This window comes from Streptomyces sp. NBC_00536, from assembly GCF_036346295.1.
GTDB lineage: Bacteria > Actinomycetota > Actinomycetes > Streptomycetales > Streptomycetaceae > Streptomyces.
Genome location: NZ_CP107819.1, coordinates 1,663,231 through 1,719,418, shown reverse-complemented (window position 1 = coordinate 1,719,418; position 56,188 = coordinate 1,663,231). Strand labels below are relative to the sequence as shown.

54 protein-coding genes (1 of these 54 cut by a window edge) are annotated in these 56,188 nt (G+C 73.0%); 36 read left to right on the top strand and 18 right to left on the bottom strand.

What is annotated here, in order from left to right; translation table 11 throughout:
* On the bottom strand, positions 1-820 hold the 5' portion of the coding sequence (locus OHS33_RS07330; RefSeq protein ID WP_330334941.1) for a 5'-3' exonuclease. Its footprint begins 86 nt before the window's first position; 820 of the gene's 906 nt are visible here — the first part of the coding sequence; it begins with the start codon at positions 818-820; its stop codon lies beyond the left edge, outside the window.
* 264 nt (positions 821-1,084) lie between these two features.
* Here OHS33_RS07330 and OHS33_RS07325 point away from each other — a divergent pair, with 264 nt between their 5' ends.
* Together OHS33_RS07325 and OHS33_RS07320 are read left to right on the top strand one after the other, a co-directional pair.
* Complete coding sequence (locus OHS33_RS07325; protein ID WP_330329561.1) at positions 1,085-1,678, top strand: helix-turn-helix domain-containing protein; 594 nt, start codon at positions 1,085-1,087, stop codon at positions 1,676-1,678.
* A 32-nt stretch (positions 1,679-1,710) separates the two neighbouring features.
* Complete coding sequence (locus tag OHS33_RS07320; RefSeq protein WP_443065257.1) at positions 1,711-2,415, top strand: helical backbone metal receptor; 705 nt, start codon at positions 1,711-1,713, stop codon at positions 2,413-2,415.
* Between the two features lie 10 nt (positions 2,416-2,425).
* Here the strand turns inward: OHS33_RS07320 and OHS33_RS07315 are convergent, their stop codons facing one another.
* Entirely contained in the window at positions 2,426-3,571 is a 1,146-nt protein-coding gene (locus OHS33_RS07315) for a TDT family transporter (RefSeq protein ID WP_443065256.1), read from the bottom strand.
* 70 nt (positions 3,572-3,641) lie between these two features.
* Here OHS33_RS07315 and OHS33_RS07310 point away from each other — a divergent pair, with 70 nt between their 5' ends.
* Positions 3,642-4,601, top strand: a complete 960-nt coding sequence (locus OHS33_RS07310; RefSeq protein ID WP_330329560.1) for a LysR family transcriptional regulator — start codon at positions 3,642-3,644, stop codon at positions 4,599-4,601.
* A 389-nt stretch (positions 4,602-4,990) separates the two neighbouring features.
* Here the strand turns inward: OHS33_RS07310 and OHS33_RS07305 are convergent, their stop codons facing one another.
* The 3 genes from OHS33_RS07305 to OHS33_RS07295 all read right to left on the bottom strand — a co-directional run bounded on the left by OHS33_RS07305 (position 4,991) and on the right by OHS33_RS07295 (position 8,095).
* On the bottom strand, positions 4,991-5,698 hold the full coding sequence (locus OHS33_RS07305) for a gamma-glutamyl-gamma-aminobutyrate hydrolase family protein (protein ID WP_330329559.1): 708 nt from the start codon (positions 5,696-5,698) through the stop codon (positions 4,991-4,993).
* A gap of 42 nt (positions 5,699-5,740) precedes the next feature.
* Positions 5,741-7,225, bottom strand: a complete 1,485-nt coding sequence (gene eat / locus OHS33_RS07300; RefSeq protein ID WP_330329558.1) for an ethanolamine permease — start codon at positions 7,223-7,225, stop codon at positions 5,741-5,743.
* Between the two features lie 111 nt (positions 7,226-7,336).
* On the bottom strand, positions 7,337-8,095 hold the full coding sequence (locus OHS33_RS07295) for a FadR/GntR family transcriptional regulator (RefSeq protein ID WP_330329557.1): 759 nt from the start codon (positions 8,093-8,095) through the stop codon (positions 7,337-7,339).
* Positions 8,096-8,172: 77 nt separating this feature from the next.
* Here OHS33_RS07295 and OHS33_RS07290 point away from each other — a divergent pair, with 77 nt between their 5' ends.
* From OHS33_RS07290 to OHS33_RS07275, 4 genes are all read left to right on the top strand, one after another.
* Positions 8,173-9,552: a glutamine synthetase family protein gene (locus OHS33_RS07290; RefSeq protein WP_330329556.1), complete on the top strand. Its 1,380-nt coding sequence runs from the start codon at positions 8,173-8,175 to the stop codon at positions 9,550-9,552.
* Between the two features lie 55 nt (positions 9,553-9,607).
* Positions 9,608-10,975 carry an aldehyde dehydrogenase family protein gene (locus OHS33_RS07285; protein ID WP_330329555.1) on the top strand — a complete coding sequence of 456 codons (1,368 nt, stop codon included), beginning with the start codon at positions 9,608-9,610 and terminating at the stop codon, positions 10,973-10,975.
* Positions 10,976-10,980: 5 nt separating this feature from the next.
* Positions 10,981-11,766 (top strand): 3-oxoacyl-ACP reductase, encoded by a 786-nt coding sequence (locus OHS33_RS07280; RefSeq protein WP_330329554.1) that lies wholly within the window; start codon positions 10,981-10,983, stop codon positions 11,764-11,766.
* 143 nt (positions 11,767-11,909) lie between these two features.
* The gene (locus OHS33_RS07275; protein WP_330329553.1) at positions 11,910-13,214 is read left to right on the top strand and encodes a haloacid dehalogenase-like hydrolase; all 1,305 of its coding nucleotides are present in this window, start codon (positions 11,910-11,912) and stop codon (positions 13,212-13,214) included.
* Between the two features lie 16 nt (positions 13,215-13,230).
* Here OHS33_RS07275 and OHS33_RS07270 read toward each other — a convergent pair whose 3' ends face one another.
* Positions 13,231-14,433 carry an amino acid deaminase/aldolase gene (locus OHS33_RS07270; RefSeq protein WP_330329552.1) on the bottom strand — a complete coding sequence of 401 codons (1,203 nt, stop codon included), beginning with the start codon at positions 14,431-14,433 and terminating at the stop codon, positions 13,231-13,233.
* A gap of 915 nt (positions 14,434-15,348) precedes the next feature.
* Between OHS33_RS07270 and OHS33_RS07265 the strand changes: the two genes are divergently transcribed.
* From OHS33_RS07265 to OHS33_RS07255, 3 genes are read left to right on the top strand one after another with little or no spacing between them, the layout of a single operon-like run.
* Positions 15,349-16,176 (top strand): hypothetical protein, encoded by an 828-nt coding sequence (locus OHS33_RS07265; protein WP_330329551.1) that lies wholly within the window; start codon positions 15,349-15,351, stop codon positions 16,174-16,176.
* The gene (gene mycP / locus OHS33_RS07260; protein ID WP_330329550.1) at positions 16,173-17,390 is read left to right on the top strand and encodes a type VII secretion-associated serine protease mycosin; all 1,218 of its coding nucleotides are present in this window, start codon (positions 16,173-16,175) and stop codon (positions 17,388-17,390) included. Before OHS33_RS07265 ends, mycP begins: the two co-directional genes overlap by 4 nt.
* Before the next feature lie 10 nt (positions 17,391-17,400).
* A complete protein-coding gene (locus tag OHS33_RS07255; protein ID WP_330329549.1) occupies positions 17,401-18,141 on the top strand; it encodes an SseB family protein in 741 nt (246 codons plus the stop codon).
* Positions 18,142-18,228: 87 nt separating this feature from the next.
* On the opposite strand, the gene OHS33_RS07250 is transcribed toward OHS33_RS07255, so the two are convergent.
* A complete protein-coding gene (locus tag OHS33_RS07250; RefSeq protein WP_330329548.1) occupies positions 18,229-18,606 on the bottom strand; it encodes a DUF1844 domain-containing protein in 378 nt (125 codons plus the stop codon).
* Positions 18,607-19,074: 468 nt separating this feature from the next.
* Here OHS33_RS07250 and infC point away from each other — a divergent pair, with 468 nt between their 5' ends.
* The 10 genes from infC (at position 19,075) to OHS33_RS07200 (ending at position 29,995) form a co-directional block, all read left to right on the top strand.
* Entirely contained in the window at positions 19,075-19,797 is a 723-nt protein-coding gene (gene infC / locus OHS33_RS07245; RefSeq protein ID WP_330334938.1) for a translation initiation factor IF-3, read from the top strand.
* Between the two features lie 104 nt (positions 19,798-19,901).
* Positions 19,902-20,096, top strand: a complete 195-nt coding sequence (rpmI, locus tag OHS33_RS07240) for a 50S ribosomal protein L35 (protein WP_030387121.1) — start codon at positions 19,902-19,904, stop codon at positions 20,094-20,096.
* A 103-nt stretch (positions 20,097-20,199) separates the two neighbouring features.
* Entirely contained in the window at positions 20,200-20,586 is a 387-nt protein-coding gene (gene rplT / locus OHS33_RS07235; RefSeq protein ID WP_330329547.1) for a 50S ribosomal protein L20, read from the top strand.
* Positions 20,587-20,766: 180 nt separating this feature from the next.
* Positions 20,767-21,630 (top strand): TrmH family RNA methyltransferase, encoded by an 864-nt coding sequence (locus tag OHS33_RS07230; RefSeq protein WP_330329546.1) that lies wholly within the window; start codon positions 20,767-20,769, stop codon positions 21,628-21,630.
* A 58-nt stretch (positions 21,631-21,688) separates the two neighbouring features.
* Positions 21,689-22,810 carry a sensor histidine kinase gene (locus OHS33_RS07225; RefSeq protein WP_330329545.1) on the top strand — a complete coding sequence of 374 codons (1,122 nt, stop codon included), beginning with the start codon at positions 21,689-21,691 and terminating at the stop codon, positions 22,808-22,810.
* 153 nt (positions 22,811-22,963) lie between these two features.
* Positions 22,964-24,091, top strand: a complete 1,128-nt coding sequence (gene pheS, locus OHS33_RS07220) for a phenylalanine--tRNA ligase subunit alpha (protein WP_330329544.1) — start codon at positions 22,964-22,966, stop codon at positions 24,089-24,091.
* Positions 24,091-26,619: a phenylalanine--tRNA ligase subunit beta gene (gene pheT, locus OHS33_RS07215; protein ID WP_330329543.1), complete on the top strand. Its 2,529-nt coding sequence runs from the start codon at positions 24,091-24,093 to the stop codon at positions 26,617-26,619. Before pheS ends, pheT begins: the two co-directional genes overlap by 1 nt.
* Before the next feature lie 138 nt (positions 26,620-26,757).
* Positions 26,758-27,801: a PP2C family protein-serine/threonine phosphatase gene (locus OHS33_RS07210; protein ID WP_330329542.1), complete on the top strand. Its 1,044-nt coding sequence runs from the start codon at positions 26,758-26,760 to the stop codon at positions 27,799-27,801.
* 248 nt (positions 27,802-28,049) lie between these two features.
* The gene (locus OHS33_RS07205) at positions 28,050-29,411 is read left to right on the top strand and encodes a transcriptional regulator (RefSeq protein ID WP_330329541.1); all 1,362 of its coding nucleotides are present in this window, start codon (positions 28,050-28,052) and stop codon (positions 29,409-29,411) included.
* A 62-nt stretch (positions 29,412-29,473) separates the two neighbouring features.
* On the top strand, positions 29,474-29,995 hold the full coding sequence (locus tag OHS33_RS07200) for an NUDIX hydrolase (RefSeq protein WP_443065255.1): 522 nt from the start codon (positions 29,474-29,476) through the stop codon (positions 29,993-29,995).
* Positions 29,996-30,020: 25 nt separating this feature from the next.
* Here OHS33_RS07200 and OHS33_RS07195 read toward each other — a convergent pair whose 3' ends face one another.
* On the bottom strand, positions 30,021-30,923 hold the full coding sequence (locus tag OHS33_RS07195) for a 3-hydroxybutyryl-CoA dehydrogenase (protein ID WP_330329539.1): 903 nt from the start codon (positions 30,921-30,923) through the stop codon (positions 30,021-30,023).
* A gap of 154 nt (positions 30,924-31,077) precedes the next feature.
* Here OHS33_RS07195 and OHS33_RS07190 point away from each other — a divergent pair, with 154 nt between their 5' ends.
* Complete coding sequence (locus OHS33_RS07190; protein WP_330329538.1) at positions 31,078-32,319, top strand: glycoside hydrolase family 10 protein; 1,242 nt, start codon at positions 31,078-31,080, stop codon at positions 32,317-32,319.
* 47 nt (positions 32,320-32,366) lie between these two features.
* On the opposite strand, the gene OHS33_RS07185 is transcribed toward OHS33_RS07190, so the two are convergent.
* Together OHS33_RS07185 and OHS33_RS07180 are read right to left on the bottom strand one after the other, a co-directional pair.
* Complete coding sequence (locus OHS33_RS07185) at positions 32,367-32,564, bottom strand: DUF1918 domain-containing protein (protein ID WP_330329537.1); 198 nt, start codon at positions 32,562-32,564, stop codon at positions 32,367-32,369.
* 56 nt (positions 32,565-32,620) lie between these two features.
* Entirely contained in the window at positions 32,621-33,574 is a 954-nt protein-coding gene (locus tag OHS33_RS07180; RefSeq protein ID WP_330329536.1) for a DMT family transporter, read from the bottom strand.
* Here OHS33_RS07180 and OHS33_RS07175 point away from each other — a divergent pair.
* Both OHS33_RS07175 and OHS33_RS07170 read left to right on the top strand, forming a co-directional pair.
* Entirely contained in the window at positions 33,573-35,006 is a 1,434-nt protein-coding gene (locus tag OHS33_RS07175) for an aminotransferase-like domain-containing protein (protein ID WP_330329535.1), read from the top strand. The two genes, OHS33_RS07180 and OHS33_RS07175, sit on opposite strands and share 2 nt — an antisense overlap.
* A 96-nt stretch (positions 35,007-35,102) precedes the next feature.
* On the top strand, positions 35,103-36,035 hold the full coding sequence (locus OHS33_RS07170) for a TIGR03619 family F420-dependent LLM class oxidoreductase (RefSeq protein ID WP_330329534.1): 933 nt from the start codon (positions 35,103-35,105) through the stop codon (positions 36,033-36,035).
* Positions 36,036-36,072: 37 nt separating this feature from the next.
* Here the strand turns inward: OHS33_RS07170 and OHS33_RS07165 are convergent, their stop codons facing one another.
* Positions 36,073-36,903 carry a LysR family substrate-binding domain-containing protein gene (locus tag OHS33_RS07165; RefSeq protein ID WP_330329533.1) on the bottom strand — a complete coding sequence of 277 codons (831 nt, stop codon included), beginning with the start codon at positions 36,901-36,903 and terminating at the stop codon, positions 36,073-36,075.
* Positions 36,904-36,961: 58 nt separating this feature from the next.
* On the opposite strand from OHS33_RS07165, the gene OHS33_RS07160 reads away from it, so the two are divergent.
* Complete coding sequence (locus OHS33_RS07160) at positions 36,962-37,366, top strand: DUF5997 family protein (protein ID WP_330329532.1); 405 nt, start codon at positions 36,962-36,964, stop codon at positions 37,364-37,366.
* Positions 37,367-37,466: 100 nt separating this feature from the next.
* Here OHS33_RS07160 and OHS33_RS07155 read toward each other — a convergent pair whose 3' ends face one another.
* Positions 37,467-37,883: a VOC family protein gene (locus OHS33_RS07155; protein WP_330329531.1), complete on the bottom strand. Its 417-nt coding sequence runs from the start codon at positions 37,881-37,883 to the stop codon at positions 37,467-37,469.
* A gap of 63 nt (positions 37,884-37,946) precedes the next feature.
* A complete protein-coding gene (locus OHS33_RS07150; protein ID WP_330329530.1) occupies positions 37,947-38,354 on the bottom strand; it encodes a helix-turn-helix transcriptional regulator in 408 nt (135 codons plus the stop codon).
* A 106-nt stretch (positions 38,355-38,460) separates the two neighbouring features.
* Between OHS33_RS07150 and argC the strand changes: the two genes are divergently transcribed.
* The 6 genes from argC to OHS33_RS07120 all read left to right on the top strand — a co-directional run bounded on the left by argC (position 38,461) and on the right by OHS33_RS07120 (position 44,263).
* Positions 38,461-39,501: an N-acetyl-gamma-glutamyl-phosphate reductase gene (argC, locus tag OHS33_RS07145; protein WP_330329529.1), complete on the top strand. Its 1,041-nt coding sequence runs from the start codon at positions 38,461-38,463 to the stop codon at positions 39,499-39,501.
* Between the two features lie 88 nt (positions 39,502-39,589).
* Complete coding sequence (gene argJ, locus OHS33_RS07140; RefSeq protein ID WP_330329528.1) at positions 39,590-40,750, top strand: bifunctional glutamate N-acetyltransferase/amino-acid acetyltransferase ArgJ; 1,161 nt, start codon at positions 39,590-39,592, stop codon at positions 40,748-40,750.
* Entirely contained in the window at positions 40,747-41,667 is a 921-nt protein-coding gene (argB, locus tag OHS33_RS07135; RefSeq protein WP_330329527.1) for an acetylglutamate kinase, read from the top strand. The genes argJ and argB overlap by 4 nt, the downstream gene beginning before the upstream one ends.
* Positions 41,664-42,896 (top strand): acetylornithine transaminase, encoded by a 1,233-nt coding sequence (locus OHS33_RS07130; protein ID WP_330329526.1) that lies wholly within the window; start codon positions 41,664-41,666, stop codon positions 42,894-42,896. The genes argB and OHS33_RS07130 overlap by 4 nt, the downstream gene beginning before the upstream one ends.
* A 7-nt stretch (positions 42,897-42,903) precedes the next feature.
* Positions 42,904-43,440 carry an arginine repressor gene (locus OHS33_RS07125; protein ID WP_330329525.1) on the top strand — a complete coding sequence of 179 codons (537 nt, stop codon included), beginning with the start codon at positions 42,904-42,906 and terminating at the stop codon, positions 43,438-43,440.
* 16 nt (positions 43,441-43,456) lie between these two features.
* A complete protein-coding gene (locus tag OHS33_RS07120; protein WP_330329524.1) occupies positions 43,457-44,263 on the top strand; it encodes a hypothetical protein in 807 nt (268 codons plus the stop codon).
* A gap of 20 nt (positions 44,264-44,283) precedes the next feature.
* Here OHS33_RS07120 and OHS33_RS07115 read toward each other — a convergent pair whose 3' ends face one another.
* From OHS33_RS07115 to OHS33_RS07105, 3 genes are read right to left on the bottom strand one after another with little or no spacing between them, the layout of a single operon-like run.
* Positions 44,284-44,982: a L,D-transpeptidase family protein gene (locus OHS33_RS07115; RefSeq protein ID WP_443065421.1), complete on the bottom strand. Its 699-nt coding sequence runs from the start codon at positions 44,980-44,982 to the stop codon at positions 44,284-44,286.
* 6 nt (positions 44,983-44,988) lie between these two features.
* Positions 44,989-45,570: a pyridoxamine 5'-phosphate oxidase family protein gene (locus OHS33_RS07110; RefSeq protein WP_330329523.1), complete on the bottom strand. Its 582-nt coding sequence runs from the start codon at positions 45,568-45,570 to the stop codon at positions 44,989-44,991.
* On the bottom strand, positions 45,546-46,733 hold the full coding sequence (locus tag OHS33_RS07105; protein WP_330329522.1) for a hypothetical protein: 1,188 nt from the start codon (positions 46,731-46,733) through the stop codon (positions 45,546-45,548). Before OHS33_RS07105 ends, OHS33_RS07110 begins: the two co-directional genes overlap by 25 nt.
* Before the next feature lie 161 nt (positions 46,734-46,894).
* Here OHS33_RS07105 and OHS33_RS07100 point away from each other — a divergent pair, with 161 nt between their 5' ends.
* Both OHS33_RS07100 and argH read left to right on the top strand, forming a co-directional pair.
* A complete protein-coding gene (locus OHS33_RS07100) occupies positions 46,895-48,088 on the top strand; it encodes an argininosuccinate synthase (protein WP_330329521.1) in 1,194 nt (397 codons plus the stop codon).
* A 105-nt stretch (positions 48,089-48,193) separates the two neighbouring features.
* On the top strand, positions 48,194-49,621 hold the full coding sequence (argH, locus tag OHS33_RS07095; RefSeq protein WP_330329520.1) for an argininosuccinate lyase: 1,428 nt from the start codon (positions 48,194-48,196) through the stop codon (positions 49,619-49,621).
* A 63-nt stretch (positions 49,622-49,684) separates the two neighbouring features.
* Here argH and OHS33_RS07090 read toward each other — a convergent pair whose 3' ends face one another.
* Complete coding sequence (locus OHS33_RS07090; RefSeq protein ID WP_330329519.1) at positions 49,685-50,200, bottom strand: HAD domain-containing protein; 516 nt, start codon at positions 50,198-50,200, stop codon at positions 49,685-49,687.
* A gap of 84 nt (positions 50,201-50,284) precedes the next feature.
* Here OHS33_RS07090 and OHS33_RS07085 point away from each other — a divergent pair, with 84 nt between their 5' ends.
* The 3 genes from OHS33_RS07085 (at position 50,285) to OHS33_RS07075 (ending at position 53,946) form a co-directional block, all read left to right on the top strand.
* Entirely contained in the window at positions 50,285-50,836 is a 552-nt protein-coding gene (locus OHS33_RS07085; RefSeq protein WP_330329518.1) for a TetR/AcrR family transcriptional regulator, read from the top strand.
* Positions 50,833-52,380, top strand: coding sequence for an MFS transporter (locus OHS33_RS07080; RefSeq protein WP_330329517.1), 1,548 nt, complete (start codon positions 50,833-50,835; stop codon positions 52,378-52,380). The genes OHS33_RS07085 and OHS33_RS07080 overlap by 4 nt, the downstream gene beginning before the upstream one ends.
* 69 nt (positions 52,381-52,449) lie before the next feature.
* The gene (locus OHS33_RS07075; RefSeq protein WP_330334936.1) at positions 52,450-53,946 is read left to right on the top strand and encodes a membrane-associated oxidoreductase; all 1,497 of its coding nucleotides are present in this window, start codon (positions 52,450-52,452) and stop codon (positions 53,944-53,946) included.
* Positions 53,947-53,987: 41 nt separating this feature from the next.
* Here OHS33_RS07075 and OHS33_RS07070 read toward each other — a convergent pair whose 3' ends face one another.
* A complete protein-coding gene (locus OHS33_RS07070) occupies positions 53,988-54,617 on the bottom strand; it encodes a lysophospholipid acyltransferase family protein (protein ID WP_330329516.1) in 630 nt (209 codons plus the stop codon).
* Positions 54,618-54,910: 293 nt separating this feature from the next.
* Between OHS33_RS07070 and OHS33_RS07065 the strand changes: the two genes are divergently transcribed.
* Positions 54,911-56,098: a glycerophosphodiester phosphodiesterase gene (locus tag OHS33_RS07065; protein ID WP_330329515.1), complete on the top strand. Its 1,188-nt coding sequence runs from the start codon at positions 54,911-54,913 to the stop codon at positions 56,096-56,098.
* The last annotated feature ends 90 nt before the right edge of the window (positions 56,099-56,188 follow it).

Below are 56,188 nucleotides of genomic sequence, written 5' to 3'. Positions count from 1 at the left end.
CCGGGGCGGCCGGAAGCGCCGGGTCGAAGGCGGGAAGCGGCACGTCACGGGCCACCTGGACCACCTTGGGGGCCACCGCGAGGTACGGCCGGGCCTCATCCAGCCGCTTGCGCTGCGTGGGGGTCAGTTTCGACGTCGGATCGGCCACCGCTGCGAGGATTCCGGCCAGGTCACCGTAGGCGTCGAGCAGTTTCGCGGCGGTCTTCTCACCCACTCCGGGGACCCCCGGAAGGCCGTCGCTCGGATCGCCGCGCAACAATGCCAAGTCGGCGTAACCGGGGCCGTCCACTCCGTACTTTTCGCGCAGCCACGCCTCGTCGGTCACCTGGAGGGTGCCGACGCCCTTCAGCGGGTACAGCACGCGCCGTGCCTTCGCGTCGTCCACCAGCTGGTAGAGGTCCCGGTCGCCGGTGACGATGTCCACCGGGCCGGTGGCCCGCGCGGTCAGGGTGCCGATCACGTCATCCGCCTCGTAGCCCGCGACGCCCACCCGGGCGATGCCGAAGGCGTCGAGCGCGGCCTCGATGATGGGGACCTGCGGGGCCAGGGTGTCCGGGGTCTCCTCCTCGTCGGGACCGGTCTCCGTCTCCACGGCGACGCGGTGCGCCTTGTACGAGGGGATCAGCTCCACCCGCCAGTGCGGCCGCCAGTCCGCGTCCATGCAGGCCACCAGATCGTCCGGCCGGTGGTCCTGGACCAGGCGTCCGATGAAGTCGAGGAGCCCGCGCACGGCGTTGACGGGGGTCCCGTCGGGCGCCCGGACGGAGTCCGGAACGCCGAAGTAGGCGCGGTAGTACAGGGAAGCGGTGTCGAGGAGCATCAGGCGTCGGGTCACGCTGACGATGATGCCGCAGTCCACTGACAGCCACCGGTACCCACGGGCGCCCACGGGCACCCTGCGCCACTTCCGTCACCCACCGCGACCGGCCACGGCCGGAACGCGACCATCCGTCACTGGAATACCGCTCGGAATTCGCCGGTGCCCCGGTACGGTCGGGTCGTGCGAGCGGTGCGCGAGGCCGATGCTGCGTAAGGTGCTTACAGCACACCTATGTGCGACGGACAAGGGGAGGGCAGCCCCGCCATGGACGACAAGGAAAAGGAAAGGGACACCAAGGAACCGCTCCGGGTGGGCGTGGCCGTGCGCAAGCGGCGCCGCGCGCTGCGGCTCACCCTCGCCGCCGTCTCGGCGCGCAGCGGACTTTCGGTGCCCTTCCTGAGCCAGATAGAGAACGAACGGGCCCGGCCCAGCATGCGCTCCCTGGAACGGGTCGCGGACGCGCTGGAGACCACGGCCGTCGAACTGCTGGCCGCGTCCGACACGGCGCGCACGGTCGACCTCGTCAGCGCCGCCGATGACGACGGCCTGGACCCGGCGCCGGGCGTACGCCCCCTGGTGCGCGGACACCACCAGCTGCACGCCCTGGAGTTCACCGGGGACCGGGACGCGGGCCGCGAGTACCAGCACCGCAACGACGAGTTGATGTACGTGGTCTCCGGGTCCTGCCAGGTCGAGGCCGAGGGGCGGGCGTACCGGCTGGAGTGCGGCGACGCGCTGTTCCTCTCCGGCGGGGTGCGGCACCGCTGGCGGGCCATGACCGAGGACACCAAGCTCCTCGTCGTCGCCGTCGGCGACCACATCCACGCCACCTCCGAACCCCCCTCGCCGGAACACTGACCGGCGTCCGGGGCCCCCGCGTCGTCTCCCTGGTGCCCTCCCTGACCGAGGCGGTCGCGGTGAGCGCGCCGGGGCTGCTGGTGGGCGTCACCGACTGGTGCACGCACCCCGCGGACCTCGGTGCGGCGGTGCGGATCGGCGGCACGAAGAACCCGGACGTGCCCGCCGTCGTGGCGCTGCGCCCGGATCTCGTCCTCGCCAACGAGGAGGAGAACCGGGCCCCGGACCTCGACGCCCTGCGCGCCGCCGGGCTACGGGTCCTGGTCACCGAGATCCGCGACCTGCCCGGCGCGCTGCGGGAGCTGGAAGGCCTCTTCACCGACGGCCTCGGGCTGGCCCGGCCCGGCTGGCTGGCGGACGCCGGGGCCGCGTGGGCGCGGGCGCAGCCGGTGGGCGCGTGGAGCGCGTTCGTACCGGTGTGGCGGCGGCCCTGGATGGTGCTGGGCCGGGACACCTTCGCGGGCGATCTGCTGGCCCGCCTCGGGGTGCGCAACGCGTACGCCGATCACGCCGAGCGGTATCCGCGGGTGCCGGCGGAGGAGCTGCGCGCCGCGGGCTGCGACCTGGTGGTGCTGCCGGACGAGCCTTACCGGTTCGGCGCCGGGGACGGCCCGGAGGCCTTCCCCGGTCTGCCCGCCGCCCTCGTCAGCGGCCGGCACCTGACCTGGTACGGGCCCTCCCTGGCGGAGGCTCCGGTGGTGCTGGGGGAGGCGTTGCGGGCGGCGCGCCGGTTCTAGTACGCCGCTTCTAGCGGGGGGCGGCCAGCAGGCGGCCGGCGGCGAGGCCGCGCAGGGTGTGGAACGCGGCGGTCAGCCAGGCACCGACCAGCAGGACGAACAGGGCAGCGGCCAGCCAGGCGAAGGCGTCCAGCCCGGTGTGCCGGGCCAGGCCCGCCGCGCCGGTGACACAGGTGCCGATGGGGAAGGTCAGGGCCCACCAGGTCATCGCGAAGCCCATGCCGCGCCGGGCCGCCCGGACCAGCATGGCGACGGCGAGCGCGAGCCACAGCAGGGCGAATCCCATGACGGGGACCCCGTAGACGACGGCGAAGGCGCCGAGGCCCTCGGCGTAGGGCGCCCCGATCGACCGGGGAGCCATGTCGGCGAGCTGGTTCACGGCGGTGGTGGACTGCCCCAGGGGACCCAGGACCAGGAACAGGGTGGGGGTGAGCGCGAGGGGCAGGGGCCCCTGCATGATCAGCCGGCCGAAGACCAGGGGGAGCATCAGCAGGGTGGCGAGCAGGCTGACGCCGAACATCGCGTAGCAGGCCAGCAGCATCGCCTCACGGGGCTGCCCCTCGGGCAGGTGGGGTATCAGCAGGGGGCCGAGCGCGGCCGAGACCATGGGGGAGACCAGGGGCAGCAGCCAGACGGGGGAGGCCTGGGAGGGCTCCACCTTGTGCCGGACCACCATCAGGTAGGGCACGGTCACGGCCATCGCCAGGCCGATCGCGGTACCGGCGGTGAAGAGCACGGTGTCCGCGGCGATCGCGGCGGGCATCCCGATGAGGTCCTTGCCGACGATCAGGGTGCCGCCGCCGACCGCGAGCAGGGCCATCGACAGGCAGCCGTAGAAGGGGGCCATGGCGGGGTCCAGCAGGTGGGCGCGGGCCTGGTCGCGGTGGTGCAGCCAGTGGCCGCCGCGGGCGGTGAGCAGGACGAGCAGGAGGGCCGCGGACAGGGCCCAGACGGCCTGGCAGGCCACCCGCTGGCCGGGGAGCTGGTAGGGGAGGGTCGCACCGGCGTTGGCGATGATCGCCGTGCCCATGACGGAGGCGTACCAGTTCGGGCCGAGGTGACGCAGGGCGGAGAACGGGCGCCGGGGGGTGGTGGCGGTTCCGGGGGCCTGGGGTGCCTGGTGGGCGGTGGGGCGGGGGTGCGAGATGGTGGCCATGAATCCAGAGTGCGCCCGGGTCGGGGTGGACGGCAGGGGTCGCCTTGCTATGAGGTCATAAACTGACCTTATGACTGGAGACGAGGGCGTCAGCGGCGGACATGGCGAACGCGTGGTGGTTCCGCTCTCGCACCGGGTGCCGGACCTGGGCGCGCTGGAACTGCTGATCGCGGTGGCGCGCGTCGGCAGCCTGGGCGCCGCCGCGCGGGAAGTGGGCATCACCCAGCCCGCCGCGAGCAGCCGGATCCGGGCGATGGAGGCCCGGCTGGGGGTGGCGCTGGTGGACCGTACGCCGCGCGGCTCCACGCTCACCGCGCAGGGCGCGCTCGTCACCGACTGGGCGCGCCGGATCGTGGAGGCGGCGGAAGCCTTCGACGCGGGGGCCCAGGCGCTACGGGGGGCACGGGACTCGCGGCTGCGGGTGGCGGCCAGCATGACCATCGCCGAATACCTGCTGCCCGGCTGGCTGATCGCCCTGCGGGCGGCCCGGCCCGGCACGGCGGTGTCCCTCCAGGCCGACAACTCGGCGCTGGTCGCGGAACGGGTGCTCGCGCGCGAGGCGGACCTCGGCTTCGTCGAAGGGCTGGCCGTGCCGGACGGGCTGGACGCGGTGGTCATCGCCCAGGACCGGCTGGTGGTGGCGGTCGCCCCCACCCACCCGTGGGCACGGCGGCGGTCCGGTGAGGTGACGGCCGCCGAACTGGCCGCGACCCCGCTGATCCTGCGGGAACGCGGGTCGGGCACGCGGCAGGTGCTGGACGCGGCGCTGGCCGGGAGCGGGGGGCTGGCGCGGCCGCTGCTCGAACTCGCCTCGACCACGGCGGTCAAGGCGGCGGCCGTCAGCGGGGCGGGGCCGTGCGTGCTCTCCGAGCTGGCGGTGCGGGAGGAACTGGCCGGGCGGCGGCTGGTGGCGGTCTCGGTCACCGGGCAGCCGCTGGGGCGGTCGCTGCGGGCCGTCTGGCCCGCCGGCACCCGACCCGCGGGCCCGGCCCGCGACCTCCTCTCCCTGACCCGCGGCACCCCGTCCTGACCCCGCGCCCGTCCCGCCCCCTGGCCCGCCTCAATCGCCGGCGGGGCTGGGGGTGCCCCTGGTGGGGCGGGTGCCGCTTCGGGCCCGCTGGGGCTTGTTGCCTCCGGCGGCGCCTCAAACGCCGGCGGGGCTGGAATTGGCTGCTGTCGGCCGTCGGCGGCCGGGCCGGGCGGGCGATTCAGCCCGCCCGGCGTTTGAGGGCCTGCCAGGGGCGCAACGGCCGGTGCTGCGGATCTTGGCCTTCGGGGCGGCCGCCCCGGGTGATGCCGGGCAAATTCAGCCTGCCCGGCGTTTGAGGGCCCGCCGGAGGCGCAGCGGGTGGTGCCGGCCGTCATGGAGGGGCGAAGCAGCCTCGTCGGCGTTTGAGGCGCGCCCGGAGGGGGCCGGGGTCAGGGGAGGGTGGCCGGGATGCGGGTGGCGGCGGTGATCAGGGCGGACATGACGCGGGTGTCCTTGTCGCGTTCGGGGTGCCACTGGACGCCCAGGGCCCAGGCGGCGTCGTCGGCCGGGAGCTCGATGGCCTCCACCGTCCCGTCCATCGCGTGCGCGGAGGCGATCAGGCCCGCCCCCAGCCGGTCCACGCACTGGTGGTGGTACGTCGGCACCTCGGCCACCTCCGGCACCAGCCCCCCGTACCGCGTCCCCGGCACCGGCCGCACCGCGTGCCAGGCCACCGGCCCCGGAACCCCCGCGTGCCCGTCGATGTGCTGGACGAGCGTCCCGCCCAGGGCCACGTTCAGCGCCTGCATGCCCCGGCAGATCCCGAGCAGCGGGGTGCCCTCGGCCAGGGCGGCCCGGATCAGGGCGAGTTCCCAGGCGTCGCGCACGGTCGCGGGGGCGCCCGTACGGGGGTCGCGGGGGGCTCCGTAGTGGACCGGGTCCACATCGGGGCCGCCCGCGACGACCAGGCCGTCCAGTCGGCTCAGGACCGCGGCCGCCTCCCCGGGTTCGTCCGGCGGGAGCAGCACCGCGGTGCCGCCGGACGCCTGGACGAGCTCGTAGTACCCGGTGGGTACGAGGGCGGTCGGGAGGTCCCACGCGCCGTAACGGGTGGACGCCTCCACATAGGTGGTGATGCCGATGAGCGGCCTGGGCACGGTGCCTACCTCCAGAGAAGAGCAACGGATGGGACGAGCGTGTCAGTCCCGGGTCAGTTCCGCCTCGGCTGCCGCCAGAGCCGCGAACTCCTCCTCGGGCGCCGAGGCCACCAGGTGGTGCCGACTGTAGAACGCGAAGTAGGCGAGGGCGACGGCGTACACGGCGAGTGCGATGAATGCCGCGTCCTTGTCCACCAGGAAGGTGGCGACCAGGGCCGACAGGGCGAGTACGAAGGCCACCGTCGAGGTGACCACTCCGCCCGGCGTGCGGTACGGGCGTTCCAGGTCCGGCTCCCGGCGGCGCAGCACGATGTGCGAGAGCGCCATCAGGGCGTACGAGATGGTCGCGCCGAAGACGGCGATGTTGAGCATCCGGGCCCCGTCGCCGGTGGCCGCGGCGAGCGCGAAGCCGATCGCGCCGGGGATGACCAGGCCGAGGTAGGGGGCCTTGCGGCTGCTGGTCAGGGAGAGGAAGCGGGGCAGGTAGCCCGCGCGGGAGAGGGCGAAGAGCTGGCGCGAACCGGCGTAGATGAGGGAGAAGAAGGAGGCCACCAGCCCGGCCAGGCCCGCGTAGTTGACGAACCGGCTCAGGGGGGTCGGGCCGCCCGTCCCCTCCAGCGCCACGACGAGCGGGTTGCCCGCGTCCTTGACCGCGTCCGCACCCTGCGCGCCGGTCGCGGCGAAGAAGGTGATCAGGGCGAGCAGGGCCAGGATGCCCATGGAGATGGCGAGGGCCTTCGGCATGGAGCGGACCGGGTCCTTGGCCTCCTCGGCCGCGAGCGGTACGCCTTCGACGCCGAGGAAGAACCACATGCCGAAGGGGAACGCGGCCCAGATGCCCAGGACTCCGTAGGGCAGCCAGGAGCTGGAGCCGGCCGCGGCCGTGTCGACGGCGATGTCGTCGAGGCCGCTCACGGAGAAGTCGGTGAGGGCGCCGAAGGCGAAGATCAGCAGGGCGGCGACGGCTATCGCGGTGACGACGAGGCTGAAGCGCAGCGCCTCGCCCACGCCCCACAGGTGCACGCCGATGAAGATCACGAAGCAGCCGAGGTAGACGGGCCAGCTGGAGGTGAGTCCGAACAGGCCGAGGGATTCGACGTAGTCGCCGATGAAGATGACGATCGCGGCCGGGGCGAGGATGTACTCGATGAGGATGGCGGTACCGGTGAGGAAGCCGCCCCAGGGGCCCAGCGCGCGCCGGGCGAAGCCGTAGCCGCCGCCCGCGGTGGGCAGGATGGTGGAGAGTTCGGCGAGGGAGAAGACCAGGCAGGCGTACATGGCGCCCATGAGGACGGTGGCGATGGCGAGGCCGCCGAAGCCGCCCTTGCTCAGGCCGACGTTCCAGCCGGAGAAGTCTCCGGAGACGACGTAGGCGACGCCGAGACCGGTGAGCAGCAGCCAGCCGGCGCTGCCGCGGCGCAGGGTGCGGCGTTCCAGGTAGTCGTCCCCGGCGCCGTCCCCGCCATCGGGGGACGGAGTGGGTCCGGGTCCGGCTTTGGTCAGCCGGGCATCGAGGTCGTCGGCCATGTGCGCTCCTGCCTAGGGCAATGGTTGTGGGGCGTACCTTTGCGGTAAGCGGGTGGAGCGCGCAAGACCCCTGCGTTAAACGGCGGTTACGAAACCCTCTCCCGGCCCTCCTCAGGCCAGGAACCCCCGCAGCAGCGCCGCCGTGCCCCCGCAGTGCTCCCGCATCACCTCGCGCGCCGCCTCCGCGTCCCCCTCCAGGACCGACTCCACCAGCGCGGTGTGCTGCTGCTGCGAGTGTTCGAGGTTGCGCACCAGCAGCGGGATGCAGTCCAGCAGGTCGTTGACGGTGGCCCGGACGGCCGCGTACTGGGCCGTCAGGGTGGCCGAGCCCGCCAGTTCGCACAGGGTCAGGTGGAAGAGGGTGTCGCGCCGCCGGTAGTCCGCGAGCGGGGCGTCGTGGGTCGCGGCGAGCGCGCCGCGCAGCCGGTCCGCCTGGGCGTCGTCCAGGCCCTGCGCCGCGCACAGCCCGGCCGCACCGGTCTCCAGCACCTCGCGGAAGCGCAGCGCGTCCTCGATGTCCACGCCCGCGACGCGGCGGCGCAGCTCCTCCTCGGTGCCGCCGGCGGGGGTGTCGGGGCGGTGGAGCACAAACGTTCCGCCGTACCGCCCGCGCCGCGCCTCCACCAGCCCCTGGTCCTGGAGTACCTTCAGGACTTCGCGCAGGGTGACCCGGCTGATCCCCATCCGCTCGGCCAACTCGCGCTCCGGCGGCAGCCGTTCGCCGCCGGGCACCAGGCCCAGCCGGACCACCTGGAGGATCTGCTCCAGGGCCTCCTCGAAACCGTTGCCCGCCCGCACCTGACGCAGTACGGGATTCAGCCGCGCGATCGCGCCACCGTCGCCCGCACCGTCCGCCACGTTGTTCGTCATGTCGGCTCCTCCCCTTCCCAAGCAATGGTTCTATTCAATACCTTAGGCCTCCTCGGCTCACCGAAGGAGAGATTCCCGTGGTAGACCGCATGCCGCCGCTCGCGCCCGAGGAGCTTCGCGCCCTTGTCGCCGACGGCGAGATCGACACAGTGGTCCTGGCCTTCCCCGACATGCAGGGGCGGCTCCAGGGCAAGCGGTTCGCCGCACAGTTCTTCCTCGACGAGGTCATGTCCCACGGCACCGAGGGCTGCAACTACCTGCTCGCCGTCGACACCGACATGAACACGGTCGACGGGTACGAGATGTCCTCCTGGGACCGGGGCTACGGCGACTTCGCCATGCACCCCGACCTGGCCACCCTGCGCCGCATCCCCTGGAACCCGGGCAGCGCGCTGGTCCTCGCGGACCTCGCCTGGAACGACGGCTCGCCCGTCGTCGCCGCGCCCCGCCAGATCCTGCGGCGCCAGCTGGAGCGCCTCGCCGGGCACGGGTACACCGCGATGGTGGGCACCGAGCTGGAGTTCATGGTCTTCCAGGACACCTACGAGCAGGCCTGGGACGCCAACTACCGCCACCTGACCCCGGCCAACCAGTACAACATCGACTACTCCGTCCTCGGCACCGGCCGGATCGAGCCGCTGCTGCGCCGGATCCGCAACGAGATGCAGGCCGCGGGCCTGGTCGTCGAGTCGGCCAAGGGCGAGTGCAACCTCGGGCAGCACGAGATCGCCTTCCGCTACGACGAAGCCGTGGTCACCTGTGACCAGCACGCGGTCTACAAGACCGGGGCCAAGGAGATCGCCTCCCAGGAAGGTGTCTCGCTCACCTTCATGGCCAAGTACGACGAGCGCGAGGGCAACTCCTGTCACATCCACCTCTCGCTCAACGACGCCGACGGACGCAACGTGATGGCGGGCGAGGGCGAGGGGGATGACGCACACGGCGGAATGTCACCGGTGATGCGTCACTTCCTGGCCGGTCAGCTGGCCGCGCTGCGGGACTTCTCCCTTCTCTACGCCCCCAACATCAACTCGTACAAGCGTTTCCGGCCGGGATCCTTCGCGCCGACCGCCGTCGCCTGGGGCGTGGACAACCGGACCTGCGCCCTCCGGGTGGTCGGCCACGGCCGCTCCATGCGCTTCGAGAACCGCCTCCCGGGCGGCGACGTCAACCAGTACCTGGCCGTCGCCGGTCTGGTCGCGGCCGGCCTCTACGGCATCGAGAACCGCCTGGAACTCCCTGAGGCCTGCGCGGGCAACGCCTACACCGCCGACTACGCGCACGTCCCCACCACCCTGCGCGAGGCCGCCGAGCTGTGGGAGAACAGCGAGATCGCCAAGGCCGCCTTCGGCCCCGAAGTGGTCGCCCACTACCGGAACATGGCCCGGGTCGAACTCGACGCCTACGACTCCGCCGTGACCGACTGGGAGCTGCGCCGCTCCTTCGAACGCCTGTAGGTCCCGGTAAGAGCAGGTGAACCACCCAGGTCAACCACCACTGAGAGGGCACCACGTGTCATCCGATGCGCTGGACGTACTGAACCCGGCCACCGAGGAGGTCGTCGCCACCGTCCCGGCCGCCACACGGGACGATGTCGACGCCGCCGTCGTACGGGCCACCGCGGCCCAGCGCGGCTGGGCCGCCGCCGCGCCCGCCGACCGGGCCCGGCTGCTGCGCCGCTTCGCCGCCGCGGTGGACGAGCACCGCGAGGAGCTCGCCTGGCTGGAGGTCCGCGAGGCCGGCCACACCATCGGCAACGCCCGCTGGGAAGCGGGCAACGTGCGCGACCTGCTCGAATTCGCGGCCGGGGGAGTGGAGCGGCTCTCCGGGCGGCAGATCCCGGTGGCCGGCGGCCTCGACGTCACCTTCCTCGAACCCCTCGGCGTCATCGGCGTGATCGCCCCCTGGAACTTCCCCATGCCGATCGCGGCCTGGGGCCTGGCGCCCGCCCTCGCCGCGGGCAACGCCGTCATCCTCAAGCCCGCCGAGACCACCCCGCTCACCGCGCTGCGACTGGCCGAACTCGCCCTGGAGGCCGGTCTGCCCGAACACCTCTTCCAGGTGCTGCCCGGCCGGGGACCGGTCGCGGGCAACGCGCTCGTCGAACACCCCGGGGTCGCGAAGATCGTCTTCACCGGCTCCACCGGAGTCGGCAAGCAGATCATGGCCAAGTGCGCCGAACGGGTGAAGCGCGTCACCCTCGAACTCGGCGGCAAGAGCCCCAACATCGTCTTCGCCGACGCCGACCTCGAAGCCGCCGCGGCCGCCGCCCCGATGGCCTTCCTCGACAACACCGGCCAGGACTGCTGCGCCCGCACCCGCATCCTGGTCCAGCGCTCCGTGTACGACCGCTTCCTCGACCTGATCGCCCCCGGGATCGAGGGCGTCGTCGTCGGCGACCCGGCCGACGAGAAGACCCAGATGGGCCCGCTGATCTCCCGGGCCCAGCTGGAGCGCGTACGGTCCTACGTCACCGACGACCTCACCGCGGTCCGCGGCGCCGCCCCCGAAGGCCCCGGCTTCTGGTACCCGCCCACCCTGGTGACCGGGGTCGACCCCACCGCCCCCGTCGCCGCCGAAGAGGTCTTCGGCCCGGTCGCCGTCGTCCTGCCCTTCGAGGACGAGGAGGACGCCGTACGGCTGGCCAACGCCACCGAATACGGGCTCTCCGGCTCCCTCTGGACCCGCGACGTGGGCCGCGCCCTGCGCGTCTCGCGCGCCGTCGCCGCGGGCAACCTCTCCGTCAACTCCCACAGCAGCGTCCGCTACTGGACCCCCTTCGGCGGGTACAAGCAGTCCGGCCTCGGCCGCGAACTCGGACCCGACGCCCTCACCGCATTCACCGAGACCAAGAACGTCTTCATCAGCACGGAGGCCTGACCAGCATGTCCAACGAAGAGATCATCTGCCGCCGCCTCGTCGGCCGCACCGCCGTCATCACCGGAGCCGGCAGCGGCATCGGCCTCGCCACCGCCCGCCGCCTCGCCTCCGAGGGCGCCAACGTCGTCTGCGGCGACATCGACGAGAGCGCCGGGAAGGCCGCCGCCGAAGAGGTCGGCGGCACCTTCGTGAAGGTCGACGTCACCAGCCCCGAGGAGGTCGAGGCCCTCTTCAAGACCGCCTTCGACACCTACGGCTCCGTCGACATCGCCTTCAACAACGCGGGCATCTCGCCCCCGGACGACGACTCGATCCTCACCACCGGCCTGGAAGCCTGGAAGCGGGTCCAGGACGTCAACCTGACCTCCGTCTACCTGTGCTGCAAGGCCGCCCTGCCCTACATGCAGCGCCAGGGCCGCGGATCCATCATCAACACGGCCTCCTTCGTGGCCATCATGGGCGCCGCCACCTCCCAGATCTCCTACACCGCCTCCAAGGGCGGCGTGCTGGCCATGTCCCGCGAACTGGGCGTGCAGTTCGCCCGCGAGGGCATCCGGGTCAACGCCCTGTGCCCGGGACCGGTCAACACCCCGCTGCTCCAGGAGCTGTTCGCCAAGGACCCGGAGCGCGCCGCGCGCCGCCTCGTGCACATCCCGGTCGGCCGCTTCGCCGAACCCACCGAGATCGCCGCCGCCGTCGCCTTCCTCGCCAGCGACGACTCCTCCTTCGTCAACGCCACCGACTTCCTGGTCGACGGCGGCATCGCGGGCGCGTACGTCACCCCGCTGTAGGCCCGGTCAGCGCCCCGGGGAGCCACCGCCCCCGAGCGTTCACCTGGACAGCACCCTCCCGACAGCCGGGCGTCGCGCGACGCCCGGCTGTCGTGCTCTATCGTCCGCGACGATCTTCGTAAGAATCAGGAGCGTTCACCTCAGTGACCCAGCCCAGCACCGCACGACGGCTCCAGGCCGTCGGCGCCGCCGTCGCGATAGCCGCCGGCACCCTCGTGGCCGCCGCGCCCGCCGCCCAGGCGGCCCGCCCCGGCACCCACTGCACCACCCCGAAGGTCGGCGCCGGCTGGTACGGCGACAACCAGGCCCGCCTCCAGCAGCTGATCGACCAGTACGGCCGGTGCAACCCGTACCGCCCCAGCCGCGACAAGCCCGTCGCCGTCTTCGACTGGGACAACACCGTCGTCAAGAACGACGTCGGCGACGCCACCATGTTCTGGATGCTGCGCAACGGCAAGATCCGCCAGCCCGCGCGCGGCGACTGGAGCACCACCAGCCGCTACCTCACCCCGGCCGCCACCGCGGCCCTCGCCGACGCCTGCGGCGCGCTCGCCCGCCCCGGGGCCCCGCTGCCCACCGGCGACGGCACCCCCCGGGGCATCCGCTGCGCCGACGAGATCAACGCCGTCTACGGCACCGCCGCCACCAAGGCCGGCGCCGCCGCCTTCGCGGGCTGGGACCGCCGGACCATCGAGCCCGCGTACGCCTGGCTGCCCCAGCTGACCCAGGGCTACACCGCCCGCGAGGTCCGCTCCTTCGCCACCGCCGCGCGCACCGAGAACCTCGCCGCGCCCGTCGGCACCACCCAGCAGGTGGGCAGCGCCACCGCCACCGGCTGGGTGCGCTACTACGACCAGCAGAAGGACCTGATCGACGGCCTGCGGAAGGCCGGATTCGACGTCTGGATCAGCTCGGCCTCGCCGCAGCCGGTCGTCGAGGTGTGGGCCAAGGGCGTCGGCGTGGCCGCCGACCACGTCATCGGCATCCGCAACACCACCGCGCACGACGGCACCTTCACCCCGCACCTCCAGGGCTGCGGCTCGGTGCGCGACGGCGACGACACGATGATCACCTACGTCGACGGCAAGCGCTGCTGGATCAACAAGGAGATCTTCGGGGTGCGCGGCGCGGCCGCCGAGAAGGTCCAGCCCGCCAACCGCCGCCAGGTCTTCGCCGCCGGGGACTCCGACACCGACGTCTCGTTCCTGCGCGACGCGACCGGCCTGCGGCTGGTCCTGAACCGCAACAAGAACGAGCTGATGTGCCGGGCCTACGACAACAGCGACGGCCGCTGGATCGTCAACCCGATGTTCATCGAGCCGAAGAAGCAGAAGGCCGCCCAGTACCCGTGCGCGACCACGGGCTTCACCGGACACGACGGAACGCCCGGTCCGGTGCTGCGCGGTGACACCAGCGTCATCCCGAACCAGACGGACTCCGTCTTCTAGACCCCTCCTCGTCGGGTCAGAGGAAGGTACGGCCCTCGCCCCGGTACGTCGGGGCGGTGGCCGTCACCCGGTCGCCCTCGACCAGGTGCAGCGCGTCGAAGCGCTCGCACAGCTCCCCGGCCTTCGCGTGCCGGAACCACACCCGGTCACCGATCCGCAGGTCGTCCGCGGGCGCGCCGAGCAGCGGGGTCTGCACCTCACCGGCCCCCTCCTGCGCGTCGTAGCGCAGGCCCTGCGGCAGGTACGGCTGCGGCAGCCGGTCGGCGCCCGCCGCGCCCGAGGCCGGATAGCCCCCGCCCAGGACGGTGATCACCCCGACGCCCGGGCGCCGGACCACCGGCTGCGCGAACAGGGCCGCCGGACGGCCGCGGAACGACGTGTAGTTGTCGAACAGGCGCGGTACGTAGAGACCCGACCCGGCGGCGATCTCCGTCACCGCGTGCTCGGCGGCCGTCTGCTGCACGCTGCCCGTGCCGCCGCCGTTGACGAACTCCAGCTCGCCGACGACCGCGCGCACCGCCCGTACGGTCTCCGCGCGCCGCTCCGCCAGCTCCTTGCGGGCCGTGGCCTGCATCAGCCGGATCGCGCGCGAGCGCAACGGACGGCCCGTCAGGGAGTCGCCCACGCCCGCCACATGGCCCTCGTACCCCATCAGCCCGACCACCCGGAAACCCGGGCGCGCGGTGACGGCGCGGGCCAGTGCCGCCAGCTGGGCCGGTTCGCGCAACGGGGAGCGGCGGGCGCCGACCCGGACCAGGCCGCCCAACAGGTGCAGGGCGGTGTCCAGTTCGAGGCAGACCCGGATCTCCTCGGTCCCGTCGCCGCGGGAATGGTCGATCAGCTCCAGCTGCGCCGGGTCGTCGATCATCACGGTGACGGTGGCGGCGAGCTTGGGGTCGGAGGCGAGTTCGGCGAAGCCGGTGCGGTCGGCGGACGGGTAGGCGAGGAGCACGTCCTCGAAACCGGAGCGGGCCAGCCACAGGGACTCGGCGAGGGTGTACGACATGATCCCGGCGAACCCCGGGCGGGCCAGCACCCGTTCGAGCAGGGCCCGGCACCGGACCGACTTGCTCGCCACCCGGATCGGCTTCCCGCCGGCCCGGCGCACGAGGTCGTCGGCGTTGGCGTCGAACGCGTCGAGATCCACGATGGCCAGCGGCGCGTCGAGGTGGGCGGTGGCCCGGTCGTAACGGGCCCGGTCGGCGGCGGGGGAAGTCATGGGCGCAGCTTGCCATGCCGGTCTACCAGTGGGTAGGGCCCCGGGCGCGCCTCAATCGCCGGCGGGCTGGGGGCGGCTGCTGTGCCCGTGCCCCGGCCCGTCCGGTGTGCCCTCCGGGGGCGCCTCAATCGCCGGCGGGGCTGGGGTGGCCGGTGTGGGTTGGCTCGGCCCGGTTCGGCCCGGTCCGGCCCCGGGGCGGGCTGGGGGTGGCTGGTGTGCCCGTGCCCCGGCCCGTCCGGTGTGCCCTCCGGGGGCGCCTCAATCGCCGGCGGGGCTGGGGTGGCTGGTGTGGGTTGGCCCGGCTCGGCCCGGTCCGGCCCCGGGGCGCTCTGGGGGTGGCTGGTGTGCCTGTGCTCCGGTCCGTCCGGCGTGCCCTCCGGGGGCGCCTCAATCGCCGGCGGGGCTGGGGGTGGCTGGTGTGGGTTGGCCCGGCTCGGCCCGGTCCGGCCCCGGGGCGGGCTGGGGGTGGCTGGTGTGCCTGTGCTCCGGTCCGTCCGGTGTGCCCTCTGGGGGCGCCTCAATCGCCGGCGGGGCTGGAGTGGCCGGTGTGGCCCGGACCGGCTCGGCTCGGCTCGGCCCTGGGGCCCCCTCTGGGGGGCTGGTGGGGGCTTACCCGCGCTTGTGGGGCGGGCTGGGGTGCGTCATTCAGCCTGCCCGGCGTTTGAGGGCCCGCCGGAGGCTGCGTCGGCCGACTCGGCCCGAGCCCGACCGGCATGTGGTGGTTCCGGCCCGCCCCGGGGTCCAGCCCGCCCGGCGTTTGAGGGCCTGCCCGGGGGGCCGGCCTGCTCGGTGGGGCGGCCCTGGTCCGCCCGGGGGGTGAGGGGACGTCGGGGGTGGGGGACGGGCGGGGCGTCGTAGAGTACGGGCAGGCAACCGCAGGCACGGTACGGGATGGAACGGGGGCGGAGCCGCCGGATGACCATGTCCGACCGGGACACCGTCCCGCCCGCGGGCCCGGGAGGGGCCAGGGACACCGGCGAGCCGGGCGCACCCGGCGGCGAAGCCGCCCCGGCACGCCACGGGTTGGCCCGCCGGACGGCCGCCACGGTCGCCGCCACCGCCGGCCTCGCCCTGATCGGCGCCGCCGCCTTCGGCGTCTGGTCCGACCACCATGCACGGCAGCGCCCCGTGACCCCCGCCGCCGCCTACCGCTCGGCGGGCTCCCTCTGGCGGGACACCCCCGTCGACACCCTCTTCCCGCCGGTCCTCGACGGCCGCGGCGCCGGACCTGGCGGGTCCGACCGGACCTGGACCCGGGTCGCCCTCGCCCCCGACGCCGGGTGCGACGCCGCGCTGCCCGCCGACTGGCGGGCCGTGCTCGCGCCCACCGGCTGCACCCGCGTGCTGCGCGCCACCTACACCGACGCCACCCGCAGCGCCCTGGTCTCGGTCGGCCTGGTCTTCACCCCGGCGGACGGGCCCGCGATGGCGACGCTGCGGGGGCGGCTGCCGGTCCCGCCCGGGTACGGGTTCGCCGACGGGCAGCGCGGTGCCTGGACGGTGTCGGTCCTGCCCGAGGCGCCCGTCCTCGTCTACGCCGTCTCCGCCTTCGCGGACGGCCGCCCGGTCGCCGCGCCGCGCCCGGCGGGGGACGCGGTGCGGAAGGACGACACCAGCGCCGTCGCCCAGGCGGGCCTCGGCTACGAGGCCAAGGGCGTCGCGGACCGGATCGAGCGCGCCCTGCGCACCCTGGCCGCCCCGCCCACGGCCACCCCGCGCGCGACCCCGGAGCCGCCCCGATGACCCCCCGGCCCCGCGCCTCGGCCACCCGCACCTCGGCCACCCGCTCCGCCGCCGTCTGCGCCGTGCTCGCCCTCGGCTGCGCGGCCCTCACCGCACCGCCCGCCGCCGCCGACACCATCCGCGACCGCCAGTGGGGCCTGACCGCGCTGCGCGCGGAGGAGGCCTGGGGCACCACTCAGGGCGCCGGGATCACGGTCGCGGTCCTCGACACCGGAGTCGACTCCACCCACCCCGACCTGGCCGGCCAGGTCCTGGAGGGCGCCGACCTCATCGGCATGGGCGCCTCCCGCGGCGACCGGGCCTGGGCCCGGCACGGCACCGCCATGGCCGGGGTGATCGCCGGGCACGGCCACGGCCCCAACCGGCAGCAGGGCGTCATCGGCATCGCACCGCAGGCGAAGATCCTGCCGGTCCGGGTGATCCTGGAGGAGGGCGACCCGGGCCGGGCGAAGGCCCGCGAGAGCAAGGGCGGCGCCCTCGCCGAGGGCATCCGCTGGGCCGCCGACCACGGCGCCGACGTCATCAACATGTCCCTGGGCGACGACAGCCAGGCCGCCCACCACGAGGCCGCCGAGGACGAGGCCGTCCAGTACGCCCTGGCCAAGGGCGTGGTCGTGGTCGCCTCGGCGGGCAACGGCGGCGAGCAGGGCGACCACACCTCCTACCCGGCCGCCTACCCCGGCGTGATCGCCGTCACCGCCGTGGACCGCAAGGGCGCCAAGGCCCCCTTCTCCACCCGCAACTGGTACGCCACCGTCAGCGCCCCCGGCGTCGACATCGTCATCGCCGACCCGGACCGCGGCTACTACGAGGGCTGGGGCACCAGCGCGGCCGCGGCCTCCGTCTCGGGCGTCGTGGCGCTCGTACGCTCCGCGCACCCGGAACTCTCCCCGGCCCAGATCAAGAAGCTGCTGGAGGACACCGCCTCCGACGCGCCCCGCGGCGGCCGCGACGACGCGCGCGGGCACGGCATGGCCGACCCGGTCGCCGCCCTCCAGGCCGCCGACGGGCTGAAGGCGCAACCGGTCACCCCGGCCCCGGTCCCGGCCCCGAGCCGCTACTTCGGTCCCGGACCCGAGCCGGTACGTCCCCCCGCGCGCCGCGCCCGGTACGCGGCGCCGGTCGCGGCGGGCGCCGGGGCGGCGCTGCTCGTGCTGGCGGCCGTACTGCTCCGGCGGCGTCGGCCGGAGGAAGCGCCCCGCACCGCGATATAGGGTCGGGCAAGTGGCCCAGAAGAACATTCCAGACCCCGGTTTCTCCGACGACGACGGCTCCGCCGATCCCCGGCTGAGCGCGGCCCTCGCCGCGTGGGCCCAGGACAGGACCCAGGAGTCGCAGGTACTGGCGGCCCTCGCGGACGCCCGCCTGCTCGTCCCGGTCGTCGCGGTGCTCGGCGAGACCGAGACCGACCCGGAGACGGGTCTGAAGCGCGAGAAGAGCAGCGACATGGCCGTCCCCACCCTCAAGGCGGGCAACCGGCGCGCGCTGCCCGCCTTCACCTCGACCGCCGCACTGGCCCTGTGGGACCCGGCGGCCCGGCCCGTGGCCGTCCCGCTGCACCAGGCCCTCGCGGCGCTCGCGCACGAGAAGGCCGACACCCTCGTGCTGGACCTGGCCGGCCCGGTGCCCTACCAGCTGACCGGCTCGGCGCTGCTCGCGGCGGCCGAAGGCCGTACGGACGCCGGTCCGCTCGCCGATCCGGCCGTCACCGGGGCCGTACGGGCGGCGGTGGCCGCGACGGACGCCGTCCTGCGGTCCTACCTCGGCCCGGGCGGCGCCGACGCGGACGGCACCCTCGCCGTCGTGCTGGCCGACGGCGCGGACCCGGCGCGCAGCGCGCAGGCGCTCGCCCGGGCGCTGGCCGCCGACGAGACCCTGCGGGCCCGGCTGGTGCGCGGGCTGGACCTGGCCCTGCTGCCCGCGGACGCGCCCGCTCCCGGAGAGCCCCTCTTCGTCCGCGGCTGACCGCTGAAAACGCGAGATCCCGGTGGGTTCCCGGAAAACCGGGTAACCCACCGGGATCTTTTCGCGGCACTCAGGCCGCGGACGGGCTCAGCCGAAGACCGGACCCGTGAACTTCTCGCCCGGCCCCTGGCCCGGCTCGTCCGGGACCAGCGAGGCCTCGCGGAAGGCCAGCTGGAGCGACTTCAGGCCGTCGCGCAGCGGGGCCGCGTGGAAGGAGCTGATCTCGGTGGCGCTCGCCGTGACCAGCCCGGCCAGGGCGGTGATCAGCTTGCGGGCCTCGTCGAGGTCCTTGTGCTCGGAGTCCGGCTTGTCCAGGCCCAGGTTGACCGCGGCGGCGCTCAGCAGGTGCACGGCCACCGTGGTGATCACCTCGACCGCGGGCACGTCCGCGATGTCGCGGGTCATGGCGTCGTAGTCGGGAGCCTGGTCGGCTTCGGTGGTGTCGGGGGGCGTCGCGTCAGTCATGTCTTCACGATAAGCCGGGGCCGGAGGGGGTACGGACCGGGGTACGGACCGGGGTGCGGTGCGCGGCCCGCGGGGCCGCCCCGCAGCCGCCCCGCGGCCGGGCCGATGGCCGGATTCACGGCCGGGTTAGCGTCCGGGAAGACCCCTTGCTATATTGGGGTCACCAGACCGGCTGGATGCGCATGCGTCCGGCCCACAAGTGGAGGCTCCGTACTCCCACCTAGTCGTCCCCCGGGATGGCAGGTCACCGGTCAAGGCAGTATCCATCGTTCCGTACGGACGATGGAAAGCCGCCTGATGCTGCGCCCCGCGATGTTGTGATGCGGTGGTGTTCCGGTATTTCCAAGGAGCCCCGCCTGTGTCCCGTCCCGGGGCATTTTTCATGTTCCGGATCGGTTGGTCTCACGTCAGAGACGTTACGCGGCTGTCTGCCAGGCGGCCGTGTGGTGGTGCAACCGAGGAGGATCCATCAGCACCGAGCCCCGCATCAACGACCGGATTCGCGTTCCCGAGGTACGACTTGTCGGTCCGAGCGGCGAGCAGGTCGGCATCGTGCCGCTCGCGAAGGCGCTCGAGCTTGCGCAGGAGTACGACCTCGACCTGGTCGAGGTAGCGGCGTCCGCCAGGCCGCCGGTCTGCAAGCTCATGGACTACGGCAAGTTCAAGTACGAGTCGGCCATGAAGGCCCGTGAGGCGCGCAAGAACCAGGCGCACACGGTCATCAAGGAGATGAAGCTCCGGCCGAAGATCGACCCGCACGACTACGACACCAAAAAGGGTCACGTCGTCCGGTTCCTCAAGCAGGGCGACAAGGTCAAGATCACGATCATGTTCCGTGGTCGCGAGCAGTCCCGCCCGGAACTGGGCTACCGACTGCTGCAGCGTCTGGCTTCGGACGTCGAGGACCTCGGGTTCATCGAGTCGAACCCGAAGCAGGACGGCCGAAACATGATCATGGTTCTCGGTCCGCACAAGAAGAAGACCGAGGCGATGGCCGAGGCCCGTGAGGCGCAGGCCGCCCGCAAGGCCGAGCGCCAGGGTCTCTCCGCCACGGACGAGGGTTCCGAGGACGAGTTCCTCGCGGACGAGGCCGATGAGGCCGTAGCCGACGAGGTCGTCGCCGACGACGCCCCCGCCGCCGAGGCCGCTCCGGCCGAGGACGCCTCCACCGAGGCCCCTGCCGAGGCCTGAGTCCGGAGCAGTCCGCTCCGGATTCAACCGACACAATTGACGCTCCCGCCAGCCTGGTTCATCCGGACCGGTGGGAGCGCCACCGACGAGGAGATAACGGCGCTATGCCGAAGAACAAGACGCACAGCGGTTCCAAGAAGCGCTTCAAGATCACCGGCTCCGGCAAGGTGCTCCGTGAGCGCGCCGGCAAGCGCCACCTGCTCGAGCACAAGTCGTCCCGTGTCACCCGCCGCCTGACCGGCACCGCGGAGATGGCCCCCGGCGACGCCGCGAAGATCAAGAAGCTTCTCGGCAAGTGACGTCCCTCCGCTCCCCGTTCGGGGGAGCGGGACGTCAGGACCGGGACCCCATCGAATTCGGGCCGTGTGAAGACATCCACGGCCCCGCTACAAGGAGTACACAGTGGCACGCGTCAAGCGGGCAGTAAACGCGCACAAGAAGCGTCGGGCGATCCTCGAGGCCGCCAAGGGCTACCGCGGTCAGCGCTCGCGCCTGTACCGCAAGGCCAAGGAGCAGGTCACCCACTCCCTGGTCTACAACTTCAACGACCGCAAGAAGCGCAAGGGCGACTTCCGTCGGCTGTGGATCCAGCGCATCAACGCTGCGGCCCGCCAGAACGGCATGACGTACAACCGCCTCATCCAGGGTCTGAACGCCGCCAACATCGAGGTGGACCGCAAGATCCTCGCCGAGCTGGCCGTCAACGACGCCAACGCGTTCGCCGCGCTGGTCGAGGTCGCCCAGAAGGCGCTTCCGGCCGACGTCAACGCCCCGAAGGCCGCTGCCTAAGCAGTCCGTCCTTCCCGAGCCCCCACCGGCTCACCGGCCCTCACCGGCCACAGCCCGGACCCGCAGGCCTCGTGCCTGCGGGTCCGGTGCGTTTGACCGGCCTTCCCGGCCGGTCAGAGCTGTTCCGAGCTGTTCTGATCTGATGCGACCCGCAGTACGTACGGAAGCGAGCCGACCGCCATGGGCACCCCCGTCCCCGCCGAGCCGATCTCCCCGCGATCCCCCCGGGTGGCCGCCGCCCGGCGGCTCGCGCGCCGGAACTTCCGCACCAAGGAGCGACGCTTCATCGCCGAGGGCCCGCAGGCCGTCCGCGAGGCCGCCGAGCACCGCGGCGAGGCGGGCGCGACCCTGATCGAGCTGTTCGCGACCGTCGAGGCCGCCGAGCGCTACGCCGACATCGTCGAGGCGGCCCTGGCCGCCGGCGCGCGCGTGCACTACGCCTCCGACGAGGTGCTCGCCGAGGTCTCCCAGACGGTCACCCCGCAGGGTCTGGTCGGCGTCTGCCACTTCCTCGACACCTCTTTCGAGTCGGTCCTCAAGGCCGGTCCGAAGCTGGTCGCCGTCCTGGCGCACGTCCGCGACCCCGGGAACGCGGGCACCGTGCTGCGCTGCGCGGACGCCGCCGGAGCGGACGCGGTGATCCTGACGGACGCCTCCGTGGACCTCTACAACCCCAAGTCCGTACGGGCCTCCGTGGGCTCCCTCTTCCACCTGCCGGTGGCCGTGGGCGTCCCCGTCGAGCAGGCCGTTGAAGGGCTGCGCGCCGCGGGCGTACGGATCCTGGCCGCCGACGGCGCGGGCGAGGACGACCTCGACGCCGAGCTGGACGCGGGCACCATGGGCGGCCCCTCGGCATGGGTGTTCGGCAACGAGGCCTGGGGCCTGCCGGAGGAGACCCGCGCACTCGCGGACGCCGTCGTGCGCGTCCCGATCCACGGCAAGGCCGAGAGCCTCAACCTCGCCACGGCCGCCGCAGTGTGCCTCTACGCCTCCGCGCGTGCACAGCGGGCGCCCGGAGGGTGCCGCTCCGTGACCCCCAGCTAGTAATGTGGCGGCCCGGGGGGCGCCCACTGTGCCGACCGGAGATGTGGGGTACGGGGACATGACCGTCGGTACGGACAGTGCCGGGCCGGGCGACCTGCTCGGCGCGGGCTTCGGGATGGACCCCGACGACCTGCCCGACGGGCTGGTCGTCGCCGACCACGCGGGCCGGGTCATCTGCTTCAACCGGGCCGCCGCGCGGATCACCGCCGTGGACCCGGGCAAGGCCCTCGGCGACCGGATCGAGCAGGCGCTGCCCCTGGAGGACCTCGAAGGCCGCCGCTGGTGGGCGCTGACCGATCCGTACGGCGGCCTCGCCACCCGGCGCGGCCAGCCCGAGCGCAATCTGCTGCTCCCCGGCGGGCGCGAGGTGCTGGTCTCCGCCCGCTACGTCCGTACGCACCCCACCGGGCCGCTCAGCCGCCTCGTGGTGAGCCTGCGCGGCACCGAGGCCCGGCGCCGCACCGAGCGCAGCCACGCCGAGCTGATCGCCACCGTCGCGCACGAGCTGCGCTCCCCGCTCACCTCGGTCAAGGGCTTCACCGCGACCCTGCTGGCGAAGTGGGAGCGGTTCACCGACGACCAGAAGCGGCTGATGCTGGAGACCGTCGACGCCGACGCCAACCGGGTCACCCGGCTGATCGCCGAGCTGCTCGACATCTCCCGGATCGACTCGGGACGGCTGGAGGTGCGGCGGCAGCCCGTGGACATCGCCACCGCCGTGGCGCGGCACGTCCAGGCGCTCACCGCGAACGGCCAGGCACCGGACCGGTTCCTCGTACGGGTCGCGAGCCCGCTGCCCGATCTGTGGGCAGACCCCGACAAAATCGATCAGATCCTCGGCAATCTTCTCGAAAATGCGGTGCGGCACGGTGAGGGAACGGTCACCATCGAGGTGGCACCCGCCCCTGCCGGTGCCACCGCGACCAAGAACGACAACGAGATGGGTACGGCCGTCACCGTGACCGACGAAGGCCCCGGCATCCCCGAGGACTCCATGCGCCGCGTCTTCACCCGCTTCTGGCGGGGCAGCAAGCGCGGCGGCACCGGTCTGGGCCTGTACATCGTCAAGGGCATCGTGGAAGCCCACGGCGGCACCATCACGGTCGGGCGCGGCCCCGGCGGCGGCGCCGAATTCCGATTTATCCTGCCCGTCGCCGCGCCGGCGTACCTCACGCAGTAACCCTGCGGAGCGTCTCGCCAGGCGGCCCACGGGCTCCCTCCACCCCCAGCGACCTTTAGACTCGTCCTTTGGCACCTTTGTGTCCTTGTGCCGAGCGCGCCCTGCGTGTCGCGCGGGGGACCCACCAGCCAGCCATCGGAAGTACGGGAAGAGATGTCGGCACCGAACAAGTCGTACGACCCTGTTGAGGTCGAGGCACTGAAACCGGATGAGATCGAGCGCATGCGGGACGAGGCGCTCGCCGCCTTCGCCTCCGCCGGTGACCTCGACGCGCTGCGGGAGGCGAAGACCGCGCACATGGGCGACCGCTCGCCCCTGGCGCTCGCCAACCGCGAGATCGGCGCCCTGCCACCACAGGCGAAGGCAGAGGCCGGCAAGCGCGTCGGCCAGGCCCGCGGCGCCGTGAACAAGGCCTTCGGCGCGCGCACCGTCGAGCTGGAGGCCGAGCGCGACGAGCGCGTGCTCGTCGAGGAGGCCGTGGACGTCACGCTGCCTTACGACCGCGTCCCGGCCGGCGCCCGCCACCCCCTGACCACGCTGATGGACCGCATCGCGGACATCTTCGTGGCCATGGGCTACGAGGTGGCCGAGGGCCCGGAGGTGGAGGCGGAGTGGTTCAACTTCGACGCCCTCAACTTCACCCCCGACCACCCCGCGCGCCAGATGCAGGACACCTTCTTCGTCCAGGGGCCCGAGGGCACCGTCGGCGACGAGTCCGGTGTCGTCCTGCGCACCCACACCTCCCCGGTGCAGGCGCGCACGCTGCTGGAGCGCAAGCCCCCCGTCTACGTCGTCTGCCCCGGCCGGGTGTTCCGCACCGACGAGCTGGACGCGACGCACACCCCGGTCTTCCACCAGGTCGAGCTGCTCGCCGTGGACGAGGGCCTGACCATGGCCGACCTCAAGGGCACCCTGGACCACATGGTCCAGGCGCTCTTCGGTTCGGACATGACCACCCGGCTGCGCCCGAACTTCTTCCCGTTCACCGAGCCGTCCGCCGAGATGGACATGCAGTGCTACGTGTGCCGCGGCGAATCGGTGGGCAACCCCGACCGCCCCTGCCGCACCTGCTCCAGCGAGGGCTGGATCGAGCTGGGCGGCTGCGGCATGGTCAACCCCAAGGTGCTCGTCGCCTGCGGCGTGGACCCCGAGAAGTACAGCGGATTCGCCTTCGGGTTCGGCATCGAACGGATGCTGATGTTCCGCCACAACGTCGAAGACATGCGAGACATGGTCGAGGGTGACGTTCGTTTCACCCGGCCGTTCGGGATGGAGATCTGATGCGGGTCCCGCTTTCTTGGCTGCGGGAGTACGTCGACCTGCCCGCGGGCGAGACCGGTCGTGACGTACAGGCGCGGCTCGTCGACGCCGGCCTGGAGGTCGAGCGCGTCGAGCAGCTCGGCGCCGGTCTGCAGGGTCCCCTGGTCGTCGGCCAGGTCCTGACCATCGAGGAGCTGGACGGCTTCCGCAAGCCGATCCGCTTCTGCACGGTCGACGTCGGCCAGGCCAACGGCACCGGCGAGCCCCAGGAGATCGTCTGCGGCGCGCGGAACTTCGCCGTCGGCGACAAGGTCGTCGTGGTGCTCCCCGGCGCGGTGCTGCCCGGCGACTTCGCGATCGCCTCGCGCAAGACGTACGGCCGTACCTCCCACGGCATGATCTGCTCCGGCGACGAGCTGGGCATGGGCGACGACGGCACGCACGGCATCATCGTGCTGCCGCACGAGCACGAGGTCGGCACCGACGCGATCAAGCTCCTGGAGCTGACCGACGAGGTCCTCGACATCGCCGTCACCCCGGACCGCGGGTACTGCCTGTCGATGCGCGGCGTGGCCCGTGAGACGGCGACGGCCTACGGGCTGCCGCTGCGCGACCCGGCGCTGCTGGACGTCCCCGGCCCGAACTCGTACGGCTACCCGGTGCAGATCTCCGACCCGCAGGGCTGCGACCGCTTCACCGCCCGCACGGTCAGCGGCCTCGACCCCGAGGCCCGCTCGCCGATCTGGCTGAGCCGCCGCCTGCAGAAGGCCGGCATGCGGCCGATCTCGCTCGCGGTCGACGTCACCAACTACGTGATGCTCGAACTCGGCCAGCCGCTGCACGCCTACGACCGCTCCCGCGTGGACGGTCCCATCGGCGTCCGCCGCGCCGAGCAGGGCGAGAAGTTCACCACCCTCGACGGCGTCAAGCGCACGCTGGACGCCGAGGACCTGGTGATCACCGACAACAGCGGGCCGATCGGCCTCGCCGGTGTCATGGGCGGCGCCAACACCGAGATCGCCGACTCCGTCACCGACCCCGAGACCCTCCTGGTCTCGGGCACCACCGACGTGGTCATCGAGGCGGCGCACTTCGACGCGCTGTCGATCTCGCGCACCGCCCGCCGCCACAAGCTCGCCTCCGAGGCGTCCAAGCGCTTCGAGCGCGGGGTCGACCCGCAGGCCGCGGCCGCCGCCGCGCAGCGCACCGTCGACCTGCTGGTGCTGCTCGCGGGCGGTACCGCCGAGGCGGGCGTCACCGAGCTGTCCGCGCCCTCCGCCCCGCGCACCATCGCGATGCGCGCGGACCACCCGGACCGGGTCGCGGGCGTGGACTACGGCCGCGAGACCGTCGTACGCCGCCTCCAGGAGGTGGGCTGCGACGTCTACGGCCAGGACGAGCTGGTCGTCACCGTGCCCTCGTGGCGCCCCGACCTCGCCGAGCCCAACGACCTCGCCGAAGAGGTCATCCGGCTGGAGGGCTACGCGAACCTGCCCTCCACGCTGCCGCAGCCCCCGTCGGGCCGCGGGCTCACCGGCCGCCAGCAGCTGCACCGCCGGATCGGCCGCACGCTGGCCGGAGCCGGTTATGTCGAGGCGCTGAACTACCCGTTCCTCGGCGCCCAGGTCTTCGACCAGCTCCAGCTGCCCGCGCACGACGCGGCCCGCCAGGTCGTCACGCTCGTCAACCCGATCTCCGACGAGGAGCCCGCCCTGCGCAGCACGCTGCTGCCGGGTCTGCTGGGCGCCCTGCGCCGCAACGACAGCCGCGGCAGCCACGACCTCGCGCTCTTCGAGACGGGCTCGGTCTTCCGCGCCGGTCCCGAGGCGGGCGTCGCGGTGCGGCTGCCCGTCGACCGCCGCCCGACGGCGGAGGAGATCGCGACCCTGAACGCGGCCCTGCCCGCGCAGCCGCGGTACGCCGCGGTCGTGCTGGCCGGTGCGCGCGAGCAGGCCGGCTGGTGGGGCAAGGGCCACCCGGCCGACTGGGCGGACGCGGTCGAGGCCGCCCGCTCGCTGGCCGTCGAAGCCGGTACGGAACTGGTCGTGCGCCAGGGCCAGTACGGCCCCTGGCACCCGGGCCGCTGCGCCGAGCTCGTCGTCACCCTCGACGGGGTGGAGCAGGTCATCGGCCACGCCGGTGAGCTGCACCCGCGCGTCGTCAAGGCGCTGGGCCTGCCCGCCCGCACCAGTGCGATGGAGATCGACCTCGACCGCCTCGCGGCGGCCGGCGGCGAGACCCTCCAGGCGCCCCGGATCTCCACCTTCCCGGTGGCGACCCAGGACGTCGCGCTGATCGTGGACGCCGCCGTCCCGGCCGCCGAGGTCGAGACCGCGCTGCGCAAGGGCGCGGGTGAACTCCTCGAATCGCTGCGGCTGTTCGACGTCTTCACCGGCGAGCAGGTCGGCGAGGGGAAGAAGTCCCTCGCCTACGCGCTGCGCTTCCGCGCGGCGGACCGCACCCTGACGGCCGAGGAATCCACGGCCGCCCGTGACGCGGCGGTGGCGCTGGCCACCGAGCGGACGGGGGCGGTGCTGCGCGGCGCGTAGCACCTGGTAGCAGGTATGTGAGGGGCGCACCGGATCACCCGGGGCGCCCCTCACTCATTTGGGTGAGAACCCCGGCGACCCGTGTCCCGCGCACCGGGTGGTGGACACAATCGTTCCGGCCGAGGGGAGGCCCTAGGGATGATCACGCGCGGGGAGATGCCCCACGTGCGCCGGGCGTGCGTCCTCGCCTGGGGCGGCGTCGCGGTGTCCTGGGAGCTGTCCACCCCCGGCCCGCTCGGGGCGAGCCTGGCCAGCTGCGCCGCCTTCCTGCTGCTGGCCACCGGATGCGCGCTGCACATCCGCAGACAGCTGCTCGCGGAGCTGCGGCGCAGCCAGGAGATCGCGGGCGCGGTGCAGCGGGCCCTGCTGCGGCCGCTCCCGGCCCGGATCGACGGGCTGACGCTGGCCGCGGCCCAGCTGTCGGTGGGCGGGGACCTGTACGAGGCGCTGCCGACGCGGTTCGGGGTGCGGGTGGTCATCGGTGACGTCCGCGGGCACGGGCCGGGGGCGCTGGGCGTGGCCGCGGCGGTCCTGGGTTCCTTCCGCGAAGCGGCGTACGACGAGCCGACGCTCGGCGGGGTGCTGCGGCGGATGGAGCGGGCTCTGGCGAGGCATGCGCGGGGGGATGCGGAGGAGTTCGTCACGGTGCTGCTGCTGCAGGTCGCGCCGGACGGCAGCCTGCTGGGGCTGAATTGTGGGCATCCGTGGCCGATCGTGCTGCGGTGGCTGCCGGTGGCCGAGCCGTGCTGCGCAGGCTTCCGGGGCTCCGCCCCGGACCCCGCGCCTCAAACGCCGGCGGGGCTGGGGTATGCGGGGCTGAGGCACGCGGGTCCGAGGCACGCTGGCGCGCAGCGCGTCGAGGCCGAGGTGCTCGGTGGGGAGACGTTGCCGCCGCTCGGGGTGGTGCCGCTGCCCGGGGGGCTGGTGGCGCGGCCGTGCGGGCGGGTCGCGCCCGGGGAGGCCCTCTTCCTGCACACCGACGGGGTCGCCGACGCGCGGGACCGGGCGGGCCGGTTCTTCCCGCTCAGCGGCGCCGTCACCGAGGCGGCGGCCGCCGCCGCGCTCACGCCCGCGCGGCTGGTCGCGGGCGTGCACGCGGCGCTGCTGCGGCACACCGGCGGGCGGCTCGCCGACGACGTGGCCCTGCTGGTGCTGCGCAACGATCGGGCCGGGGCGGTCTGAGGGTGGTGCGCCGCCCGTCTGCCATGGAGTGTCGGGCAGACAGCAGAACGGGCGGCGCCAGTACGGGTCGTCGCACTGTTCGAGGGGGAGCCGACGACCCGGGCTACCTCTTGGCGAGGCTCTTCAGTGAACCGCCCCGGGGCCCCTTCGCGGCAGGGTGCGCGGCGCATTTATGCGCGCATCCGGTTCACACCCCGTGTGAACCGCGCACCCACTAGCCTGAGACCGACGAGCCCTTGGAGCGGCCCATGCAGCCCAACGCACTGCTCGATGCCCTCCTTGCCGAGGCGGGCATGTCCCACGCAGGATTCGCCGCACACGTCAACCAGGCCGGGCGCAGCCGAGGGTTGGCCCTGCGCTACGAACACACCGCCGTCGCCCGCTGGCTCAAGGGCCAGCGCCCCCGCGGCCAAGTGCCGGACCTGCTCTGCGAGGTGCTCGGCAGCAGGCTGCGCCGGCCGCTCTCGCTGGACGACATCGGGCTCGGCCTGCCCGGTTCGCCCGTCGCCGGGGCCGCCGCGCACGGCTCACCGCCGGGCTCCCCGCTGGGCGGGTTCGTCGACCGGGCCACCGCCCTGTGGCGGGCCGACGGGCAGGCCCGTCCGCAGCTGCTGACCGCCGGTGCGGTGTGCGGCACCCCGGCCGTCATCCCGGTCTGGGAGTGGGAGAACCCGCCCGAGGACGCCGACGTCTCGCGCTCGGGGCCCACTCCGGTCGGCCCCGAGCACATCGAGATCCTGCGGGCCGCCCGCGCGCACTACGAGCTGATGTACCGCCGGGCGGGCGGCGTGGCCACCAGGGACCGGATCGTCCGCTTCCTGGGCAGCGAGACCGCGCCGCTGCTGCGCGGGAGTTACCCCGACGCGCTGGGCCGGGGGCTCTACCGGGCCACCGGGTCGCTGGTGGCGGTGGCCGGGATCTGCGCGTACGACTCGGACGCCCACGGGCTCGCCCAGCGCTACTTCCACCAGGCCCTGCGGCTCGCGAAGGCCAGCGGGGACCGCGGGCTCGGGGCCTATGTGATCGCACTGCTGGTCAACCAGTCCCTGCACCTGCGGGAGTTCCGCCAGGCGGTGGCCTTCGCGGAGGCCGCGCTGCGGGCCGCGGGACGGCACACCACCCCGGCGCTGTCGGCCGACCTCTACGCGATGCAGGCCAAGGCGTACGCCCAACTCGGCGACAGCGCGGCCGCCTTGGCCTGCATCCGGCGCGCGGAGACGGCGGCCGAGCGGATCCGGCCGGGCACCGAACCGGACGAGACCGGGTACGTCCAGCCCGGCCTGGTCAATGTGCAGGTGGCCGAGGCGCTGCTAGGGCTCGGTGAACTCGACGCCGCGCACGAGCAGGCGACGGCCGCCGTCGGCACCCCGGCGCACGACCGGGGCCGGGTGCACCGGCTGGCGATGCTCTGCGAGATCCAGTTGCGCCAGGGGGAGGCGGACCGGGCGGTGGCGGCCGCGGCCGAAATGGCCGAACGGGCCAGGGGGATGGAATCACTGCGGCTGCGCGACCGGCTGCGTACGGTCCGCGAACAGCTGCTGACCAGCGGATGTTCGGGTGCGGAGGAGACCGCGCAGCTCATCGACGGGGCGCTGCGCGTTCCGCTGTGACGCTCGGAACTGCTGCCATGTTGCCACCTACTCGAACGAAAGGTGGCACAACCGTGCAGTGGATGAACCTGAGTGAGCAGACCGTGTACAAGAACCGCTGGTTCGACGTGAACCTCGCCGACGTCGAACTCCCCGACGGCCGGCACCTGGACCACTTCGTGATCCGGCTGCGCCCGGTCGCCGTCGCCACGGCCGTCAACGAGGCCAACGAGGTGCTGCTGCTGTGGCGCCACCGCTTCATCACCGACAGCTGGGGCTGGGAACTGCCGGCCGGGGTGGTTGAGGACGGCGAGGACATCGCCGCCGCGGCGGCCCGCGAGATGGAGGAGGAGTCGGGCTGGCGCCCGGGCCCCCTCCACCACCTGATGACCGTCGAGCCCTCCAACGGGCTGACCGACGCCCGCCACCACCTCTACTGGGCGGACGGGGCGACGTACACCGGGCATCCCGAGGACGACTTCGAGTCCTCGCACCGCGCCTGGGTGCCCCTCAAGCTGGTGCCGGACATGATCGCGCGCGGCGAGGTCCCGGCCGCCAACATGGCGGCCGGGCTCCTGCTGCTGCACCACCTGCGGCTGGGCTGACACCGGGCCGACGGGGCGCGGTGGATCAGCCGTACGGGTAGAAGCCCGAGCCCGTCTTGCGGCCCAGGCGGCCCGCGTCCACCATGCGCTGGAGCAGCGGGGGAGCGGCGTACAGCGGCTCCTTGAACTCGTAGTACATCGAGTCGGCCACCGAGGCCACGGTGTCCAGGCCGATCAGGTCCGCCAGCTTCAGCGGGCCCATCGGGTGGGCGCAGCCCAGCTCCATGCCGTTGTCGATGTCCTCGCGGCTCGCGATGCCCGACTCGAACATCCGGATCGCGGACAGCAGGTACGGGATCAGCAGCGCGTTGACCACGAAGCCCGAGCGGTCCTGGGCGCGGATCGCGTGCTTGCCGAGCACGTCCCGGACCAGGGCCTCGGCCCGCTTGACCGTCTCTTCGCCCGTGGTCAGCGCGGGGATCAGCTCGACGAGCTGCTGCACCGGCGCCGGGTTGAAGAAGTGGATGCCGATGACCTGGTCCGGGCGCGAGGTGGCGACGGCCAGCTTCACCAGCGGAATGGAGGAGGTGTTCGAGGCGAGGATCGCGTCCGGGCGGGTCACCACCTGGTCGAGCACCTGGAAGATCTCGGTCTTGACCTGCTCGTTCTCGACGACGGCCTCGATGACCAGGTCACGGTCGGCGAATTCGCCGAGGTCCGTGGTGAAGGTCAGGCGGGCCAGGGTGGCGTCCCGCTCCTCCTCCGTGATCTTGCCGCGTTCGGCGGCCTTCATCAGGGAGTTGTGCAGCCGGGTACGGCCGATCTCCAGGGCCTCGCCGGTGGTCTCGGCGACCTTCACCTCAAGACCGCTACGGGCGCACACTTCCGCGATGCCCGCGCCCATCTGGCCACAGCCCACTACGCCGACCCGTGCGATGTCGGTCGGGAGGGTAGAGAGGTCCGTCACATCGTGCCTTTCGCTGCTCATCCATCGCGGGTCCCCCGTCGTTGACAGTGGTCACTGCAGTCCGGCGCCCGCCACGCCCCCCGACGTTACTCCCGCCCCCGGGCCTGATGACGGCCCGGGGCGGGCATGCTGTGCGCACCGAGATCAATATCACTGTGCGGAACGGAGCGGACACATGGCGCACATCGGCCGACGGGGACTGCTGGCGGGGGCGGCCGGGGTACTGGCCGCGGTTTCGGCGGCGGCTCCGGCGCGGGCCTTTCACGGCCAGGGCGCGCGGGGGAGTGCGCCGGTGCCCGCCTTCCGGGGGATGTGGGTGGCCTCCGTGGAGAACGTGGACTGGCCCTCGGCGGCCGGGCTGAGCGCCGGGGACCAGGAGGCGGAGCTGGTCGAGCTGCTCGACACCGCGGTCCGGCGGCGGCTGAACGCGGTGGTCCTCCAGGTCCGGCCGACCGCCGACGCGATGTGGCCCTCGGCGCTGGAGCCCTGGTCGCAGTGGCTGACCGGGCGTCAGGGCGTGGACCCGGGCTGGGACCCGCTGGGCACGGCCGTGGCCCGGGCGCACGAGCGGGGGCTGGAGCTGCACGCCTGGTTCAACCCGTACCGGGTGGCCAACCACGCGAACCCGTCCCTGCTGGTCCCCGAGCACCCGGCGCGGCTCCATCCGGAGTGGGTGGTCCCGTACGGCGGGAAGCTCTACTACAACCCGGGGCTGCCGGAGGTCCGCGACTTCGTGCAGCGCGCGATGCTCGACGCGGTGCGGCGCTATCCGCTGGACGCGGTGCACTGGGACGACTACTTCTACCCCTACCCCGTGGACGGCCAGTACTTCGACGACGACCGGGCCTTCGAGGAGCACGGCTCCGGCTTCGGCTCGCGCGCCGACTGGCGGCGGTACAACATCGACACCCTGGTACGGGAGATGGCCGCGGGCATCGAGGCGGCGCGGCCGGGGGTCCGGTTCGGGGTCAGCCCCTTCGCGGTCTGGCGCAACGAGGCGAAGGACCCGCTCGGCTCGGCGACGCAGGCGGGCGTGGCGACGTACGACGACCTGTACGCCGACACCCGCCGCTGGGTCCGGGAGGGCTGGATCCACTACATCGCACCGCAGCTCTACTGGCAGATCGGCCACCCGCAGTGCGACTACGAGACCCTCGTGGACTGGTGGTCGGGGACCGTCCGGGGCACCGGAGTCGACCTCCTGATCGGCGAGGCGCTCTACCGCTGCGACGCCGACAGCGCCACGGAGGCCTGGCGGGATCCGGCCGAACTGTCACGGCACCTGAGCGTCGCCGCCCGGTACCCGGAGGTCCGCGGCCACGTCTACTTCTCCGCGAAGCAGGTGGTCGCGGACCGCAACGGGGCGATGGCACGGGTCGTCGACGATCACTATCCGACGCGGGTGCCGCCGCGCTGATCCACTTCCGGTGTGTGAGGTGTCCCTGGTGTGCGCAGTATCCGCCGTCAGTGCTGGGGCGCGTCCGGGTGCCGTACGACGCAGTCGGGCCCGGGGGCCATCAGCGCTTCGTGGCCGTCCTGGAAACGCACCCGGTAGGGCGGGGTTCCGTTGTCCCCCAGGACCTGGAGGATCTCGCCGACCTTGTCGTTCTGGCCGACGATCCTGCCGTGCTGTACCAGCTGGTCACCCTCGGTCGCGTGCATGCTGACCTCCCTCGGGCCGGGTCCGGTCGGTGACGCCAGTTTACGGCGTTCCGGGGCTATTTGACCCGTTGAGTGAGGGCGATGCAGACGAGCACCGCGGCCGCCGCCACCGGCGCGGCCGGGGTGAGGCGCTCACCCAGCAGGGCCACCGCCCACACCAGCGTCAGCAGCGGCTGGGCGAGCTGGAGCTGGCTGGCCCGGGCGGGCCCGATCTCGGCCATCCCGCGGTACCAGACGTACAGCCCGAGGAAGCTGGAGCCCGCCGCGGCCCACAGCAGACCGATGATCCCGTGACCGGTGAGGTGTACGGGCTCTCCGGTCAGCCCCAGCACCGACCCGGCCAGGGTCAGCGGCAGGCACAGCACCAGCGCCCAGCCGATGACCTGCCAGCCCGGCATCACCCGGGCCAGCCGGGCCCCCTCGGTGTAACCGGCCGCGCACACCAGCAGGGAGGCGAAGAGGTAGGCGTCGCCCGCCGAGAAGGAGCCGCCGCTCTGCGCGAGGGTGAAGCCGAGGACCACCACGGCCCCCGCGACGGCGGCGGCCCAGAACGCGCGCGAGGGACGCACGCCGGTGCGCAGCGCGGCGAGCACGGCGGTGGTCAGCGGCAACAGGCCGACCACCACGGCGGAGTGCGAGGTGGTGGAGGTGCGCAGGGCCAGCGTGGTCAGCATCGGGAAGCCGACGACCACCCCGGCGGCGACCACCGCGAGGCCCGCCCAGTGCGCGCGGCCCGGCAGCGGAACCCGCAGGGCGAGCAGGAAGACGCCCGCGATCGCGGCGGCGAGAACGCTGCGCAGGGACACGAAGGTCCAGGGGCCGAAGCTCTCCATGCCCCACACGGTGGCGGGGAAGGTGAGGGAGAAGGCGACGACGCCGAGGGCGGCGAGGAGCGTGCCGCTCGCCCGGCCGGTCGCTGCCCGCTGTCCGCTCTGGTGCCCGGTCAGCTGTTCGCTCTGCTGCTGAACCGCTATCGCGATGGACCCGGTAGCGCTATTCTGTGCTCTCATGTATGAGCGTAGCAGTGTGGCTGAACTGGTGGAATCCCTCAGGTCCGAACTGAACCGCTACTCAGTGGGTGGAAAGCTCCCGTCGAGCCGCTCCCTGGTCGAGAGGTTCCGGGTGAGCCCGGTGACGGTGTCCCGGGCCCTCGCCCAGCTCGCCGCCGAAGGCCTCGTCGTGACCCGGCCCGGCGCCGGGGTGTTCCGCTGCGCGCCGCGCGAGAGCGCCCCGGCCGCCGCGGACACCTCCTGGCAGGAGGTCGCCCTCAGCGCCGAGGACGGCGGCGAGATCGTGCCGCGCTCCGTGGACGCCTCCGGAGTGCTGGTCTCCCTCGCGACCCCGCCGCCCGGGGTGACCGAGCTCAACGGCGGCTACCTGCACTCCTCCCTCCAGCCCGAACGGGCCCTGGCCGCCGCCCTGGCCCGGGCCGGACGGCGGCCCGGCGCCTGGTCCCGGCCGCCCGTGGAGGGGCTGACCGAACTGCGCGACTGGTTCGCCCGGGAGATCGGCGGCCCGCTCACCGCCGCCGACGTGCTGGTCACCGCGGGCGGCCAGAGCGCGCTCACCACCGCCCTGCGGGCGCTGGCCCCGCCCGGGGCGCCGATCCTCGTCGAGTCCCCGACCTACCCCGGCATGCTGGCGATCGCCCGCGCCGCCGGATGCCGGCCCGTGCCGGTGCCCTGCGACGCGGAGGGAGTGCGTACGGACCTCCTCGCCGCGGCCTTCGAAGCCACCGGCGCGCGGGTCTTCGTATGCCAGCCGCTGTTCCAGAACCCGAGCGGGTCGGTGCTGGCCGACGCGCGGCGGGCCGAGGTGCGGCGGATCGCGCGGGCCGCCGGGGCCTTCGTCGTCGAGGACGACTACGCGCGGGCGCTGGCCCACGAGGACGCCGGGCCACTGCCCGCGACCCTGGCCGCCGAGGACCCCGACGGGGTGGTGGTGCACGTGCGCTCGCTGACCAAGGCGACCTCGCCCAGCCTGCGCGTGGGCGCGCTCGCCGCCCGCGGGCCGGTCCTGGACCGGCTGCGCGCCATCCAGGTCGTGGACAGCTTCTTCGTGCCGCGGCCCTTCCAGGAGGCCGCGCTGGAACTGGTCGGCGCCCCCGCCTGGCCGCGCCACCTGCGCGCCGTCGCCGCCGAACTGCGCCACCGGCGGGACGTGCTCGCCGGCGCCCTGCGCCGGGAACTGCCCGGTCTGACGCTGCCCCACCTGCCCAGCGGCGGCTACCAGCTGTGGGTGCGGCTGCCCGACGGGGCGGACGAGACCGCTTTCGTGGCGGGCGCGCTGCGGGCCGGTGTGGCCGTCACCCCGGGCCGCCCGTACTTCTGCGCGGAACCGCCGGGTCCGTACGTCCGCATGAGCTTCGCCGGGGTCGCGAGCGCCGGGGAACTGGCCGCGGCCGTCGGCAGACTGCGCGGCGCGGCCGCTACGGACGCCTGACGTCACCTAGGCACCTTTCGCCGCGGACGTCCGTTTGACGTCTGACGGCGCCTCACCGGCAGGCGCCCCGTGTCCCTTTGGCGAAGGAGAAGAAGCGTGACGATCCGGCTCGGGCTCAGCCTGCCCCAGATGAAGCACTACGAGATCGGCCGCGACGTCCCGGCGGTGGCGCGCGCGGCCGAGGCGGCCGGGTACGAGAGCCTGTGGGTCTTCGAGCGGATCCTCTTCCCCGAGAACCCCCTGGAGGGGATGTACGGGATCCCCGGCCTGCCCTGGATGGACAAGTACCACGGGGTCGCCGACCCGCTCATCACGCTGACCCTCGCGGCCGCCGTCACCGAACGGGCCCGGTTGGGGACCAGCGTGCTGATCGCCCCGCTGCACATACCCGTCCAGCTGGCCCGGGCCCTCGCCTCCCTGGACGCGGCGAGCGGGGGCCGGGTGCTGGCGGGGCTGGGCACCGGCTGGTCGCGCGACGAGTTCAACGCCGCGGCCGTGGCGCCCTTCGAGGAGCGCGGCGCGGTCCTGGACGAGCTGCTCGACGTGTGCGCGGCGGTCTGGGGCCCCGACCCGGTCGCGTACAAGGGCGGGCTGACGCACATCGCGCCCGCCGGGATCGGCCCCAAGCCCGCCCGGCCGGTCCCCGTCTACCTCCCCGCCACCAGCCCGCGCGCCGCCCGCCGTCTGGTGGACCGGGCGGACGGCTGGATGCCGGTGGCCCACGGCCCGGGCGCGCTGGCCGAAGCCTGGGAGCGGCTGCGGGACCTGGCCGCCGAGCGCGGACGTACGCGGGGGATCGCCGTGTGCGTACGGGTCAACACGGCCTACACCCCCGAGCCGTTCGAGGGGGCGGACCGGCGGCCCTTCCAGGGCAGCGTGGCCCAGATCGCCGAGGACATCGCCGCGCACGCGGCGGCCGTCCCCCTCGACGACGTGCTCGTCGACCTCCAGGGCAGCGTGCGGGACGCGGCGGAGCTGTCGGACGTCGCCGCCGAGCTGCACGCGGCGGTGCGGGCGACCGGGGTCTGACCGTCAGCGGCGGCACCGGGCCGGCGGCCGGGTGCGGCTACCGCCCGCGCGGCTTGCCGCGCTTGGCGCCGCCCTTGCCCGCGCCGCCCTTGGCGCCGCCGCTCCTGGCTCCGCCGCTCTTCGCCGCGCCGCCCTTCGCGCCGCCACCGGAGGCGCCGCGCGGGTTCTTGCCGGATCCCGGCTTGCCCCCGGCCTGCCCGCGGCGCGCCGCCGCGTCGGGGCGCTTGTCCTTCTTCGGCTGCGGCGGGGTCGGCGTACGCCCCCGCGAACTGTTGACCGTACGACCGCGCACGATCCCGATGAACTCCTCCACCAGCTCGGGAGTCTCGTCGGCCTCCGGCCACGACAGCGCGACCCGCGACTCGGGCGCACCCGTCAGCGGGCGGTAGGTGAGGTCCTTGCGGTGGTGCAGGCGGGCCAGCGACTGCGGCACGGCGAGCACGCCGATCCCCGCCGCCACCAGCTCGATCGCGTCCGCCGTCGTCTCGGGGCGCGCCAGCGCGGGCTTGCCCGGCAGCTGCTCCCAGTCGAGGGTGTCGTCGAGGGGGTGCAGCACGATCTCGTCGGCCAGATCGGCCGTGGCCACCTCTTCGGCCGTCGTGATCAGGTGGTCCTTGGGGATCACGACCACGGTGGTCTCGGTGTAGAGGGGGATCGCGCTGAGGTCCGTGCGGTCGATCGGGAGCCGTACGAAGCCCGCGTCGGCGCCGCCGTCGCGGAGCAGGGCGGGCGCCTCGCCGGGGGTCACCTGGACCAGGGTCAGCGGGACGTCGGGCAGCCGCTCGTTCCAGATCCGCACCCACTTGGTGGGCGTCACTCCCGGGACGTACGCGAGCCGGAACGAAGGGGGTGTTTCCGAGCCTGTCACCCGGCCAGGTTACCGGTCGTGGTCGGAGGTAGCGCACACGCTCGATACTCTTGACCCCATGACGTCGCACCAGAACACCCAGACCATGAAGCCCGCGACCGCGGCGAAGAAACTGGGTGTGTACCTCGAGGCCACACCCGCCGAGTTCCAGGAGGGTGTCGTCTCCCGGGCCGAGCTGGTTGCGCTCCAGGCCGATCCGCCCCAGTGGCTCCAGGACCTGCGCCTCAACGGTCCGCACCCGCGCCCCGTCGTCGCGAACAAGCTCGGCATCTCCATCGCCGGTCTCGCGCGCGGGGGCGTCACGGACGCCCTGACCACCGAGCAGATCGAAGCCATCAAGGCCGAGCTGCCCGAGTGGCTGGAGAAGGAGCGCAGCACGCAGGCCGAGGTCCGCAAGGAGACGGTCCGCATCAAGGAGCGCAACGCGGAGCGTGCGGCGAAGTCCGGGGACCAGCGCTCCTGACCGCCCCGCTCACCGCTCACCACCGGTGCCCCTGGCCCGCGGCCGATGCCGTCGGGTCAGGGGCACCGGTGCGTGGGGGCCCGTACGCGTGCGGCGCGGGTCAGTGTGCGCGCGACTGGTTGAAGCGGAGCATGTTGCCCGACGGGTCGCGGAAGGCGCAGTCGCGGACGCCGTACGGCTGGTCGGCCGGTTCCTGCAGCACCTCGGCGCCCGCCGCGCGGATGCGTTCGAAGGTGGCGTCGACATCGTCGGTCGTGAAGATCACCCCGCGGAGCATGCCCTTGGCGAGCAGCTCCGCCATCGCCTGTTTGTCGGCGGGCGAGGCGTTGGGGTTGGCGAGCGGCGGTTCGAGGACGACCTCCACGTCGAGCTGCTCGGGCGAGCCGACGGTGACCCAGCGCATTCCCTCGAAGCCGACGTCGTTGCGCACTTCCAGGCCGAGGGTGTCGCGGTAGAAGGCGAGGGCCTTGTCGTGATCGTCGACCGCGATGAAACACGTCGAAAGCTTGATGGTCATGACTGCGACGCTACGACGCGGGGCGCGATTCCGCCTCCGGTCCCGGTCCTGGCCCCGGCACCGTCACCGCGCCGGCGGGCCGCTCCTGGCCGGGCGCGTGAGGATCTTGGCCACGCACGCCGGGATCGCGGCGCCGTCCTCGTGCCGGCGGGCCCGGTAGGCGCTGGGGCTCTCGCCGACCAGCTCGGTGAAGCGGGAGCTGAACGAGCCCAGCGAGGTGCATCCGACCGCGAAGCAGACCTCGGTCACGCTCAGGTCGCCCCGGCGCAGCAGCGCCTTCGCGCGCTCGACTCGGCGGGTCATGAGATAGCTGTACGGCGTCTCGCCGAAGGCCGCGCGGAAGCTGCGCGAGAAGTGCCCCGGGGACATCAGGGCGATGTCCGCCAGTGCGGGAACGTCCAGCGGCTGCGCGTAGTCGCGGTCCATCGCGTCCCGGGCGCGACGCAGCCGCACGAGATCCTCGATCGTCACGGACACCAGCATCGCACGGGGGCCGGGCCCGCCCCGTGGAGCAGAACAGAGCTTTGCATAAACGTGCATCGAAACGTATAGTCATGCCATCGACGAGGAGGGTCCGATGGTGGTTCGTGTTGCGGTGGCCGGAGCGAGTGGGTATGCGGGCGGAGAACTGCTGCGCCTGCTGCTGGCCCACCCCGAGGTCGAGATCGGCGCGCTGACCGGCAACGCCAACGCCGGACAGCTCCTGGGTTCCCTCCAGCCGCACCTCGTGCCGCTGGCCGGACGCACCCTCGAAGCGACCACCCCCGAGGTGCTCGCCGGGCAGGACGCCCCGCACGACGTGGTCTTCCTCGCCCTGCCGCACGGCCAGTCGGCCGCCGTCGCCGCCCAGCTCGGCGAGGACGTCCTCGTCGTCGACATGGGCGCCGACCACCGGCTGGAGTCCGCCGCCGACTGGGACGCCTTCTACGGCGCCCCGCACGCCGGGACCTGGCCCTACGGCCTCCCCGAGCTGCCCGGCGGCCGCGCCGCGCTCGCGGGGGCCAAGCGCATCGCCGTTCCCGGCTGCTACCCGACCGCCGTTTCCCTGGCCCTCTTCCCCGCCTACGGGGAGGGGCTCGCCGAGCCCGAGGCGGTGATCGTCGCCGCCACCGGCACCTCCGGCGCGGGCAAGGCGCTCAAGCCCCACCTGCTCGGCTCCGAGGTGATGGGCTCCATGAGCCCGTACGGCGTCGGCGGCGGCCACCGGCACACCCCCGAGATGGTCCAGAACCTCTCGGCCGTCGCCGGGACCCGGGTCTCGGTGTCCTTCACCCCGACCCTCGCCCCGATGTCCCGCGGCATCCTGGCCACCTGTTCCGCCAAGGCCGTGCCCGGAACCACCGCGGCATCGGTGCGCGCGGCCTACGAGAAGGCCTACGCGGACGAGCCGTTCGTCCACCTGCTCCCCGAGGGGCAGTGGCCCGCGACCTCGTCCGTCCACGGTTCCAACGCCGTTCAGATCCAGGTCGCGTACGACGCCTCCGCCCAGCGGATCATCGCGATCAGCGCCATCGACAACCTGACCAAGGGCACCGCCGGTGGCGCGGTGCAGAGCATGAACATCGCCCTCGGGCTCCACGAGAGCCTGGGTCTTTCATCGATCGGAGTCGCTCCGTGAGCGTCGCACGCGCAGCCACCCGGCTGAGGACGACGATGATGCCCGCACCGGCGCGCTGCGCGGGCGGAGAAGCGAACAAGGAGATGCAGTGAGTGTCACGGCAGCACAGGGATTCAGCGGGGCGGGCATCGCCGCCGGGATCAAGGCAAACGGCAATCCGGACCTCGCCCTCGTGGTCAACAACGGACCGCGTCTGGCCGCAGCGGGCGTCTTCACCTCCAACCGCGTCAAGGCCGCCCCGGTCCTCTGGTCCGAGCAGGTCCTGCGCGGCGGCACGGTCAGCGCCGTGGTCCTCAACTCCGGTGGCGCCAACGCCTGCACCGGCCCCCGCGGCTTCCAGGACACCCACGCCACCGCCGAGAAGGCCGCCGCCGTCCTCGGCGGCGCGCACAACGCCGGGGAGATCGCGGTGGCCTCCACCGGGCTGATCGGCGTACTCCTGCCCATGGACAAGCTGCTGCCCGGCATCGAGAGCGCCGCCGGGGCGCTCAGCGAGGACGGCGGCGAGGCCGCGGCCATCGCCATCAAGACCACCGACACCGTCCACAAGACCGCCACCGTCAGCCACGCCGCGGGCTGGACCGTCGGCGGCATGGCCAAGGGCGCGGGCATGCTCGCCCCGGGCCTGGCCACCATGCTCGTCGTCCTCACCACCGACGCGGACCTGGACAGCGCCACCCTCGACAAGGCGCTGCGGGACGCGACCCGCACCACCTTCGACCGGGTCGACTCCGACGGCTGCATGTCCACCAACGACACCGTGCTGCTGCTCGCCTCCGGCGCCTCCGGGGTGGACCCGGCGTACGAGGAGTTCGCCGAGGCCGTCCGGACCGTCTGCGACGACCTGGCCCGCCAGCTGATCGGCGACGCCGAGGGCGCCAGCAAGGACATCCGGATCGAGGTCGTGAACGCGGCCAGCGAGGACGACGCCGTCGAGGTGGGCCGGTCCATCGCCCGGAACAACCTCCTCAAGTGCGCCATCCACGGCGAGGACCCGAACTGGGGCCGGGTGCTCTCCGCGATCGGCACCACCAAGGCCGCCTTCGACCCGGACCGGCTGAACGTCGCCATCAACGGGATCTGGGTCTGCAAGAACGGCTCCGTCGGCGAGGACCGCGACCTGGTCTCGATGAAGGACCGCGAGGTCCGCATCACCGCCGACCTGGCCACCGGCACCGAGTCCGCGGTCATCTGGGCCAACGACCTGACCGCCGACTACGTCCACGAGAACAGCGCGTACTCGTCATGAGCGGCGCCCCCGGCAGTGCCCGCAAGCACACCGCGCTCCCCAAGGCAGAGATCCTCATCGAGGCGCTGCCCTGGCTGACCCGCCACAACGGCAAGGTCGTCGTCATCAAGTTCGGCGGCAACGCCATGATCGACGAGGACCTGAAGGCCGCCTTCGCGCAGGACGTCGTCTTCCTGCGCCAGGCCGGCCTCAAGCCGGTCGTCGTGCACGGCGGCGGCCCGCAGATCAACGCCCAGCTCGACCGGCACGGCCTGGTCAGCGAGTTCAAGGCGGGCCTGCGCGTCACCACCCCGGAAGCGATGGACGTCGTACGGATGGTGCTCGCCGGGCAGGTCCAGCGCCAGCTGGTCGGACTGCTCAACCAGCACGGGCCGCTCGCCGTCGGCATGACCGGCGAGGACGCCCACACCATCACCGCCGTCCGGCACCGGCCCGAGATCGACGGGGAACTCGTCGACATCGGCCGGGTCGGCGAGATCACCGCCATCGACACCGGCGCGATCGAGGCGCTGCTGGCGGACGGCCGGATCCCGGTCATCTCCTCCATCGCGCGCAGCGCCGACGACGACCACGTCTACAACGTGAACGCCGACACCGCGGCCGCCGCGCTCGCCGCCGCCCTGGGCGCGGAGACCCTGATGGTCCTCACCGACGTCGAGGGGCTCTACGCGGACTGGCCCAACAGCGACGAGGTCATCAGCCGGCTCACCGTCAGCGAGCTGGAGAAACTGCTGCCCGAGCTGTCGAGCGGGATGGTCCCCAAGATGCAGGGCTGCCTGCACGCGGTCCGCGGGGGCGTGAGCAACGCCCGGGTGATCGACGGGCGGGTCCAGCACTCGATCCTGCTGGAGATCTTCACGGACGAGGGCATCGGCACGATGGTCGTGCCCGACGCAGAGGGAGGGGAATCCGCGTGAGCGGCAACAGCTCGAAGCAGTCCGAGCAGTCGGAGCAGTCCAACGAGACGTACGGGGCCCGCTGGAAGGCGGCGCTCACCGACAACTACGGCACCCCCGCCCTCGCGCTCGTCCGTGGCGCGGGCGCCCAGGTCTGGGACGCCGACGGCAAGCAGTACACCGACTTCGTCGGCGGCATCGCGGTCAACGCGCTGGGCCACGCCCACCCGGCGATCGTCGGGGCCGTCTCCGCGCAGATCGCCACGCTGGGCCACGTCTCCAACCTCTACGCCTCCGAGCCCGTCCTCGCGCTCGGTGAACGGCTGCTCCAGCTCTTCGGCCGCAGCGGCCGGATTTTCTTCTGCAACTCCGGCGCCGAAGCGGTCGAGGCGGCCTTCAAGGTCGGCCGGCTGACCGGGCGCACGCACATGGTCGCCACCACCGGCGGCTTCCACGGCCGCACCATGGGCGCCCTCGCCCTGACCGGCCAGCCCGCCAAGCAGACCCCCTTCCTGCCGCTGCCCGGCGACGTCACCCACGTGCCGTACGGCGATGTGGAGGCCCTGCGGGCCGCCGTCACCGAGGACACCGCCCTCGTCCTGATCGAGCCGATCCAGGGCGAGAACGGCGTGGTCGTCCCCCCGGCCGGATATCTGACCGCCGCCCGCGAGATCACCCGCGCCACCGGCACGCTGCTCGCCCTCGACGAGGTGCAGACCGGCATCGGCCGCTGCGGCCAGTGGTTCGAACACCAGGCGCACGAAGGCGTCGAACCCGACCTCGTCACGCTCGCGAAGGGTCTGGGCGGCGGTCTGCCGATCGGCGCCCTCGCCGCCTTCGGCCCGGCCGCCGACCTGCTCCGGCCCGGCCAGCACGGCACCACCTTCGGCGGGAACCCGGTCGCCTGCGCCGCCGGGCTCGCCGTCCTCGACACCATCGCGGCCGACGGACTGCTCGACCGGGTCAAGGAAAGGGGCGAGCGGCTGCGCTCCGGAATCGAGAACAGCGGGCACCCGCTGGTCGCCCGTGTCCGCGGTGCGGGCCTTCTGCTGGGTATCGTGCTGACCGAGCCCCTCGCAGCGAAGGTGCAGCAGGCGGCTCAGGATGCCGGTTTCCTGGTCAACGCGCCCGCCCCCGACGTCGTACGGCTGATGCCGCCGTTCGTACTCACCGAGGCCGAGGCGGACGCGTTCGTCCGGGCCCTGCCGGGCATCCTCGACGCGGCCCACGGGGACGGATCCGGAGAATGAGACGACGATGAGCCAGGCGCAGGAACACGAGCAGAGCGGGCAATCCGTTCCGCAGACCCGAACCGCCCGCCACCGCCGGATCGTGGACATCCTCAACCGGCAGCCGGTCCGCTCCCAGAGCCAGCTGGCGAAGCTGCTCGCCGACGACGGGCTGAGCGTCACCCAGGCGACGCTCTCCCGGGACCTCGACGAGCTGGGCGCGGTGAAGATCCGCAACACCAACGGCGAGCTGATCTACGCGGTACCGAGCGAGGGCGGATTCCGCACCCCGCAGGCCCCGCTGGGCGAGTCCGCGAAGGAGGAGCGCATGCGGCGCCTCTCCGGTGAGCTGCTGATCTCGGCGGAGGCCTCCGCGAACCTCGTGGTCCTGCGCACCCCGCCGGGTGCCGCCCAGTTCCTCGCCTCGGCGATCGACCAGGCCGAACTCCAGGCCATCCTCGGCACGATCGCGGGCGACGACACCCTGATGCTGATCAGCCGCGACCCGGTCGGCGGTCAGGCCCTCGCCGATCACCTCCTGCGTCTGGCGCAGAAGGAGGGCTGAGGGCGACCCTGGGGGAATGAGCCAACACCCCCTCTGGGCAGCGGTGTTCGAGGCCGCTGCCGTCGCTCTCGCCTGTTACGCCGTGCTCGGAGCGCTGTGGCGGCTGCGGGACCGGGCCGACCGGGCCGCCGCCGCGCTGCTCGCCCCCGCCCCGCCCGATCCGTACCACGCGGTGGCGCTGGCGGGGCGCCCCGAGGACATCCACCGTCCGGCGGTCGCCCGGCTGCTGCTCGACGGCTCCGTGCGGATCGACGAGCGGGGCCTGCTGACCCTGGCGCCGGGGGGCCCGCACCAGGGTCCGGAACCGGGGCCCGCCCCGGTGCACCCGCTGCCCGCCGCCGTCCTTGCCGCGCTGGTCCGCCGGGACCGGCCCACCAGCGTGCCCGACCTGTCGGGGGACACGGCGCTGCGGGTGGCCCGCGGGGCCTTCCTCGCCGCCGAGGACGCGAAGTACCCGCGTCTCGCCGAGGTCCGTGACCGGGACCGGCTCGCCGACCTCGCGATACTGCTGATCATGGCGGTCGTCGCCTGGTACAGCTTCCAACTGGTGGTGCTGTCACGCCCGGACACCCTGCGGGGGATCGTGCTGATGGGTACGTTCGTCCTCGCGGTGGCGGTCGGGTGCTGCGGCGCGCTGCTCGCGGCGATGGTGATGGTCCGGGTGTGGCCGAAGCGGCGCGACCCGTTCCGCGCGTACTGCGCCGCGCTGCCCCCGCACCCGGACGTCGTCGCCCTGGACCCGGAGCTGCTGGCCCGCCTCGACCACCGGGAGCCGCGCCCGGTGGAGTACGACACCTGGGTGGACAGCGGCGGCGCGTTCTGACGGCACGTTGACGCCAGGCTCTAGTAGCGGGTCACGTCCAGCGGCCCCGACTCCGTGCCCACCGCGATGTGCGGACGCCGCTCCGGCCGGGCCCAGCGCAGGATCGCCCGCATGGACTCCTCCGGCACCGACACGCAGCCCGCCGTCGCCCCCTTGCCGTTGACGTGCAGGAAGATCCCGGCGCCACGCCCGTGCACCGGCCGGTCGTAGTTGAAGCCGATGACCAGGGCGTGCGCGTACTGCTTCGCGTAGCCCACCAGGTGCTCCGCCTCGCCCGGCGCGCAGTCGGCGGGCAGCGGGTCCACCCAGCGGTTGTAGTGGACCGAGGCGTTGTCCTGGCACCACCAGGCGCCCTCGCGGACCGGCCGGTAGGTGTACGCCGTCCCCACGGGCGCGGGCCGGATCCCGAAGGCGTACGGCAGGTCGTACAGCCCGGTGGGCGTGGTGTTCGTGCCCTGGACGCGGGTGGCGCCCTCGGTGAGGCCCTTCGCGCCGAACCGGGCGGGCGCCCTGCCCATCGCGACCCACCGCCCCGACCGGCGCTCCCACCAGGTGAGGCGGCCGGTGGTGGAACCGGCGGCGGGGGCTACGGCGGTGATCAGCTGACTTCCGCCTCCGGTGTCGGCGAGCCGGTCGGGCAGCGGGGTGCCCGGGGGCGTCCCCGGGCTCAGGAGCAGGGAGGTGACGAGCAGTGAGCCGAGGGCGACGGCGGTTCGCAGCACACGTCAGACGGTACGCGGCGGGAGGGGCAGCGGCAGTGCGGGCAGGCCGTCGACGCTCGTCTCGATGAATTCCTTCTTCGCGCAGTACTCCGCGAACTCCTCGTCCGTCTTGCGGCCGAAGTACTCCGCGTGGAGCGTGCGGTCGCCCTGGTACTCCATGAGGGGGACGGCGTACCCGCACACGTCGGCGATCCGCCGGGTCCGTACGACGATCACGGCGCGGGCGGACGGCCCGTCGGCGTCGCCGAACAGGGCGATCAGCTCGCCCCAGCGCGGGTCGTCGCGGAAGACCGCCTCGCCCTCGCCGTGGATCCGGACGATGTTCGGGGGACCGGAGAACGCGCACCACATCAGGGTGATCCGGCCGTTCTCCCGGACGTGCGCGATGGTCTCGGCGCCGCTGCCGCCGAAGTCCAGGTAGGCGAGGGTGTGCTCGTCGATGACGACGAGGGTCCCCGACCGGCCCTTGGGGGAGAGGTTGATGTGACCGTCACCGTCCAGCGGGGCCGTTGCGGTGAAGAAGATCGGCTGGTCTTCGATGAACTTGCGCAGTCGGCCGTCTATGCGTTCGTAGAGCTTTCCCATGATCGGATTATGCTCCGGGTGTCGGGGTCGGGTTGGACGATTTCAGTCGGTGAGACCGAGCCGGGACCGGCGCAGCCGCACGTCGAGGGCGTGGAAGAGGTGCTCCGGCCGCGCGAGCAGCCCGGCCGGGGCGGCGGCCCGCACCGGGCCGGAGGGTGGTGCTCGTACGGGTCCCCGCCGCCCTGTCGGACCAGCCGGCGCGCGCAGGCGCGTACGAGGTCGGACCGGTCGGTGAGGTACCGCTCGGCCTCGGCCGCCCGCCCGGCCCCGCGCAGGGCGGTGACCCCGCAGGCGCGGACCATCGGGAGATCCCCCGCCAGCAGGGCGTCGACCGCCGCGTCGTCGGGCCCGTCGGCGGCCATGGCCCGTAGCGCGGCATCGGTCCACAGCCGGGCCGTGGCCGGATCCCGTTCGCAGGAGGCCCGCAGCGCGAGCTCCCGTACGCCCAGCCGGCCGGCCTCCACCGACAGCCGGGCGGCGAACCGCCGGGTCGGCAGGTCGGCCCGCTCGCACAGGCGGTCCAGCATGTCCTCGCGCTGCGCCCCGGTCAGCGAGTTCCAGCTCCAGGTCGTCGAGGGCCGCCCGGGGCGCCACCACGCGGCGAGGAGCGAGTACCGGCCGGTCAGGGCGGCCTCCAACTGCTCCACCCCCCAGGCTCCGTGCGCGCGCGAGCCCAGCCGCAGGACCAGCGGGGTGAGGTGGATCAACCACTCGACGGGGTCTTTGGCCACCATCCGGCCGAGCACCCGCCGGGCGCGCCGGCGTACCGGCGGGGCCCAGTCGGCGCACCGGATCAGGACGAGTTCGAGCGGCGGGTACGCGGCCGAGGCCCGGTCGAGCGCCCGCCGGACGCGCCTGCGCACCGGCGGGATCCAGGCGACCCACTGGAGCAGGAGGAGTTCGAGCGGCGGGAGCCACCACGCGTGGAGGGCGGACGCGCGGACCCGCCCGTCGGGGTGGCACAGCCGGGCCTCGGTCCGCTTGCCGCGCAGCGGCTCGCGGGAGCGCCGGGCGATGCGGCGCACCTCCTCGTCGAAGGCCGTCCAGGCCTCGGGCCCGCTCCGGGCGAGCACGCGGGCGACGGGGGCGCCCCCCCGCCCCGCCAGCAGGTCCGCCGCGGCCCGCTGCCCGATCGGCACGTCCCGCTGTACACCGGCTCCCATCGCGCCCTCCCCTGGTCGTCCACCGATGGTAGGCGGCCGCTTGTGGCCGGTTCCTCCGATATACGCGCTGGTCAGAGGGTGCGACGGGGCACGATTGACGAAACATACGGAGTGGTGCATAGTTATGCCTGTCGTCAGATGCACCCTGTAAGGAGAAACCCGTGACCGAGCGCGTCGTACTCGCCTACTCGGGCGGCCTGGACACCTCCGTCGCCATCGGCTGGATCGCCGAGGAGACGGGCGCCGAGGTCATCGCCGTCGCCGTGGACGTCGGCCAGGGCGGCGAGGACCTGGACGTCATCCGCAAGCGCGCGCTCGCCTGTGGCGCCGTCGAGGCCGAGGTCGCGGACGCCTCGGACGAGTTCGCCAACGAGTACTGCCTCCCGGCGATCAAGGCGAACGCCCTCTACATGGACCGCTACCCGCTGGTCTCGGCCCTCTCCCGGCCGGCCATCGTCAAGCACCTGGTCGCCGCCGCCAAGAAGCACGGCGCCACGACCGTCGCCCACGGCTGCACCGGCAAGGGCAACGACCAGGTCCGCTTCGAGGCGGGCATCGTCGCCCTCGCCCCCGACCTCAAGTGCATCGCCCCGGTCCGTGACTACGCGATGACCCGTGACAAGGCGATCGCCTTCGCCGAGAAGGCCGACCTCCCGATCGCGACCACCAAGAAGTCCCCGTACTCCATCGACCAGAACGTCTTCGGGCGCGCCGTCGAGACGGGCTTCCTGGAGGACATCTGGAACGCGCCGATCGAGGACATCTACGAGTACACCTCGAACCCGGCCATCCCGCGGGAGGCCGACGAGGTCGTCATCTCCTTCAAGGAGGGCGTCCCGGTCGCCATCGACGGCAAGCCCGTCACCGTGCTCCAGGCCATCCAGCAGCTCAACGAGCGGGCCGGCGCCCAGGGCATCGGCCGGATCGACATCGTCGAGGACCGCCTCGTCGGCATCAAGTCCCGCGAGGTCTACGAGGCCCCGGGCGCGATCGCGCTGATCACCGCCCACCAGGAGCTGGAGAACGTCACCGTCGAGCGCGAGCTGGCCCGCTACAAGCGGCAGGTCGAGCAGCGCTGGGGCGAGATGGTCTACGACGGCCTGTGGTTCTCCCCGCTCAAGCGCGCCCTGGACGGCTTCATCAACGAGGCCAACCAGCACGTCACCGGTGACATCCGGATGACCCTGCACGGCGGCCGCGCCGTCGTCACCGGCCGGAAGTCGGACGAGTCGCTCTACGACTTCAACCTCGCGACCTACGACTCGGGCGACACCTTCGACCAGTCCAAGGCCCAGGGCTTCATCGAGATCTTCGGTCTGTCCTCGAAGATCGCCGCACGCCGCGACCTCGCCTGAGGTCCAGTCGTTGGGCGGTATGCCCGCGCAGTGCTTTGACGGCCTCCCCGGTTACCTCCGCGACGGGGAGGCCGTCGTACACCCACCCTTTGAGGAGCAGTAGCTGTGAGCAGCAACAACGGTGACGTCCGGCTCTGGGGCGGCCGGTTCGCCGACGGACCGGCCGAGGCCCTCGCGAAGCTGTCCGCGTCGGTCCACTTCGACTGGCGCCTCGCGCCGTACGACATCGCCGGTTCGCGCGCCCACGCCCGCGTCCTGCACAAGGCGGGCCTGCTCACGGCCGACGAACTCCAGCGCATGTCGGACGGGCTGGACCGGCTCGCGGCCGACGTCGAGTCCGGCGCGCTGGTCGGCACCATCGCCGACGAGGACGTGCACACCGCGCTGGAGCGCGGCCTGCTGGAACTCCTCGGCCCCGACCTCGGCGGCAAGCTGCGGGCGGGCCGCTCGCGCAACGACCAGGTCGCCACGCTCTTCCGGATGTACCTGCGCGACCACGCCCGGATCATCGGCTCGCTGATCGCCGGCCTCCAGGACGCGCTCGTCGGTCTCGCCGAGGCGCACGCCGATGTGGCGATGCCCGGCCGGACCCACCTCCAGCACGCGCAGCCGGTGCTCTTCGCGCACCACGTGCTGGCGCACGTGCAGTCCCTGTCGCGGGACGCGGAGCGGCTGCGCCAGTGGGACACCCGGACCGCGGTCTCCCCGTACGGCTCGGGCGCGCTCGCGGGCTCCTCGCTCGGCCTGGACCCGGAGCAGGTCGCGGCCGACCTCGGGTTCGAGCGGGGTTCGGTCGGCAACTCCATCGACGGCACGGCCTCGCGGGACTTCGTCGCCGAGTTCGCGTTCATCACGGCGATGATCGGGATCAACCTGTCCCGGATCGCCGAGGAGATCATCATCTGGAACACGAAGGAGTTCTCCTTCGTCACCCTGCACGACGCGTTCTCCACCGGCTCCTCGATCATGCCGCAGAAGAAGAACCCGGACATCGCGGAGCTGGCGCGCGGCAAGTCGGGCCGTCTCATCGGCAATCTGACCGGCTTGCTCGCCACCCTCAAGGCGCTTCCCCTGGCCTACAACCGGGACCTCCAGGAGGACAAGGAGCCGGTCTTCGACTCCTGCGACACCCTGGAAGTGCTGCTGCCCGCCTTCACCGGCATGATGGCGACCCTCACGGTCAACCGGGCGCGGATGGAGGAGCTGGCTCCGGCCGGGTTCTCGCTCGCCACCGACATCGCCGAGTGGCTGGTCCGCCAGGGCGTGCCCTTCCGGGTCGCGCACGAGGTCGCGGGCGAGTGCGTCAAGGAGTGCGAGGGCCTCGGCATCGAGCTGGACGAGCTGACGGACGAGCAGTTCGCGAAGATCTCCGAGCACCTCACCCCCGAGGTCCGTACGGTCCTCAACGTGCCCGGCGCCCTGGCCTCCCGCAACGGCCGCGGCGGCACCGCCCCGAGCGCGGTCGCCGTCCAGCTCAACGAACTGAAGGCGGACCTGGTCATCCAGCACGCCTGGGCGAACCACAAGAACTGAGCGCGAGCGCACCGAGGGGGCGGCCGGGGCCCCGCCCCGTCCGCCCCCTCCGGCATGCCCGCTCTACGCCGCCCACGCGGCCAGCCGCGCGAAGTCCCCCCGGACCAGCCCGATCTGCTCGTCGATGCGCAGCAACAGGGCGTGGGCCGGGTGGCGTTGGCCGACGTACTCCCGGTCCATCGGCGTGATGTCGTCGTCGACCCACGCGAACGGCCGCTCCCCGGCGTACTCCAGGACGTACTGCGTCTTCCAGAACGTCCCCCGCGGCGCCCGCCCGTGCATCTGCGGCCAGTCGATGAACGGCAGCCGCGGCAGCCCCAGGTGCGGCCCTATCCAGTCGTTGGCCTCGTCCTTCCAGGTGGTCGCCCAGACCAGCTCGTAGGCGTCCGCCAGCGCCAGCAGCTCCGCGCCGTGCCCCGGGTTCAGCCAGACCCGCAGCGGCTTCGCGCTCTCGGCCGGCGACCAGCCGGTGGGCCGCATCCGGTGGGTGGTGTAGCCCTCGGGGCGGCGCTGGGGCTTGGCCGCGTAGGGGTTCAGCGGGCCGTCCACATCGATCAGCAGCAGCGGCTTCTTCGTCATCACGGCAGGATTCCTTCCGTGCCCCGTGGGGGCATCTGAATATTCAATGAGACAGTGACGTCTCATTCGGGTTATGGTTGTCTCATGGCCATGGATCGTGACCAGGTGCTCCGCGCTGCGGCGGCCCTGCTCTCCCGCAAATCGACCGCGACGATGGACGAGGTCGCCCGTGCGGCCGGCATCGGCCGCGCGACCCTGCACCGGCACTTCGCCGGGCGCGACGCCCTCGTACGGGCCCTCGAAGAACTCGGCATCCGGGAGTTCGAGGTCGCCTTCGACAAGGCCCGCCTGGACCAGGGGAGCGCCGTCGACGCCCTAGGCCGCCTCGTCGCCGAGGCCGAGCCGAACGCCCTGCTGCTGGCCTTCCTCGTCACCGAGAACCAGCTCTTCGAGGGCGACGAGGTCCACGAGGGCTGGGCCCGGCTCGACGCGCGGGTCTCCGCGCTCTTCCGGCGCGGCCAGCAGGAGGGCGACATCCGGATCGACCTCAGCCCCGCCTGGCTCACCGAGGCCCTGTACGGCCTCATCGGCACCTGCGCCTGGGCCGTCATGGACGGCCGGGTCGCCGCCAAGGACTTTCAGTACATGATCACCGAGTTGCTGCTCGGTGGCGCACGACGGAGTGTGGAGAAATGAGCAGAACCGAAGAGCTGAGCAGGCGGAAGGGGACGGAGGACGGCAAGAGCCCCGGGCGCTGGATCGCGCTCTCGGTCCTCGTCCTGGCCGTCCTGCTGGTCGCGGTCGACGCCACCGTCCTCGGTCTCGCCACTCCCTCCCTGAGCGAGGACCTCAAGCCGTCCGGTACCCAGCTGCTGTGGATCGGCGACGTCTACTCCTTCGTCATCGCCGGCCTGCTCGTCTCCATGGGCTCCCTCGGCGACCGCATCGGCCGCAAGAAACTGCTGCTGATCGGCGCCACCGCCTTCGGCCTCGTCTCGGTCCTGAACGCCTACGCGACCAGCCCCGAGATGATGATCGTGGCCCGCGCCCTGCTCGGCGTCGCCGGTGCGACCCTGATGCCGTCCACGCTCGCGCTGATCCGCAACATCTTCCACGACCCCAAGGAGCGCAGCCTCGCCATCGGGATCTGGGGCGCCACCGCCTCGGCGGGCGCGGCCATCGGCCCGGTGGTCGGGGGAGCCCTGCTCCAGCACTTCTACTGGGGCTCGGTCTTCCTCATCAACCTGCCCGTGATGATCGTCCTGGTCGTCGTCGGCATCAAGCTGCTGCCCGAGTCGAAGAACCCCGCGAAGGGCCCCTGGGACCTGCTCAGCGTCGCCCTCTCGCTCATCGGCATCATCGGTGTCGTCTACGCCGTCAAGCAGGTCGCCACCCACGGGCTCAGCTGGGAGGTCTGGGCCGCCGCCGTCCTCGGCGCCGCCATGCTCTACGCCTTCGTGCGCCGCCAGCACACGCTGGCCGCGCCCTTGCTCGACATGAAGCTCTTCAAGCACCGCGGCTTCTCCGGCGCGGTCCTCGCCGACCTGCTGACCGTCTTCGGGCTCTCCGGACTGGTCTTCTTCCTCTCCCAGTTCCTCCAGCTCGTCCAGGGCCGCGAGCCGCTGGAAGCGGGCCTGGCCGAACTGCCCGCCGCCGTCGGCGCGGTGGTCACCGGCCTGCTCGCGGGGCAGTTCGCGCGCAAGTACTCCGTACGCGTCATCGTGACCGGCGGTCTCGCCGCGATCGGCCTGGCGCTGGCCGCCCTCACCGTCATCAGCAAGGAGACCGGCTACCCGCTGCTCGGCGCCGCCCTGCTCGTCGTCGGCCTCGGCGCGGGCTTCTCCTTCACCGTCACCGCCGACGTGATCCTCTCCAGCGTGCCCAAGGAGCAGGCCGGTTCGGCCTCGGCCGTCTCCGAGACGGCGTACGAACTCGGCGCGGCCCTCGGCATCGCCCTGCTCGGCTCCATCGTCACCGGGGTCTACCAGAGCTTCACGGCCCCCGCCTCGGTCTCCGGACCGGTCGCCGACGCCGCGCACGAATCCCTCGGCGGCGCCGTCGACGCGGCCAGGAGCCTCGACCCGCACACCGCCCAGGTGATGGTGGGCGCGGCCCAGGACGCCTTCGTGGACGGGCTGCGGCTCGCCTCGGGCGTCGGCGCGGCCGTCCTGCTCGCCACGGCCGCCGCCGCGTGGTTCCTGCTCAAGGGCCAGGAACTGCAGGACGGCATCGAGCACTGACCACACATCAGAGGGTGGTGTCCCGCACGGAGTTGACAGTCCGTGGAACCCCGGGACACCATCCCGGCGATGGAGATCACCGATCTGACCCCGGCCGAACGCCGCGTATGGGACGCCTTCCCGCGCGGTGAAGGCGTCGACTTCCGTGAGCACCCCGACGCGACCGGAGCGGGCGGGGAGACCTGGGGTCCGGAGCGGACCGTACGCGCCGAGGTGCTCAGCGCGCTGCTGCTCGGTGGCCCCACCGCCGAGGGACAGGTCGCCGGCCTCAACATCCGGGGCGCCCGGATCACCGGCAAGCTGAACCTCAAGTACGCCGTCGTCGAGCACCCGATCCGGCTGCGCGCCTGCTGGTTCGAACGCAAGCCCTTGCTCTACGGAGCCCGGTTGCGGGTCTTCGTGGCCAACGACTCGACCCTTCCCGGCCTGACCGCGGACACCGTCCGGGTCGACACCACGCTCAGGCTGTCCTGCTGCACGATCACCGGACCCGTCCGGCTCGCCGGGGCCCGGATAGCCGGCGGCCTCTTCATCCGCCGTGCGGTCATCGGCACTCCCGCGACCGGTGGGGAGGACCGGGAGGACCAGGAAGCCGACCAGGAGCCCCAGCTCCAGGTCAACCACGCCGACATCGGCACCGACGTCATCGCCATGGAACTCACCGTCCACGGCCAGACCAAGATCAACGGAACCACGGTCGGCGGCCAGATCAACCTCGACGACGCCCGGCTCCTCGCCCCCGGCGGGACCGCCCTGCACGCCGAGACCCTGACGGTCGGCACCGACCTGCGCGCCATGCGGATGGAGACCCACGGCCGGGTCAACCTCACCGGGTCCCGCATACCGGGTCAGCTCAACCTCGCCTACGCCCGGCTCGTGAACCCCGGCGGCGTCGCCCTGCGCGCCTCCAGCTGCGTGGCGGGCGAGGTCTGGCTGCGCTCCTGCCCGACCATCCAGGGCGCGGTCAACCTGCGTCGCTCCCAGTTCGACATGCTGCACGTCACGCCCGCCACCTTGCCGGAGCAGATCCGCTTCGACGGCCTCACCTATCGCACCCTCGTCCCGCACCTGCCCGCCGAGGAGCGGCTGCCCGCCCTGGAGCGCGAGGCTGCGGGCTACCTCCCGTACGCCTACGAGCAGCTGGCCGCCGCCTACCGCTCGGCGGGGGACGAGGGGGCCGCGCGCAGCGTGCAGCTCGCCAAGCTCCGCAGGCACCGGCGCACCCTGCCCCGGCACGCCCGGGTGTGGGGGCTGCTCCAGGACGTGACGGTGGGGTACGGCTTCCGGCCGCTGCGCGCGGCGGGCTGGCTCATGGCCCTGCTGTGCACGGGAGCCGTCGCCTACGGGCTCCGGCCCCCGGCCCCGCTCAAACCCGGCGAGGCACCCGAGTTCAACCCGGTCTTCTACACCCTCGACCTGATGCTGCCGATCATCGGCTTCGGGCAGGAGGAGGCCTTCGGTCCGCGCGGGTGGTACCAGTGGCTGTCGTACCTGCTGATCGTGACGGGCTGGGTGCTGGCGACGACCACCGCGGCGGGCGTCAGCCGGTCACTGAGCAGGCAGTAGGGCGGGTGGCCGCCCTCGGACCCGGGCTCGGGGCCCAGGGCTCAGGCGGCCTTGGCCTTGGTCGCGTACATGTCGACGTACTCCTGGCCCGAGAGCCGCATGACCTCGGCCATCACCGAGTCGGTGACCGCGCGCAGCACGTACCGGTCGCGGTCCATGCCCTCGTACCGGGAGAACTCCATCGGCTCGCCGAAGCGGATGGTGACCCGGCCCGGGCGCGGCATGCCCTTGCCGCCGGGCTGGAGCTTGTCGGTGCCGATCACCGCGAACGGGACCACCGGGGCGCCGGTCATCAGCGTGAGCCGGGCGATGCCGGTGCGGCCGCGGTAGAGGCGGCCGTCGGGGGAGCGGGTGCCCTCCGGGTAGATGCCGAAGATCTTGCCCTCTTCGAGGATCCTGCGACCGGTCATCAAGGCCGCGACCCCGCCGTTGGCGCCGTCGCGGTCCACCGGCACCATGCCGGAGCCGGTGAAGAACCAGGCCATCGCCCGGCCCTTGAGGCCCTTGCCCGTGACGTACTCGTCCTTGCCGATGAAGTGCACCTGGCGGTCGCACACCAGGGGCAGGATCATCGAATCGATGAAGGTCAGGTGGTTGCCCGCGAGGATGACCGGCCCGCTGCCCGGAATGTTCTCGACGCCCTCCACACGGGTGCGGAACATCATCCGCATGACCGGTCCGACAGTGGCTTTGATGAGCGCAAGACGGGACAACGTGGGCCCTCCGGTATCGAATGCGTCTTCAGCACCGTGCGTGCTCAGTGCAGGTGAGGACGATACTCGCGGGTCCGCTCTGATCGCACATCGGGTTCACGAGGCCGATACGCAATGTTGACGCACGTTTCCGCCATGTTTTCCGCCCGTCCCGCCCCACACCCCCCGCCCGCCACCGGTCGCTGCCTACCATCGGTCCGCCGACCGGGGGCGACAGGCCCCGGGCGGCCCGAACGGGATGAGGGGCAGACATGGCGCAGGGCGGGGCAGGCAGGCGCGCGGTTCTGGGGGCGGCCGTACTGGCGGCGGGCGGCGGAGCGCTCGGGCTCGGCGCGGGCCCGGCGGCGGCCGCGGAGGCGAACGGTACCCAGCCTTCGGACGCGCAGGCGTACGGCGACGGCGGGGGCTACCGGACGCTGCCGTACCCGACGGTCATCGGACACCGGGGGGCCAGCGGCTACCGGCCCGAGCACACCCTCGGCTCCTACCAGCTGGCCCTCGACCTGGGCGCGGACGTCATCGAGCAGGACCTGGTGCCCACCCGCGACGGCCACCTCGTCTGCCGGCACGAGAACGAGATCGGCGGCACCACGGACGTCGCCGACCACCCCGAGTTCGCCTCCCGGCGCACCACCAAGTCGGTGGACGGGGTCTCGATCACGGGCTGGTTCACCGAGGACTTCACCCTGGCCGAGCTGAAGACCCTGCGGGCGAAGGAACGTCTCCCCGCGGTCCGCCAGCGCAACACGCTCTACGACGGCCGCTGGGAGGTCCCCACCTTCGAAGAGGTGCTGCGCTGGGCCGACCGCGAGGGGAAGCGGCGCGGCAAGCGGGTCTGGCTGCACGCGGAGACCAAGCACCCCAGCTACTTCCGGGCCCTGGGCCTCGGCCTGGAGGAGCCGCTCGCGAAACTGCTCCGCCGCTACGGCCGCGACCGGCGGAACTCGGCCATGTTCCTGGAGTCCTTCGAACCCTCCAGCATCCAGCGGCTCGCCAAGCTGGTCTCGGCGCCCGGCGTGGTGCTGCTGGGCGCCGCGAACACCCGCCCCTGGGACTTCGAACTGGCCAAGGACCCGCGCACGGTCGCCGACCTGGTCACGCCCGAGGGCCTGAAGTGGATCGCCGGGTACGCGCAGGCCATCGGCCCGACCATGGACCTGATCGTGCCGCGCGACGCCGCGGGCAAGCTGGGGACGCCGACCACCCTGGTGCGCGACGCCCACGCGCGCGGGCTGATCCTGCACCCCTACACCGCGCGCAACGAGAACACCTTCCTGCCCGCCGACTTCCGCAAGGGCACCGACCCGAACGCCTACGGGGACGCCTTCGGCGCCTTCCGCGCCTACTTCGGCCTCGGGATCGACGCGATCTTCACGGACAACGCCGACACCGCGCTCCTCGCCGCCGAGGACTTCCGCCCGGGGCGCCGCCCGCGCTGACCCGTCAGCTGAACCGCCGCTGACCCGTCAACGGGGCAGCGCGAGGACTCGTACGAGTGTGCCGCGTCCGGTGGGGAAACCACCGGGCGC

Coding starts and splice junctions, on each gene's coding strand:
- OHS33_RS07120 (WP_330329524.1), top strand. CDS start 43,457: ATGAGCCAACACCCCCTCTGGGCAGCGGTGTTCGAGGCCGCTGCCGTC.
- OHS33_RS07085 (WP_330329518.1), top strand. CDS start 50,285: ATGGCCATGGATCGTGACCAGGTGCTCCGCGCTGCGGCGGCCCTGCTC.
- OHS33_RS07280 (WP_330329554.1), top strand. CDS start 10,981: ATGTCCAACGAAGAGATCATCTGCCGCCGCCTCGTCGGCCGCACCGCC.
- eat (WP_330329558.1), bottom strand. CDS start 7,225: ATGGCCGACGACCTCGATGCCCGGCTGACCAAAGCCGGACCCGGACCC.
- OHS33_RS07230 (WP_330329546.1), top strand. CDS start 20,767: ATGGGCACCCCCGTCCCCGCCGAGCCGATCTCCCCGCGATCCCCCCGG.
- OHS33_RS07065 (WP_330329515.1), top strand. CDS start 54,911: ATGGCGCAGGGCGGGGCAGGCAGGCGCGCGGTTCTGGGGGCGGCCGTA.
- mycP (WP_330329550.1), top strand. CDS start 16,173: ATGACCCCCCGGCCCCGCGCCTCGGCCACCCGCACCTCGGCCACCCGC.
- OHS33_RS07110 (WP_330329523.1), bottom strand. CDS start 45,570: ATGGGAAAGCTCTACGAACGCATAGACGGCCGACTGCGCAAGTTCATC.
- rpmI (WP_030387121.1), top strand. CDS start 19,902: ATGCCGAAGAACAAGACGCACAGCGGTTCCAAGAAGCGCTTCAAGATC.
- OHS33_RS07225 (WP_330329545.1), top strand. CDS start 21,689: ATGACCGTCGGTACGGACAGTGCCGGGCCGGGCGACCTGCTCGGCGCG.
- OHS33_RS07075 (WP_330334936.1), top strand. CDS start 52,450: ATGGAGATCACCGATCTGACCCCGGCCGAACGCCGCGTATGGGACGCC.
- OHS33_RS07080 (WP_330329517.1), top strand. CDS start 50,833: ATGAGCAGAACCGAAGAGCTGAGCAGGCGGAAGGGGACGGAGGACGGC.
- OHS33_RS07265 (WP_330329551.1), top strand. CDS start 15,349: ATGACCATGTCCGACCGGGACACCGTCCCGCCCGCGGGCCCGGGAGGG.
- OHS33_RS07195 (WP_330329539.1), bottom strand. CDS start 30,923: ATGAGCAGCGAAAGGCACGATGTGACGGACCTCTCTACCCTCCCGACC.
- OHS33_RS07180 (WP_330329536.1), bottom strand. CDS start 33,574: ATGAGAGCACAGAATAGCGCTACCGGGTCCATCGCGATAGCGGTTCAG.
- OHS33_RS07190 (WP_330329538.1), top strand. CDS start 31,078: ATGGCGCACATCGGCCGACGGGGACTGCTGGCGGGGGCGGCCGGGGTA.
- OHS33_RS07105 (WP_330329522.1), bottom strand. CDS start 46,733: ATGGGAGCCGGTGTACAGCGGGACGTGCCGATCGGGCAGCGGGCCGCG.
- OHS33_RS07315 (WP_443065256.1), bottom strand. CDS start 3,571: ATGGCCACCATCTCGCACCCCCGCCCCACCGCCCACCAGGCACCCCAG.
- OHS33_RS07160 (WP_330329532.1), top strand. CDS start 36,962: ATGACGTCGCACCAGAACACCCAGACCATGAAGCCCGCGACCGCGGCG.
- OHS33_RS07070 (WP_330329516.1), bottom strand. CDS start 54,617: ATGCGGATGATGTTCCGCACCCGTGTGGAGGGCGTCGAGAACATTCCG.
- argC (WP_330329529.1), top strand. CDS start 38,461: ATGGTGGTTCGTGTTGCGGTGGCCGGAGCGAGTGGGTATGCGGGCGGA.
- OHS33_RS07205 (WP_330329541.1), top strand. CDS start 28,050: ATGCAGCCCAACGCACTGCTCGATGCCCTCCTTGCCGAGGCGGGCATG.
- OHS33_RS07125 (WP_330329525.1), top strand. CDS start 42,904: ATGAGCCAGGCGCAGGAACACGAGCAGAGCGGGCAATCCGTTCCGCAG.
- OHS33_RS07200 (WP_443065255.1), top strand. CDS start 29,474: ATGAACCTGAGTGAGCAGACCGTGTACAAGAACCGCTGGTTCGACGTG.
- OHS33_RS07090 (WP_330329519.1), bottom strand. CDS start 50,200: ATGACGAAGAAGCCGCTGCTGCTGATCGATGTGGACGGCCCGCTGAAC.
- OHS33_RS07270 (WP_330329552.1), bottom strand. CDS start 14,433: ATGACTTCCCCCGCCGCCGACCGGGCCCGTTACGACCGGGCCACCGCC.
- OHS33_RS07250 (WP_330329548.1), bottom strand. CDS start 18,606: ATGACTGACGCGACGCCCCCCGACACCACCGAAGCCGACCAGGCTCCC.
- argB (WP_330329527.1), top strand. CDS start 40,747: ATGAGCGGCGCCCCCGGCAGTGCCCGCAAGCACACCGCGCTCCCCAAG.
- pheT (WP_330329543.1), top strand. CDS start 24,091: ATGCGGGTCCCGCTTTCTTGGCTGCGGGAGTACGTCGACCTGCCCGCG.
- pheS (WP_330329544.1), top strand. CDS start 22,964: ATGTCGGCACCGAACAAGTCGTACGACCCTGTTGAGGTCGAGGCACTG.
- OHS33_RS07210 (WP_330329542.1), top strand. CDS start 26,758: ATGATCACGCGCGGGGAGATGCCCCACGTGCGCCGGGCGTGCGTCCTC.
- OHS33_RS07155 (WP_330329531.1), bottom strand. CDS start 37,883: ATGACCATCAAGCTTTCGACGTGTTTCATCGCGGTCGACGATCACGAC.
- OHS33_RS07325 (WP_330329561.1), top strand. CDS start 1,085: ATGGACGACAAGGAAAAGGAAAGGGACACCAAGGAACCGCTCCGGGTG.
- OHS33_RS07175 (WP_330329535.1), top strand. CDS start 33,573: ATGTATGAGCGTAGCAGTGTGGCTGAACTGGTGGAATCCCTCAGGTCC.
- OHS33_RS07295 (WP_330329557.1), bottom strand. CDS start 8,095: ATGACGAACAACGTGGCGGACGGTGCGGGCGACGGTGGCGCGATCGCG.
- OHS33_RS07185 (WP_330329537.1), bottom strand. CDS start 32,564: ATGCACGCGACCGAGGGTGACCAGCTGGTACAGCACGGCAGGATCGTC.
- OHS33_RS07310 (WP_330329560.1), top strand. CDS start 3,642: ATGACTGGAGACGAGGGCGTCAGCGGCGGACATGGCGAACGCGTGGTG.